Here is a 52,313-nt window from a genome sequence, read left to right as displayed (position 1 = left end):
ACCATCTTCAATGAGCGCTGGGCAGAAATCGTCGGGTACACCCTGGAAGAGCTTGATCCTATCAGTATTGAAACCTGGGCCAGTCTGGCGCACCCGGATGATTTAAAAGAATCCGGTGCCTTGCTGGAGCAACACTTTCAGGGGAAGCTTGCTTTTTACGATGTGAAATGCCGGATGAAGCACAAAGCAGGTCATTGGGTCTGGGTGCATGACCGCGGCCGCGTGGTCAGCTGGACAGACGATGGTAAGCCTTTGATGATGTATGGCACCCATGCCGATATCACTGAACAAAAACAAGCGGAACAGCAACTGCAGGAACAAAAGTGGTTGTTTGAGCAAATCCTGGAACAAACCATGGCTGGTTATTGGGATTGGTATATTCAGGAGAATACCGAGTATTTGAGCCCTTCATTTAAGCTGATGTTTGGCTACAGCGATGATGAGATGGAAAACTCGCCCGAGGCCTGGCAAAAAATTATTTTCCCGGACGACTTGAGCAAAGTGCTGGTTTCTTTTGAGCAGCATATTGCCAGCCGGGGAGAAGTGCCTTTTGATAATGTGGTGCGCTATCACCACAAAAACGGCACTGTTGTTTGGGTCCGCTGTGTTGGTAAAGTTATCGAGTGGTCGGCAGATAACCAACCCATTCGCATGGTGGGTAGTCATATGGATTTAACTTTGGAAATGGAGGTACGGCAGGCACTGCAACAAAGCCGCGATCAATTCCAAACACTGGTGGCGAATATTCCTGGCATTACCTACCGCTGTCTTGCTGATGAGCACTGGACCATGGTGTATATGAGCGGCAGCATTGACCCCTTATCCGGGTATCCGGCCAGTGATTTTATCCAGAACAAGGTCCGCAGCTATGCCAGTGTGATCCATCCGGAGGACGCTTCGCGACTGGAAGACGAAATCGCCAAAGCCGTTGCTGAAAAAAACAGCTGGTTACTGCAGTACCGGGTGCTGCACAAAGACGGCTCAGTGCGCTATGTGGAAGAGCGCGGTATGGGGGAGTACCACCAGGATGGCAGTCTTCGCTATCTGGATGGTTTTATTCTGGATGTGACCAATGAAAAAACACTTAAGCGTCAGTTACTCAAGTTGGCGGAGCAACTACCAGGTGTGGTCTATCAGTTTCAGCAATGGCCGGATGGCCGCTCCAGTTTCCCTTATGCCAGCGCCAATCTGAAAAAAATTTATGGGGTGAGTCCCGAAGAAGCCAAAACAGATGCCAGTCAGGTGTTCCAGTGCATTCTGCCTGAAGACTTACCAGCTGTGACCGATAGTATTGGGCGCTCCCGTGTCGAGCTATCGCTCTGGCAGCATGAATATCGGGTGGTTAACCGGCAAGGTGAAGTGATGTGGTTGTCTGGCAGAGCCATGCCAGAGGCCATGCTGGATGGCAGTGTGCTGTGGCATGGCTATATCTATGATATTACCGACACCAAACAGCACTATCTGGAGCTGGAGCGAGCCAACGAGCAGTTGCATCTGGCGCAGCAACGGCTGGAGCTATCCAGCCAGCAGGCACAAATAGGGTACTGGCAGGCCTCATTAAAAACGGGCGATCTGTGGTGGTCGCCGATGATTTATGATGTGTTTGGTTTTGATGCGGCCACCACTGAGCCCAGTGTCGCTTTATTTAAAAGTACAGTGCATCCGGATGATTTGCATTTGGTTGAGGCCAGCGAAACAATAGCAAAGCAAACTGGCTTGCACGATGTGGTGCACCGAATTATCCGACCCGATGGCGAAATTCGCTGGGTACATGAGCTGGCGCAAATGCTGCCTGAGTCCGGTAACCCCGACTTGATGATGATTGGCTCCGTTCAGGATGTGACCGAGCGAATGCGTTTGCAGCAGATGAAAGATGAGTTTATTTCGACCGTAAGCCATGAGCTCAGAACACCGCTTACCTCAATAAATGGCGCTTTGAAATTACTGCAGGCTACTCAAAGCTCGCAATTGAGCGGGAAAGGTCAAAAACTGCTTGATGTTGCCACCAGCAATAATGCCCGCTTGCAACAGTTGATCAATGACTTGCTGGATATTGAAAAGTTGATTGCCGGCAAAATGAATTTTGAGCTCCAGCATCAGCCGTTATTGCCGCTGCTTGAGCAAGCCTTGGCTGATCATGCTACCTATATCGCAAAATCCAGTTTAACGCTCTCAATGCAGATCTCAGAACCGGCAAAGGCAGTGACCATCTTCGTCGATGAACATCGTTTGCAGCAAATTCTGGCGAATTTATTATCCAATGCCATCAAGTTCTCACCAGAGCAGGGACAAGTGCAATTACAAGCCAGAGTGGCGGATGACTTTATTGAGATTGCGGTTCAGGATCAAGGACCTGGTATTCCGGAAGGTTTTAAGGATAAGCTCTTTCAGCGCTTCTCCCAGGCGGATGCCAGCAGCGCAAAAGAAAAAGGTGGTACAGGGCTGGGCTTGGCCTTGTGTAAAGAGTTGGTTGAAGGCATGCAAGGTAGCATTGGCTTTGAATCAAAAGCAGGCAGTGGTGCACGCTTTTATGTGCGCTTTCCGCGCCAGGCCTGAATAGCCGCTCAGCTTTAGGAGGTTTGGTGACATCCAAACAAAAACAAGTGGATATTAAGCAACGTTTTGCTGCTTTGCAGCAACGCTTCATTGGCACGCTAACGGCAAAAGCTGACCGTTTGTCCCGGCTTGTAAAGGCGATTGCCCAAGGAGAGCTGGCTTTCCTTACTGAAGTGATAGCGGATAGTCACCAACTGGCAGGCTCCTGTGGAACTTTTGGTCAAAAAGCTCTGGGGGACTTAGCAAGCCACATAGAGCAAAGCGCTATAGCATTGCAGAACTCTGTACCACAGAGTGATAGAGCATTGCAGTTGTTAATTGAACTAACCGAGCTTTTTCAGCGCAATGTAGCCTCTGTCATCGATACTGGTTTGAATATGCCCGTTGTGAAACAAGCCGCGGAGCAGGAAAATAATTTGATCTGGTTGCTGCTTAATGATGCGCTGCTAACGCATGATCTGAGCCGGCAGTTATCCGCATTTGGTTATTCTATTGAAGTGTTTACTGATTTTAGCGCTTGTTGTCAGGCTCTTGATTCAACCTCACCGGCACTCATCTATTCGGCGGTAGAGCTGGACGCCTCCGATGGCTCTGTATTCAAACAAACCGATTTGCTGAAGGCGATGCAAGAGAAGCAAATTCCCTGGATGCTGTACTCCCCATCGGATGATTTTGACTTGCGAATTCTGGCTGCAAGGCATCAGGCTCAGGCTTTTTATGTCTCGCCACTGGATATTCCGTCGATGTTGGGGCGTATTACCGAGTTGATGCAGCTTAAGTCCGAGCAAAAGGGACGAGTGTGTGTGATGGATGATGATGCTTTGTTAGCCGAGCACTACGCGTTAGCACTGCAAGCTGCCGGTATTGAGTGCATGGTTTTGGCCGATCCTCGCCAGCTGATTCAGGATATTTTGCATTTTCAGCCAGAACTGATTCTGATGGATTTACATATGCCTCTGTATTCGGGGCCCGAGCTTGCCGGAGTGATTCGACAACATGATGCTTTAAAGAGTTTACCGATTGTTTATCTGTCTGCGGAGAGGGACCAAACCCAACAACTAAAAGCCATGGCCTTTGGCGCTGATGATTTTATGACCAAACCGATTGACGATGCCCAGTTGGTTAAAGCCGTGCAGGTGCGGCTGGCGCGAAGCCGTGAACTTCGTAATCTGATTGAAAAAGATAGCTTAACGGGGCTCATTAAACACAGTGCCATTAAGGAAGTTGCCCAGCTTGAGTTTGAGCGCGCTAAACGAAGTGGCAAAAACGTAAGTGTGGTGATGCTGGATATTGATCATTTTAAATCCGTCAATGATAAGTATGGTCATGCCATTGGCGATGTGGTCATTACCACTTTGGCAACGATGCTGCAACAGCGCATTCGACGCACCGATAAAGCCGGGCGTTATGGCGGTGAAGAGTTCCTGTTGGTGCTGCCAAATTGCGGCCGCCAGGATGCAATGCCTATGCTGGAAACGATCCTGGAAAGCTTCCGATGCATTGTTTTTCATGCAGCAGGGGAGGACTTTTATTGTACTTTTTCGGCAGGTGTCGCGTGCTCAGATGCCGACTATGCTGATGCCGAAGCCATGCTGGCAGCTGCCGATGAAAGACTCTATCAAGCGAAATCACTTGGTCGTAATCGGGTGCTTGCATAGAATAGGCAGCAATCTTCTTCGTTATTAGCTGTTAGTTGGTAATTCGGCGACTCAGTACGGATCCAGTCATGTTACTTATGATCGACAACTACGATTCCTTTACCTGGAATCTGGTACAGTATTTTCAGCAGTTAGGCCAGCAGGTACTGGTAAGGCGCAACGATGCCATTGACTTGGCCGGTATAGAGCAGTTAGCGCCGGATTATCTGGTGATTTCGCCCGGGCCAGGCACCCCGGAACAGGCCGGGATTTCATTGGCTGTAGTCAAGCACTTTGCTGGTAAAGTTCCATTGCTGGGGGTGTGCCTGGGGCATCAGGTCATTGCACAGGTTTTTGGTGCTCAAGTGGTGCGAGCCCGTACCGTGATGCACGGCAAGAACTCCTGGATCCGACATACTAATCAGTCGATTTTTCAAGATCTGCCGAATCCGCTCAGTATAACCCGCTACCACTCTTTGGTGGTGGCTGCCGACAGCTTACCCTCTGAGCTTACTGCTCTGGCATGGACCGAAACCATGGATGCGACACCAGATGAGCTGATGGCACTGAAGCACACCACCATGCCGTTGTTTGGCGTGCAGTTTCATCCGGAAGCTATTTTATCCGATGCCGGCTTGGTATTGCTGCAACAGTTTTTGCAGCAAAATAGCAGCTTGGCAGCAGGAGTTGCTTGACAGCCCGAAGCCGGCTGAGCAGTATGAAAAACAAATTTCTCTTAATAACGTACGAGGCTACGATTCAGTGATGAATGCCCCAGCGATAGGAACCGATTTCTCATTACGCTTTTTTGATGTCCTGATTGGGGTTGATCCAGCGCGACGGCAAGGAAAAAAAAGCCAGCAAGAGCTTTCGCAGCAAAGAACCTTGCTGGCGGTCGAGGCCGCTGCCCGTAAAGCACGGATGGCCGATGCCAAAGCAAAAGAACAGTTTGGCGAGTTTGCTCAAGCACATTTGCATGATCAGGTTGCTGACTTGTTGGCGGAGCGACTGACGTCGCTGGATGATGTCAAAGCCAGCTTGTTTGAGTTAACGCCAGACTTTTTTACTTTACTGGATTTACTGAGTGCGAAAGCGGTCACTCTTAATCAGCTGGATCCTGCGATTAAAAAAGTCCCTTGGTTGGTTGAAGACTTATTAAAGCTTATCAACCAACCCAAATACCGTGGTCGCACTGCTTCAGGCGGCTTAATTAAAGACGTAAAAACCGGTTTGCGTTTTCTTGGCCTGGAGACCTTGCAGTTTATTATTCCACTCTATGCGATGAAGCGGTGTATGCCGCACTCCACAGAACCTTTCCATGGTTTAAAAACTGTACTTTGGGAGTACAGTCTGGCAACAGCCAATGCTGCAAAAACCCTGGCTGAGCTGTATCGCGAACATCGCTACACTGCGTTTTGCAGTGGCTTATTCCATACCCTGGGTCATGTTGCAGTGGTACGCAGTTATTTAAGAACCTACCAACAGGTCAAGCGGGATGAGCTGCTCAAAGCACGCGAGGCGCGTGATATTAAGCTGACTGATGCATTGGACGTATTAGAGCCAGAAGCTGACTTTCTGAGCGAGCAGTTAACAGAGCATGCAGCTGTTCTTAGTGCGGATTTAACGTCTTGTTGGGGGTTGCAGCGTTTGCCCTTGTGTCAGACTTTGGATCAACTGGCCGAAGGAGTTGGTTACAGCGGAGCTTCGCCGATGGCGCGGGTGGTTCAGCAGGCGCAGACCTTTGTGCAATGGCAGCAATTAAAAAAGCGCCAACGACTGGAGCCGGCTGAAATGCAAAGTATGCTGAAAGCTGTAGGCATGACAAAAGATGCCTTGCAGCTGTTGCTTCAGACCAATCTGCTTAAATTGGATGTGGATGTATAAATTTTTTTTCCAATAAACATGCAAAGTGCTTACCGAGCGGCAGTTAGCCGCTGATTTCTGGCCAGCGACGATGGCTTCTTGCTTGCTTGAACTGCTGGCTGAATTTGTGCTGAATAGTCTCTGCTTAGTTATTCACTCCCTGTGCAAATCTATCTGCAGCCCTTGATTTTATTGGCTTTGGCAGGTTTTGAGGTGCAGACAGCGCTGAAATATTCTGCAATAATAAGGTCATCAAAGATGCGATGCTGCCACTCATAGTGCTGCATCCAAGCCACTAGCAAAAGAGGTAAGCAAGAAATGGCAGAACAAATTCAGGTCACCCGCAGTTTGTTTGACGAAGTAATGGTACCCAATTATGCCCCTGCAAAAATGATCCCAGTTAAGGGTGAGGGTTCACGGGTATGGGACCAGGACGGCCGTGAGTATGTGGATTTTGCTGGTGGTATTGCAGTCAGTAGTTTAGGTCATTGCCACCCGGCTATGGTAAGCGCTTTAACCGAGCAGGCAGGTAAGCTTTGGCATTTAAGTAACGTGCTGACTAATGAGCCAGCGTTGCGCCTGGCCAGCAAACTGGTACAGCAGACCTTTGCTGAAAAAGTGTTTTTTGCCAACTCGGGTGCTGAGGCCAACGAAGCAGCTTTTAAACTGGCACGGCGCTGGGCGCTTGAAGTGCACGGTGAGCACAAGCATGAAATTATTTCGTTTAGCAAAAGCTTCCATGGTCGTACTTTCTTTACGGTCACTGTAGGCGGCCAGGCTAGTTACTCCGATGGTTTTGGTCCTAAGCCAGGTGCTGTACTGCATGCTGAATTTAATAATCTGGACAGTGTGAAAGCATTCATCAGTGAGCGCACCTGCGCTGTGGTGCTGGAGCCGATCCAGGGCGAAGGTGGTATTATTCCTGCCACTCAAGAGTTCTTGGATGGCGTGCGGGCCTTGTGCGATCAACACCAGGCGTTGTTGGTCATGGATGAAGTTCAAACCGGCGTTGGCCGTACTGGTAGCTTGTATGCCTATATGAACTACCAGGTACAGCCGGATATTTTAACCACAGCCAAATCTTTGGGCGGTGGCTTCCCAATCGGCGCCATGCTGACAACTACCGAGATTGCCAAGTATCTGAAAGTCGGGACTCATGGCACCACCTATGGTGGTAATCCCCTGGCTTGTGCTGTAGCTGAGGCGGTGATCGACACCATCAATACGCCAGAAGTACTGCAAGGTGTGCTGGCCAAAGAGCAACTGTTCAGGCAGCGTTTGGCTGCAATTAATGAACAGTACCAGGTGTTCAGCGAAGTGCGTGGTAAAGGCATGTTGCTTGGAGCTGTGCTCAATGATAAGTACCAGGGCCGGGCACGGGATTTTTTCCTGGCGGCTGCTGATCATGGGTTAATGGCGTTGGTTGCTGGCGTCAATGTAGTGCGTTTTGCGCCTTCATTGGTGATTACCGAGCAGGACATTCAGGATGGTATGGATCGTTTTGAAAAAGCGGTTGCCCAAGTGGTAAATGCAGCTTAACCGATAAAAAAGCAATAAGGCGTCTAAACGTCGAAATGAAGCACTGAGGCAGCCTGGCTGCCTCTTTTATCTAAATTTAACTGGAGCAAGCGACAATGATTGTGATTCGCCCAATCCGTGCTGATGACTACGCCGCCTTGTACGACATTGCGGTAGAGTCTGGCCATGGCTTTACCTCCTTACCGGTCAATGACGAGCTCTTGATGCGTAAAATCAGTCGCTCGGAGCGTTCGTTCCAAAAAACAGTGACTACGCCAGGCGATGAAGGCTATTTGTTCGTGCTGGAAGATACCGAGACTGGCCTTGTGATGGGAACCAGCGCGCTGGAAGCTGCGGTTGGTTTGGATGATGCGTTTTATCATTACCATCTGGGTAAAGTGGTCCATAGTTCGCGTTCGCTCAATGTGTATAAAACGGTCGATATCCTGACTCTTTGCAACGACTACACCGGGGCGAGTGAGCTCTGCACCTTGTTTTTGCGGGAGAACTGCCGGCAAAAGAATAATGGCAAGTTGCTGTCCAAGTTCCGGTTTTTATTTTTAAAAGAGTTCAGTGAGCGCTTCTCTGATCGAATCATTGCCGAAATGCGTGGCGTTTCAGATGAAAACGGCAACTCTCCTTTCTGGCAATGGTTACAGGAGCACTTTTTTTCAGTAGACTTTCCCACGGCTGATTATCTGACCGGCATTGGTCAGAAAGTCTTTATTGCCGAGCTGATGCCTAAGTATCCGATTTATGTCAGCTTGCTCAGCAAAGAAGCGCAAGCAGTCATCGGCCAGGTACATGGCAAAACCCGACCTGCGATTTCTTTGCTGCAGTCGGAGGGGTTCTCACATCGTGGTTATGTCGATATTTTTGACGCAGGCCCAACGGTTGAGGCAAACCTTGAGCATATCCGCTCGGCGCGTGATAGTGAAAAAAGGCAGGTACGTATTGGTGAGGTAGGGAAAGGGCAACCCTACATGATATGCAACACCAAGCTGCAGAATTTTCGTGCCACTTGGCTGGAGCTGGCTGTGCCAGAAGACAGCGATGAGGTCGTGCTGCCTGCCGCCTGCGCTGAAGGGTTGCTGGTACAAGCCGGCGACTGGGTTCGTTTAACCAGGATTTAATTCCTGTCATTCTGAAGCAATAGTTTTGGGATGGACACTAAATTAGGGGAGTAGCATGACAAGTCCTGTACAGTATATTCAAGGGGAGTGGGTGGCCGGTGAAGGTCATTCGTTTGTATCCATTGACCCAGCCAAAAACCAACAGGTGTGGCAAGGTAAAGCGGCTTCAGTTGCTCAGGTAAACGCTGCGGTGGCCTCTGCCCGCGCTGCCCAGTACAACTGGGGACAGCTTAGCTTTGAAGAGCGCTTGGGCTTTGTCAAAGCTTTTGGCGAGCAGTTAACAGCGAAAAAAGAAGTGTTGGCTGGTTGCATTGCAGAAGAAACGGGCAAACCATTGTGGGAAACCCGAACCGAAGTGGCTGCCATGATTGGCAAAATTGATATTTCCGTGCGTGCCTACCAAGAGCGTACTGGTAGCAAAGAAAACCCCATGCCACAAGGCAAAGCCTTCCTACGGCACAAACCGCATGGCGTGGTGGCGGTATTTGGCCCTTACAACTTCCCTGGTCACTTACCCAATGGTCATTTAGTGCCGGCTTTGTTGGCTGGTAATACTGTTTTGTTTAAGCCAAGTGAGTTGACGCCTAAGGTTGCCGAACTGACCGTGCAATTGTGGCAGCAGGCTGGCTTACCGGCTGGTGCGTTGAACTTGCTGCAAGGTGAGGTGGAAACTGGCAAAGCATTAGCCAGTCATGACGATATCGACGGCTTGTTCTTTACCGGCAGCTCCCGTACCGGTCATATTCTTCATCAGCAGTTTGCTGGTCGGCCGGAAAAAATTCTGGCGCTGGAAATGGGCGGTAACAACCCCTTGTTGGTTCAGGATGTGGCGGATATCGATGCCGCAGTGCACGATATCGTGCAGTCGGCCTTTATTTCTGCCGGTCAGCGCTGCACTTGTGCCCGCAAACTGTTTTTGCCAGCGACTGAGCATGGCGATCGTATTCTGGCCCGTTTGCTGGATGTGACGGCCAATATCAAGGTTGGCTTGTACGACGATGACGATCAGCCCTTTATGGGATCGATGATTTCGGTGGCAGCTGCTAAAGGCATGTTGGACGTGCAGGCGCAACTGCAAAAAATGGGTGGTCGTTCGTTGCTGGAGATGAAGCATCTACAGCCGGATACCGGTCTGGTGTCTCCGGGTATCATCGATTGCAGCAACATCCAGAATTTCCCGGATGATGAGCATTTTGGTCCCTTGCTGAAAGTGTTCCGTTTTACCGATTTTGATGCCGCTATTGATGCTGCCAACCGCACCAGCTTTGGTTTATCGGCCGGCCTGCTCAGTGATAGCGCTGAACTGTACGAGCATTTTTTCCGCCGTATTCGGGCTGGCATTGTCAACTGGAACCGTCCAATTACCGGTGCCAGCTCAGCAGCGCCTTTTGGTGGGATCGGAAAAAGTGGCAACCACCGCGCCAGCGCGTATTACGCGGCTGATTACTGTGCATACCCGGTTGCTTCGGTCGAACTGGATAAAGTACAGCTGCCAGAGCAGCTTTCGCCAGGTCTGAAGTTCTAAGTTAACCTGTGTTCGCAGAAAATATTTGATCGGGGCTTAGGCCCCGATTTGTTTTCTGGGCTAAATTTTGCTTAACTGTTAGGCAACTACAGCACTCTTAAGGCAGTATCGCGACCATGGTGATCGATAAACCCGGCTACGAACACTTGATCCAGTTCCTGGCAGAGAATCTCTCGTTGTTTGAGCAGGCCGGTACGCCCAGATCGGATAACAAAAGTGTCGGTGAGTTTTTAGAAGAGTGCATTGCGGAACAAATCATTCAACTCTGCACTCAGCATACCGAGCTGGAAATGAATCATCGCAGTGTCATTATCCGCGAGGTGGATGGCATTATGTACGATTTTCAGGAAGTACTCTCCAGTGTGCTGGAGCATCCTATCACAGAAGAACAAGCTGAAATTATTAGTGAAGTGGCGCTGCTGATTAAAAACCTGTTCGATAACGCGGTAGCTGATCTCTTCGATTAGCACAATTCCCCTAAGCTTACGCTGGCAGCCTGGCAAAGTTTTCGCTAGAATATGCCCCCTTTGTGGTATTACCGAGGTTTTCGTGATGGAAGCATCCGTAAAATGGCTGGACTCGATGACTTTTGTTGGCTGTTCTGGCAGCGGTCATCAGGTGGTGTTTGATGCCAATAAAGAACAAAGCACTGCCCCAAGCCCTATGGAGATGCTGCTGATGTCGGCAGGTGCCTGCTCGTCGGTAGATGTAGTCAGCATTTTGCAAAAAGCCAGGCAACAGGTGCTGCACTGTGAAGTCAAATTGACGGCAGAGCGAGCCGATAGCATTCCCCGGGTATTTACCAAGATGCATCTGCACTTTGAAGTGACTGGGGTAAACCTCAGTGACAAGCAGGTGGCCAGGGCGGTAGAGCTATCCGCCGATAAATACTGTTCGGTATCCTTGATGCTGGCGAAAAGCGTTCAGGTATCGCATTCGTTTAGTATAAAAGCCGCGGAAGGGTTGGCCAGCGCCAACTGACTTCCTGTCGTCAAACAACTGTTGCCGCAGGCAGCGGTAGTGGAGAGCACACTAAGTGATCAATCCGTTTGAGAAAATAAAGCTGCATGGCTTTAATAATTTGACCAAAAGCTTAAGCTTTAGCATCTACGATATCTGTTACGCTAAAACCGAGCAGCATCGGCAGGAATACATCGAATACATCGATGAGCAGTACAATGCCGACCGTCTGACCGATATTCTGTGCGAAGTAGTGGATATCATAGGTGCCAATGTGCTTAACATTGCCCGGCAGGATTACGATCCCCAGGGGGCCAGTGTGACGATCCTGGTGAGTGAAGAGCCTGTTCTGGAAAATCCGGATAACTCGGAAAACCCAGGGCCTTTGCCTGAGGCGGTAGTGGCTCACCTGGATAAAAGCCACATCTGTGTGCACACCTACCCGGAAGTCCATCCTCACGATGGTATCTGTACCTTCCGTGCCGATATTGAGGTATCGACCTGTGGCATTATTTCGCCACTAAAAGCTCTGAACTTCTTAATTCACAGCTTTGAATCTGATGTGGTCACCATCGACTACCGGGTGCGTGGCTTTACCCGCGATGTCAGCGGCACCAAGCACTACATCGATCATCCCATCAGCTCGATCCAGAACTTCATGGACGAGGAAACCAAAAACGCGTTTCAGATGATTGATGTTAATGTGTATCAGGAAAATCTGTTCCACACCAAGATGATGCTAAAACAAGGCGATTTGGACAACTACCTGTTTGGTGTTGGTACTGATTCGATGAGTAAAGAGCAGGTGAAGGAAATCAGCAGCAAGGTGTTTAAAGAAATCCGCGAAATTTTCTATGGCCGTAATTTGCCGGATGTGAAGTAACACTTGGTAGTCAGCACCCATAAAAACCGCTCAGCTGAGCGGTTTTTTCATTTAACGCCCCAGCCAATCTAGTTGGCCCCGGGTGTTGGCGCGCTTTTTCATCAGGTTCTCTATCAGCGGCGTTAAAATCAGTTCCATTGCCAGCCCCATTTTACCGCCCGGTACCACCAGGGTATTGACCCGCGACATAAAAGAGCCGTGGATCATCTGCAGGTAGTAGGGGAAATCTACATGCTTGATGCCGCGAAAACGGACCACGACAAAGCTTTCATCCAGTGACGGAATGTCTTTGGCGCTGAACGGGTTGGAGGTATCCACCGTAGGCACCCGCTGAAAGTTGATATGGGTGCGGGAGAACTGTGGTGTAATGAAATTGATGTAATCGTCCATGCTGCGCACAATGCTGGACATCACCGCTTCCCGGCTATGGCCGCGATCATGGGTATCGCGGATAATTTTCTGGATCCACTCCAGGTTCACAATGGGCACCATGCCAATCAGCAAATCCACATGCTGCGCCACATTGTGCTGATCGGTGACCACGCCACCATGCAGCCCTTCGTAAAACAATAAATCGGTGTTTGGCCTCAGCTCCTGCCAGGGGGTGAAGGTACCAGGCAGTTGATTGTAGGGCACGGCTTCTTCAAAGGTATGCAGGTACTTACGATAGCGGCCACTGCCATTGCTGCCGTAACTGGCAAAGAAATCTTCCAGCGCACCAAAGTCGTTGGCTTCGGGGCCAAAGTAGCTGATGTGTTTGCCGTGCTCCTGGGCTTTACGGACGGCTAAATCCATTTCTGGCCGGCTGTAACGGTGAAAACAGTCGCCTTCAATAAAAGCAGCATCCACCCCCAGGGTGCGGAAAATATGCTGGAATGCATTGCTGGTGGTGCTGGTACCGGCGCCGGAGGAGCCGGTAATGGCAATGATTGGATTTTTATCGGACACAACAAGCCCACCCTATGGTATTGGATCCATACCTTATAAGACCAGCGACCTTCAGGCAAGTTGCTTTCATCTATTCGGGATCTGTTACATGCATGGCCTGGTAGCGCTTTTCCATCAACTGCTGCATGATGCGGGCTTCGGTATGGCTGACACCAAGCTCAGCGCGAAGTTTTTCCAGCATAGGAGCGGCATCGGGCAACAGTTGCCCGTTTTTATAGGCCTGATCCAGTGCCAGCTGATAGAACTGGCGCCGGCGTGACAGCTGCTCGGAAAAGCCCGAGGCCAAAATACCAGCCGGCAAGGCGACCATGCCAATACCAACGATGGTAATCAGGCCGCCAAACAACTTACCCAAATCAGTCATCGGTGTCACATCACCATAACCAACAGTGGTGAGCGTCACCAAAGCCCACCACATGGCTTGCGGGATGGAACTAAAATGCTCCGGTTGCAGATCTTTTTCCAGCGAGTACATGGCGCAAGCGGCCACCAGCATAATGATAAACAGCACGGCAAAGGCTGCGAATAGGGAGAAGCGCTCTTCTCTGAACACATTCATCAACAGCTGCATCGCCCGAGAGTAGCGGGTGAGTTTAAACACCCGCAGCAAACGGAACACCCGCAGGTAACGTAAATCCAGCTCAATAATAAAGCCCAGATAAAACGGCAGAATAGCCAGCAAATCGATAATGGCCATCGGTGAGCGGATATAGCGCCAGCGTTTTTGCCAGGCCGTGCCGCTTTGCTGCTGATACTCGGGCGCATCGACAATGCTCCAGATCCGGGCACCGTATTCAAGCGTAAAGACTGTGATGGAAAAGAGTTCAAAATATAAGAAGTAGTGATGGTACTGTTGATCGAGCGCCTCAATAGATTGCAGGATTAAGGCGATAACATTCAGGCCAATCAACAGGATTAAGGCGATATCGACCCAAAGATAGCGCTTGTTGTGCTCACAGGATGGCTCCAGCCACTGCGCCACTGTTGCTCGTGCTACCATGCTTCGTCCTTTTTTGTTTTTGGGAGTGACTAATGACCAGCTTATTACTGACCCTTTTTATAGCGATGCTATTGCCGTATCTAGCCAAAGCACCCTTAGTGGTGGCAATGCACCGCGAACCTGAAGGTTACGATAACCACAATCCGCGTTTACAGCAAGCCGGCCTCAGTGGTTTTGGCCAGCGGGCCAATGCTGCTCATTACAACAGCTTTGAGGCTTTGCTTATCTATGGCTGCGCTGTACTGGCCGTTGCGGTCAGCGGCCAACTGGATGCCTGGGTGCTTGGCCTTGGCTGGTTGTTTGTGCTCTGCCGGGTGCTGTATTTAGTCTGTTACTGGTACGATTTAGCCAGCTTGCGCTCCCTGGTATGGCTGGTCAGCATGGCGGCTGCCTTTGGCATGATAGGCCGGGCTATCTGGGGAAGTTAGCCCGGCGCTGGTGTTTATTGCATCCGAAAGGTCAAAATAATGGGATCATGATCCGATGAGCGATATGGCGTTGGCGCATAAAGGCTTTGTTGCTGTGCCGGGCTTTTGTACTCCAGGCTGTATTGCAGCAAGACCGGCTCATCGGCATTAATGGGCCAGTGTTTCACCTCTGGCTTGAGCTCGGCCAATGCCTGACTGGCCAGGGCGTGATCCAGCGAGCCACTTTTGCCCCGAAATACAAAAGAATAGGATGGTTGATCGGTTTTGGCGTCCAGATACTGCCAGCCCTGTTGTTCCAGCAACCGGATCGGGTCTTCCATGCGGTAGGCATTGAGATCACCCATCAGCAACTGGTAGGGGGTATCTAGCCCGGTTGGATGTTGCTGCAGCCAGCTGTGCAGGGCGCTCGCCGCTTCCAGCCGGGCTGCATTCCAGCAAGCCTGGCCGTCGCCCTGATCGCGCATCACGGCATAGTCTGGGTGCTCACGCCTGGGGCAGCCGCCTTTGGACTTGAAATGATTGACGCTGACTGTCAGCACTTTCCCGGAAAAAAGATCCAAAAAGCTTTGTGCCACCGGCGCCCGGTGCAGCTGATGAAAAGGAGCCTGTGGTTGGGTGGCAGCAGTTCCAGCTTGTTGCACCGTATCTGACCGGTAAATCAGCCCGACTTTGATGGCGTCTGTGCCGGGGCGCTCTGCGGTACTGACCATGGCATAGGGACGGTCGGTGGCTGCATTTAAAGCCGCCACCAGCGTCGCGATGGCACTGCCATCCGCGTAGCCATTATTTTCCAGCTCAATCAGCCCGACAATATCCGCATCCATCGCCAAAATAGCAGCGGTGAGTTTGGCTTGCTGGCGCTCAAGCTCCAACGGGCTGCTGGCACCGCGGCGGGTCGGGAAGGCTTGCTCCTGATCGGCGCCGGTAAAAAAGTTCAGCACATTGAAACTGGCAACCCGCAGTTCACCAGCCTGGCGTGGTGTTGGTGGCTCAGGCCTCGGGTTTTGTGGTTGCCAGTCTGGCTGGCGGGTTGGCACCAACCGGTAACCACGTAGATCCTGAAACAGAATCCCTTCAACACCGCCAAAGGTATCGCCAAGGCGCAGGCTCTGCTTTGCGCTTAAGCCTGAAGCCGGGTAAGGCAATGGCTCTGGGTTTTGCACCAGGCTGCCATCATCCAACACCAGCGTACGGCGCTCTTGCAGCGCCTCATGGGCTTGGGCGGCCTCGCCTGGCAGATGGATCTGAGTGGGCGTCCACAAACGTTTATCGGCCAGCGTCAGTTCGCCAAAGCGGCCAAGCCCAAAGGTGCTGTTGACCACCAAAGGTTGCTCGAATGACAGCCACATGCCTTCCAGTGCTTCCCAGCTCAAATGCTCAGGCAGCGGTAGCTGTACACTGAGCGGTTCGGTCTGACTTTGGCCACAACTTTGCAGCCTAACATCAATCAAACTGGTCAGCTGCTCTATTTCTGCCACCCGGCCCTGGACGGCCAGCAACTGACCTGGTTGTAAATCGGCCAGGCGGCCATCATCCGGCACAAACAGTGCCTGAGAAGCCGGTTGCAGTTGCGGCTGGCCTGCTTGTTGCAAAAGCCAGCCAGCCCTGGGGCTATCGGGGTAAATATAAGCCGTCAACACACCCTGGGTGAGCACGGTTTTGCCAAGCTTAGGGCTCTGGTCCCCTTCTCCCTGAATGGCTGGGATACTGATGAAGCTTGCGTCGCAACTTAGTGTCGGTTGCTGAGTACAACCCAGCATGATTATCAGAATAAAAATTGAAAACAAAGTTCGCATTGGTCCTGCTCTTTAGCTGCCTGACGTTAGGTAGGAAAGTGTAGCAAAATAAACTAAGCTCTAAGTATGCTTTTCGCTTTGAATGATGCGCGATGTTTTCCTTTCGAACGGTCATGTTTGGTGTTGCACTCTTTAGTGCCTCAAGTTTTGCTGAACAAATTATTCGCACCATAGGGCCACAAACGGCAGTGGATGGTAGTCACTCTTATTACACCGGTCTGCTGGAGCGTGTGATTGAAGTGACGGTAGATGAGTTTGGCCCGGCCAGACTGGAGTTAATTCCTCACCCCGGGCAGGGACGGGTTATCCGGCTGCTGGCAATGAACCTGTATTATGATGTGATGTGGACTGGTACTTCCGAACAGCGGGAAGAGCAACTGCAGGCTATTAAGGTGCCTGTTTTTCTTGGTGGTTTGGGGATCCGGGGCCTGGTGATACATCGGGATCGTATTCATGAGTTCAGCCCGGTCTCAAACCTTTACCACTTACGTCAATTCATCGCCTGTCAGGGAGAGCACTGGCCGGATGCCGTTGTTCTGGAGCATGCTGGTTTGCGGGTAGCCCGTGTAGGACGTTTTGATTCGATGCTGGAAATGGTGGTGCGACAGCGTTGTGATTATTTGCCACTGAGTATTTTTGAGGGGCAGGCTGAACTGGATGCTGTTGCGGATCGTTTTCCGGAGCTGGTTTTTCTGGACTCCGTGTTGCTGCGTTATCCGATGGCCATGTATTTCTTTGTGCATAAAGACAATGAGCAGTTGGCAGAGCGCTTGGAGCGGGGCATGCAAACTCTGGCGCTTAGTGGCGAGTTACTGATATATATGCAGCAACATCCGGTCACGAAAGCAGCCTTCCCGCTGAAACGTTACCGGGAGGCGCGTGTCTTTGAGCTGGCAAATCCGTTATTTAAAGATCAGGAGGTCCTCAGTCTGGCTGAGTATTGGTTGTCGCTTGACTAAGGCTCTGAAAACTCAGCGCCTTAGTCCAGCATGGATTACTGCTTTTCACGGGCAACGGCCCGGTAGCCAATATCTTTACGGTAAAACATATCCTGCCAGCTTATTTGCTGCACCAACTGATAAGCGGCTTGCTGGGCTGCAGTGACATTCTCGCCCAAAGCGGTGGCACAAAGTACCCGGCCACCATTCGTCACGACCTTGCCGTCTTTGAGCTCAGTGCCGGCATGAAATACCTTGGCTTTTGCCGAATCGGCCCCGGCCAGTCCATGAATTTCTGCTCCTTTGGCGTAGCTGTCCGGGTAGCCGCCGGCGGCAAGTACTACACCAACGGCAGCATCGGAGCTAAACTGGATTTCGCTTTGTCCAAGCTTGCCCTCTGCAGCAGCCTGACACAGCGCCACCAGATCGGACTCCAGTCGCATCATAATGGGCTGGGTTTCCGGATCGCCAAAGCGGCAATTGAACTCCAGGACCTTAGCCGTGCCATCCGGCGCTATCATCAGACCTGCATACAAAAAGCCGGTGAATACGTTGCCTTCTGCTGCCATACCACGCACAGTCGGCTCAATCACTTGCTGCATGACCCAGTCGTGTACCGCTGGGGTTACCACCGGCGCGGGTGAATACGCACCCATGCCGCCGGTATTCGGACCTTTGTCGCCTTCATCACGGGCTTTGTGATCCTGCGACGAGGCAAACGGCAGCGCATGTTTGCCATCGACCATCACGATAAAAGAGGCTTCTTCCCCGGTCAGAAACTCTTCAATCACCACCCGGCTGCCGGCATCGCCGAACTTGTTGCCAGCCAGCATATCGTCAATAGCGGCAAAGGCTTCGGCATCCGTTTGAGCGATAATGACGCCTTTGCCAGCGGCTAAGCCATCTGCTTTAATCACGATAGGGGTGCCAAGCTGCTGCACAAAAGCTTTGGCCGGTGCAATTTCCGTGAAGGTCTGGTAGCCAGCTGTCGGGATGTGATGGCGGGCCAGAAAGTCTTTGGCAAAGGCTTTGGAGCTTTCCAGTTGAGCGGCTGCCTGAGTCGGGCCAAAGATCGCCAGGCTTTCCGCGCGAAAGGCATCAACAATGCCTTTGGCAAGAGGAGCTTCCGGCCCGACAATGGTCAGCGCAATCTGTTGCTCTTGGGCAAAAGCCAGTAAGGCCGGCACATCATCTGCAGCGATGGCAACATTATGCAAGGCTGATTCCAGTGCCGTACCGGCATTGCCGGGCGCCACGAAAACCTTTGTCACCAGGGGAGATTGGGCCGCTTTCCAGGCCAGTGCATGTTCGCGGCCACCGCCGCCGACTACCAGTACATTCATTCGTTTGTCCGATTATTACTGTTGAGGTTTACGAAACTTAAGGGTCATCCGATCGCTCTCGCCAATGGCTAAATAACGATCCCTGTCTTGCTCGCCAAGCCGTAAGCTGGGCGGTAAGGTCCAAACACCACGAGGATGATCGGCTGTATCCCTGGGATTGGCATTGATTTCACTGCTGGCTTCAAACACAAAGCCCGCTTGCTCGGCTAGTTCAATGGCCAGACTTTGCGGAAAGTAACCGCTTTGAACCCAGTTACTGTCACGTTTGGCTTCAGGTAAGCGGTGCTCGACGACGCCTAGCACGCCACCTGGTTTAAGGGCTTGGTAAAAGTGATTGAATGCAATACGCATGGCATCTTCACCACCTTGCATGTACCAGTTGTGCAGGTTGCGAAAGGTCAGCACCACATCGGCACTGCCGTCAGGTGCAATCTGAACACCTGCGGTGGGAGCGAACTCGCTCATTTGAACCTTGCTGTAGACAGAATGCGATGCCATTTTTTCAGAGAAAGCGGCACGTGATCGCTGAGCAAATTCGGATGAACTGTTGGCCGGAAAATGGGCAGCATACAGCTTGCCTTGCTGGTGCAGAAGAGGAGCAAGAATTTCGGTATACCAGCCAGCGCCTGGTGATATCTCTACCACAGTACTGTTTGGCCGCACGTCAAAAAAGGACAAAGTAGCGGCCGGATTACGGTATTGGTCCCGCTCTGTATTGGCCGCTGTACGAGTGGGATGTTCTACAGCAGCCTGGATAGCGGCTTCAGAAGCGAATAGTGAGGTGCATAATGCCAGTGCTGGCAGCGTCAGCCAGCTCAATGTCTTACCAGTTGCAGTCATGAGGGTATCCTTTATAGGGTTGAAAGCATTGTTTATACCCGGTGCGTCCAGGATCGGATTGGCTGGACACCACGCACACCGCCGAGGTGGGTTAGTGTAGCAAAGGCCAACAAAAAATGCAGCGATTTACCGCTCCGCTGTTGACTCCAACCAATGGCTGGCATGACCTCGATGCTACCTCTTTTGGTTTTATTGCCAGGCTATGTTGGGTAGAGTCTGTCCCTGTCGCGTAAGGCTGTGATAGAATAGCGCCCCTTCAAAAAGGGTGCCTTATGCTGGATCAGATTAAAATTGTACTGGTGGGAACCACCCACAGCGGCAACATTGGCTCGGTTGCCAGGGCCATGAAAACCATGGGTTTAAGTCGGCTTTGTTTGGTGCAGCCTAAAGCTGAATTGGATGGCCATGCCTATGCACTTTCGGCTGGTGCCAGCGAATTACTTAGTCAAGCCGGGCACTTTGATTCGCTGGCTCAGGCTGTTGCTGATTGCGGCCTGGTCGTGGGCACCAGTGCGCGTTCACGCACTCTGTCCTGGCCCATGCTGGAACCAAGAGCCCTCGGTGAACTGGCCGTCAAAGAAGCGGGCAGTCACCCGGTAGCGCTGGTGTTTGGCCGCGAAAGCAGTGGCTTAAGCAATGAAGAGCTGCAATTGTGCAATTATCATGTCTGTATTCCAGCCAATCCTGATTACAGTTCATTGAATCTGGCGATGGCGGTGCAAATCATCGCCTATGAAGTACGTGTTGCGGCGCTCGCCCAGGCTGTGCATACCGATGCCGTCGATGGAGTCAGTTATCCAACAGCTAGCCAGATGGACAACTTTTATCAGCACTTAGAGCAAACGCTGGATCAGACCGGCTTTATCATTCGTCAACACCCAGGCATGGTGATGACCAAGTTAAAACGTTTGTTCAACCGGGCACGGCCGGAAGAGGCTGAGTACAATATTTTGCGGGGCATACTGACATCGGTACAAAAACGTTTGCCCGGTAGCGAACCACAAAAATAGCGTAAATAAAGTGCCATCGAATGCTGGCCTGGCTGGTTGATCCGTCACCATAATACCTGACTAAACTGCCGGGTTTTATACTTGACTAAAATAGTCGGGAATGTACAATGGCTGCTATCAATACAACGCTTAATGACAGAGCCATCCGGAGTACAGCATGAGATTGACATCGAAGGGGCGCTACGCAGTGACAGCCATGCTGGATGTTGCTTTGCATCACAGCAGCGGGCCAGTCTCTCTGGCCGATATTTCTGAGCGGCAGGGTATTTCCCTGTCGTATCTCGAGCAGCTGTTTGCCCGTTTACGCAAACGTGGTTTGGTCAGCAGCGTGCGAGGCCCGGGTGGTGGTTATCAACTGGGGCGAGAGGCGGCAAAGATTGCCGTGGCAGAAGTGATCAGTGCGGTCGATGAATCCATCGATGCAACTCGCTGTCAGGGAAAGTCCGACTGTCAAGGTGGGGTGCGTTGCCTGACCCACAGTTTGTGGAGTGATCTAAGCCAGCGGATTGAGGACTTCCTAACCAGTATCTCGCTGGCAGAATTGGTTGAACAAAGCGACGTTCAAGGTGTGGCGAAACGTCAGGATAAAGCAGAAGCGGCGTCCTCCTCGGTAAACAAGATTGAAGTAAGTTGCCAGCTGTAGGCAGCCTAACTGGAGCCCAAGATGAAGTTACCTATTTATTTGGATTATGCGGCAACAACCCCGGTTGATCAGCGGGTAGCTGAAAAAATGATGCAGTACCTGACCTTTGATGGCCAGTACGGCAACCCGGCATCGCGTTCACACCGTTTTGGTTGGCAAGCTGAAGAGGCTGTTGAACTGGCTCGCAGTCAGGTGGCAGAGTTGGTCAATGCCGATCCGCGTGAAATCGTTTGGACTTCAGGCGCCACTGAATCCAACAACCTGGCCATTAAAGGGGTTGCTGGCTTCTACCATAAAAAAGGCAAGCATTTAATTACCCTGAAAACCGAGCACAAAGCAGTGCTGGACACCATGCGTGCACTGGAGCGGGAAGGGTACGAAGTGACCTACCTGGATGTCGCGGCCAATGGTTTAATTGATCTTGAGGTACTAAAAGCAGCCATCCGGCCAGACACCGTTTTGATCAGTGTGATGTTCGTCAACAATGAAATTGGTGTGATTCAGGACATCCCTGCTATCGGTGAGCTGTGCCGGGAAAAGGGCATCGTGTTTCATGTCGATGCTGCCCAGGCTGCGGGTAAAGTCGATATCGATCTGCAACAGTTGAAAGTGGATCTGATGTCGTTTTCAGCCCATAAAATTTATGGTCCCAAAGGGGTTGGCGCCTTGTACGTTCGGCGTAAACCACGCATCAGGCTGGAAGCACAAACGCATGGTGGTGGCCATGAGCGGGGCATGCGCTCCGGTACTTTGGCAACGCACCAACTGGTGGGTATGGGCGAAGCCTTCCGTATTGCTAAAGAGGAAATGGCAGCAGAGCGCCAGCGCTTTGAAACTCTGCGCCAACGGCTGTGGGATGGCGTAAAGGATATTGAGCAGGTGTTTTTAAACGGTGATGAAGCACAGCGGGTGCCGGGTATCACCAACATCAGCTTTAACTATGTGGAAGGCGAGTCACTGATCATGGCACTGAAAGACATTGCCGTTTCTTCGGGTTCTGCCTGTACTTCGGCCAGCCTGGAGCCTTCCTATGTGCTGCGAGCGCTTGGGTTGAGCGATGAACTGGCACATAGCTCGATTCGTTTTAGTATTGGTCGTTACACCACCGAAGCAGACATCGATCATACTGTGAAAATTGTCAACGAGGCCATCACCCGGTTGCGCGAAATGTCGCCGTTATGGGATATGTACAAAGATGGCATCGACTTAAATTCAGTAGAGTGGGTTGCTCACTAAACGAAGTAACTGACTCAGGAGGTTAAAGCAATGGCTTACAGCAATAAAGTAATCGATCACTACGAAAACCCGCGCAATGTCGGCTCCTTTGCCAAAGACGATCCAACCATTGCGACTGGCATGGTAGGTGCGCCGGCTTGTGGTGATGTGATGCGTTTGCAACTGAAAGTGAATGAGCAGGGTGTCATTGAAGATGCCCGCTTTAAAACCTATGGCTGTGGCAGTGCTATTGCCTCTAGTTCGCTGGTTACCGAGTGGGTGAAAGGCAAGACGTTGGATGAAGCGCAAAAAATTACCAACACCGAAATTGCCCAGGAGCTGGCTTTGCCGCCGGTAAAAATTCACTGCTCCATTTTGGCTGAAGATGCCATCAAAGCAGCCATTGCGGATTACAAGCAAAAGCAAGGTGCTCAGGGGTAAGCATGGCCATCACAATGACGGATGCAGCGGCGGACAGGGTTCGCCATTTCCTCAGCAATCGTGGTAAAGGCATCGGGCTGCGGGTTGGTGTGAAAACTACAGGTTGCTCCGGCCTTGCTTATGTACTTGAGTTTGTTGATGAGCTGAACCCGGACGATGAGGTATTCGATCAGCAAGGCATTAAGTTGATAGTGGATGGTAAGAGCCTGGTCTACATTGACGGCACTCAGCTGGATTTTACCCGAGAAGGGTTAAACGAAGGTTTCAAGTTTAACAACCCCAATGTCAATGGTGAGTGTGGTTGCGGCGAAAGTTTCACGGTGTAGGAACCAGGCCCTTGAATTATTTTGAGTTGTTTCAACTGCCACAAAGGATGGAGCTGGATGCAGCCCTGCTGAGCCAGCACTATTTACAGCTGCAACGCCGGTTTCACCCGGATAACTTTGCCAACGCCAGCGAGCGCGACCGGCGCCAATCGGTGCAGCAGGCGGCCTTGATCAACGATGCCTTCCAAACACTCAAGCATCCTCTGCGCCGCGCTGAGTACCTGTTGCAATGCCGTGGCATTGATCTTAAGCACGAACAACAAAGCTTTCAGGACCCGGTTTTTTTAATGCAGCAAATGGAACTGCGTGAGCAACTGGCCGAGATTGCTACTGCTCCCGAGCAAACCCAGGTGCTGCAACAGCAGTTGGAGCAGGAGCTGCAGCAAGGCCAGCAGCAACTGCACAATGAGCTGAGCCAGGCGCTGGAACAGCAATCAGAAACCGGTAATCAACAAGCCGCATCTCTTCTTCGTAAACTTAAATTCTTTGATAAACTGCAGCAAGAGCTTGAGTTTATTGAACAGCAACGATAAGACAATTACCCATGGCATTACTACAAATCGCTGAGCCGGGTCAAAGCTCGGCGCCGCATCAACACAAACTGGCAGCTGGCATTGATCTGGGCACTACCAATTCTCTGGTTGCTACGGTACGCAGTGGCGAAGCGCAAATTCTGCTGGGCAGTGATGACCAGCCAATGGTGTCATCAGCCGTGCGTTTTGTTAGCGCTGACCAGACCGACATCGGCCAGTCCGCCCTGGATGCAGCGGTATTTGACGCTGAGAATACCATTTTATCGGTCAAGCGCTTTATGGGCCGAGGCTTTGCTGAAATCGCCAACCAGGCGGAGCAGTTGCCTTACCAACTGGTAGACCAATCCGGCCTGTTGGCCTTGCAAACACGGCAGGGCGTAAAAAACCCGGTTGAAGTGTCGGCAGAAATTCTCAAACGTCTGCATGACATCGCAACTGAACATTTGGCCGGCGAGCTGGCCGGTGTCGTTATTACCGTGCCCGCCTATTTTGATGATGCCCAGCGGCAGGCCACCAAAGATGCCGCCCGGCTTGCAGGCCTTAATGTCTTGCGATTGCTGAATGAACCAACCGCTGCAGCCCTGGCCTATGGTCTGGACTCCGGCCAGGAAGGGGTGGTGGCTGTTTATGATTTAGGCGGTGGCACCTTTGATATTTCCATCCTGCGTCTGCAAAAAGGCGTGTTCGAGGTATTGGCCACCGGCGGTAACTCAGCGCTCGGTGGGGATGATTTTGATCAGGCCATTGTTGGTTGGTTACTTGAACAAACCGGTGAAACAGAGCGTTCGGCTCAAAGCTTGCGCGAGTACAAATTATTGGCGCGACGTTTAAAAGAACAGCTTAGCAAGGCTGAACAGGCCGATTTTGTATTGCCACTTGGTGATGATGAATTTCGCGGCAGCTTCGATCGCGCGACCTTTGAAAACTTAATTCAGCCATTGGTGCGCAAAACTCTGCTGGCCTGTAAGTCTGCGGTACGCGATGCTGGCCTTCAGCTGGATGAGGTTTTGTCGGTCGTGATGGTGGGAGGTTCCACCCGGGTACCGCTGGTGCGTCAGCAAGTGGCTGAGCTATTTGGTCAAGAGCCATTGACGACCATTGATCCAGACCAGGTGGTGGCACTTGGTGCAGCCATTCAAGCCAATGTATTGGTTGGCAACAAAAGCGAGCAGGATACGCTGCTGCTGGATGTGATCCCCTTGTCTTTGGGGCTTGAAACCATGGGTGGCCTGGTGGAAAAAATTATTCCGCGCAATACCGTGATCCCGGTGGCCAAAGCTCAGGAGTTTACCACCTTCAAAGACGGCCAGACCGCAATGGCGATTCATGTGTTGCAGGGAGAACGTGAGCTGGTGGCTGATAATCGCTCGCTGGCCCGCTTTGAGCTGCATGGCATTCCACCTATGCCAGCCGGAGGAGCCCATATCCGGGTCACTTTCCAGGTCGATGCCGATGGCCTCTTGCATGTCACGGCGCAGGAAAAAAGCAGCGGTGTGGTGGCCAGTATTGAAGTCAAGCCATCTTATGGACTGACCGATGAGCAGATTATGAGCATGATCACAGGTTCGATGCAGCACGCCAAAGCCGATATGCAAAAGCGCATGCTGCTGGAACAGCAGGTGGAAGCCGGCCGGGTACTCGAGGCGGTACATGCAGCCCTAGCTAGCGATGGCCACCTGCTGGAGATGGAAGAACGCAAGCGTATTGAGCTGCACCTAGCCGAGTTGCAGCAACAGCGTCAGGGGCAGGATGGCGAGGCCATTAAGCTGGCCATTGAGCGTGTGAATAACAGCACCGATCAGTTTGCAGCCCTGAGAATGGATCAATCAATTCGAAACGCCCTGAAAGGGCACAAGGTGGATGAGGTTTAACCATGCCAAAAATTATTTTTCTGCCGCATGCAGAACTGTGCCCACAAGGTGCCGAGCTTGAAGCGGCCAAAGGCGATACCATTTTAGATGTAGCGTTGCGTAACGGTATTTCGATTGAGCATGCCTGTGAAAAGTCCTGTGCCTGCACCACCTGTCATGTGGTGGTACGGGAAGGTTTTTACAGCTTAAATGAAAGCGATGAGCTGGAAGATGACATGCTGGATAAAGCCTGGGGCCTTGAGCCTGAATCCCGCTTGGGGTGTCAGGCGCATATCGCTGATGAGGACTTAGTCATCGAAATTCCCAAGTACACCATCAATATGGTGAGTGAAAATCATTAAATTTTTTGTTCTGCCTTGATCTAAGTTCCCCATTTTAGAGCCAGATAAGGGCCAGAAAGTTGTTTTTTCTGGCTTTTACTGGCTTTTTTACATCTCTGAACTAGGCTGAAAAAAGTTCCCAGATTCTTCCATTATTTTTTTCGGAGAGATGTTGATGAAGAAATCTATCTTGGCGATCAGCCTGATGAGTGTTCTCTGCAGTGGTGTTGCTAGTGCAAATCTGCACATCAATGGTTTTGCTTCAATCAAGGGGGGCATGAGTACAGGCAGTGATAAATCACTCTATGGTTATACCAATGAATGGGATTTTAAGAACGAAAGTTTATTTGCTATTCAGGTTCGCTCAGATTTAGGTGATCGCTTGTCAGTAACCGCTCAGCTGATGGGGCGGGGCAGCAATGATTTTGATGCACGCTTCGAGTGGGCGTTTCTCTCCTATGAACTTACCGACAATATGACATTTAATGCAGGGCGGCTTCGCACTCCTTTTTACATCTACTCTGAATTTATGGATGTCGGTTATGCCTATGAATGGAGTCGGGTACCTCGAAGTGTTTATGGTCTTGGCTTTGACAATATAGAAGGAGTTTCGCTGTATCGGACGGATCAGCTAGGTCAATTTGACTCGACTCTGCAGCTGGTTTATGGATCTTTTGATGGTGAGGCAGGCTTTGGACCTACTCAGTTGCAGAATCTGGCTGGCTTGAGCTGGCAGCTCGGACAAGACTGGTACAGTTTTAGGGCAGCATATTTTTCCGCCAAAGTGACCATCGACACACTGGCTTTGAATCCGTTACTGGACGGGTTGGCAGGAGCTGGACTTGGTGCACTGGTTCGGGAAATGAATTTTGACGATGACAAAGGGACTTTTTTTGGCTTGGGGCTGACAGTTGATCGAGAGAACCTGATTGCAGTAGCGGAATACAATAAAGTGGATGTATCCGGCTCTTTATTTGCCAAGCGAACCAATTATTTTGTATCAGTAGGCTATCGCATCAACGAGTATACGCCATTTATCTCTTATGAAAGCGTAGATCGTAAAGCAAAAAGTGATATCTACCAGCCTTTTTTACCAGTATTGCCCTCTCCAGGTTTAAGAGAACTGGTGGTAGGCACCATTGAAAGTCAGGCAGCGAAAACCAACACAGTGAATCTGGGGCTGCGTTATGACTTTCATCCCTCGGCTGCGTTTAAGGCGCAATACAGCTCGGAAAAAAACAAAATCTCTGATCAGCGCAATGATGCGTTGGTTGTTGGCGTCGATATCGTGTTCTAAGGAGCGCGCCATGAATGTTCGATCTATCACTATTTTATTGAGCAGTGTGCTGCTGAGTGCCGGGTTAGTGGCTGAGCCGCTTGCTGTCATTGTGCATCCTACCAATGTGGCTGAGCTAAGCGCAGAAGATGTGTCCCGTTTGTACCTTGGGCGAGGCCGCACTTTCTCCGATGGCAACTCCGCGATCCCAATCAATCTGGCCGAAGGGATGCCAGGTCGGGAGCGTTTTGATGAGCGGGCACTCAACAGAAGCTCGGCTCAGCTAAAGGCTTACTGGTCCAAATTGGTGTTTACTGGCAAAGGCACACCACCTCAGGAGGTGGATTCCTTCGATGAGATGCTGAAGTTGGTCGCTACCAACCCTAGCATTGTCGGTTATGTGCCAGCGGCTGCCGTGGATGAACGGGTTCGGGTTGTGTTGCAACTTGATTAGGTGGAGCAGGAGAACATGATGAAGAAAACCTTGATAGCAACGGCGACGGGTTTGCTGCTGATGCAGCCATTGGCCCATGCCAATATAGATATCTCAGGCTATGCATCCGTTATTGGCGGTCGGGTGCTCAGTGGCAGTGGGGTTGAAGCTTTTGATTTACCACCAACTTTTTTGGCTAATTATCCATTGGTTGGTGTCTATGAAAAGGATTGGACTTTCAAACCGGATACTCGATTTGGTTTGCAGTTTAGGGCAAATCTGATGGATGGTTTGTCTGCCACGGCTCAAGTGGTCGCAAGAGGAGCAGATGACTTTGATGCCCGCTTTGAATGGGCCTATTTGTCCTACGATTTAAATGAGAACTGGACGCTACAGGCGGGCAAAAAGCGTTTACCATTGTATTACTACTCAGACTTTTTTGATGTGGGCTATGCCTATTTATGGATCCGGCCACCGGCAGATAATTACACTTGGCAAATCTTTAATTACACCGGTATCAATGCTCAGTTTAACTACTTTGTTGGTGACTGGGATATTAGCGGTAATATTTATACCGGCCGCGAGGATGATCAGGAAAATAAACTGTTGTCACAGTTTTTCGGGTCCAATCCAATTCGTGAGATTTGGAAAGATATCATAGGGGGGGTGATCAATCTGAATAAAGACTGGCTGGATATTCGCCTTACCTACATGACCTACATAAACGAGCGTTATCGCACAGTCGGTGGTGTGGTTGAGCGGGTGACCTGGGGGGACTCTCTGACCCGACGGGGCAAATTTGCCGGCATTTCAGTCAATATGGATTTTGGTGACTGGTTGTTGTTATCAGAGTTGAACCGCTTGGATCTTGATGGCGGTAAGTTTGATACCTATATGGTCTCTGCCGGTTATCGAATCCAGGCTTTTACGCCTTATGTATCCTATGCTGACTTTGATAGTGAGAATGAAAAGCACAGTACAACCAGCCTTGGTTTGCGTTGGGATTTTCATTCGAATGCCGCTTTTAAGATTCAATACGACGACGTTAAGGATAAAGGTGTACCCGGTTGGGAAGTGGCTGGTGACAGTAAATCGATTTCCTTCGGTGTTGACCTGGTCTTTTAAGGAGGTGCTATGAGTTATGTAAAAGCCATGCTTGCTGCGTTGCTACTGCTAAGTGGTTCGTTAGTTGCTGAAATTGCGATCATTGTGCATCCAGGTAACAATGCCAGTGTCGATCAGTCAGAACTGAATCGGTTGTTTTTAGGAAGAGGAAATAGCTTTAGCGACGGCAGTCGGGCAACCCCTTTGAACCTGGCAGAAGGTGTGCCTGCCCGCGAGCATTTCGATACCCAGGTGCTGAATCGCAGCTCGGCACAGTTAAAAGCGTATTGGTCCAGATTGGTGTTTACCGGGAAAGGTACTCCTCCGGCCGAGCACCCTAATGCAGCAGCGATGAAAGCAGCTGTTGCGGCAGATCCGTCAGCTATAGGGTATATTTCGGCAAGCGATGTCGATGATAGTATCAAGGTAGTGGCCACTTTCTGACGAAGCCATAGCCTAGTAGAAAAGCTTCCATGATCGGAAGCTTTTTTTTACCTGAAAAAGTTTGCTGCAGAAAATAGGTTTTTTTGCCTGGATCACGTATAATTTCGCGCCTATAAAATTTAACCCAATCATTCAAGGAGTCCTTTCATGGCTTTAGAACGTACTTTTTCTATTGTTAAGCCGGATGCTGTTGCCAAAAACCTGATCGGTGCCATCTACCAGCGCTTTGAAGCGGCAGGTCTGCGTATTGTGGCGTCAAAAATGCTACACTTGAGCAAAGAGCAGGCCGAGGGCTTCTATGCTGAGCACAAAGAGCGTCCTTTCTTTGGCGCCTTAGTTGCTTTCATGACCTCAGGTCCTGTCATGGTGCAGGTGCTGGAAGGTGAAGATGCAGTACGTAAAAACCGTGAAATCATGGGTGCAACCAACCCGAAAGATGCTCTGGCAGGTACTTTACGTGCTGATTATGCCGATAGCATTGATGAAAATGCGGTGCATGGTTCAGATGCCGTTGAGTCTGCAGCCCGTGAAATCGCTTACTTCTTCACCGATGCGGAAATTTGCCCACGTACCCGTTAATCGCCAACAGCGGTATTGATTCAAGGGGGCATAGCCCCCTTGTTGCGTCTTTGGTGCGGCTACCACGGCAATGATGAGACAGGAACAGATAGCATGACAACATCCATCGCAAAAACAAATTTGCTGAATCTAACGCGAGAGCAAATGAAGTCGTTTTTTGCTGATCTCGGTGAGAAACCATTTCGAGCCGATCAGGTGATGAAATGGATCTATCATTACTGTGTTGATGATTTTGACAAAATGACCAACGTCAATAAAGTGCTGCGGGAAAAACTCAAGCAGTGTTCCGAGATCCGTGCTCCTGAAGTGGCGAGCCGCCAGGATAGCAAAGATGGCACTATTAAGTTTGTCATGCGCCTGGATGGTGGCCAGGAAGTTGAAACCGTTTGGATCCCGGAAAAAGATCGTCGTACTCTGTGTGTGTCATCGCAAGTTGGTTGTGCCTTAGACTGTTCATTTTGCTCGACAGCCCAACAAGGCTTTAATCGCAATCTGACGGTAGCTGAAATTATTGGTCAGGTCTGGCGGGTGGGTCAGCTGATTGGTAGTTATGGTGATACTGGGGAAAAGCCGGTCACCAATGTGGTGATGATGGGCATGGGTGAACCCTTGTTGAACATGAATAATGTGATTCCGGCGATGGAACTGATGATGGAAGACTATGGTTTTGGTCTGTCCAAGCGCCGTGTCACTTTAAGTACGTCTGGGGTAGTGCCGGCACTTGACGCCATGTTGGGTAAGATCGATGTAGCATTAGCTATTTCCTTACATGCACCAAATAACGAGCTGCGTAATGAGCTGGTGCCTGTGAATAAAAAATATCCCATGGAGGACTTTCTGGCATCATCCCGTCGTTATGTTGAGTGGTCAAAGGCCAATGATAAAGTGACGGTGGAATACGTTATGCTGGAAGGTATTAACGACAGTATGGAGCAAGCTCATGAGCTGGCGCATGCACTGCGCGATACACCAGCTAAGATCAATCTGATTCCGTTTAATCCTTATCCAGGCTCTCCTTATGCCCGCTCAAGCAACTCGCGCATTGATCGTTTTAATAAAGTCTTGCAACAACATGGCTTTACCGTCATGGTACGTAAGACACGTGGTGATGACATTGATGCCGCCTGCGGTCAGCTTGTCGGGGATGTGGTCGATAGAACCAAACGTTTATTAAAAAAACAAATGAAAGGTCAGGCAATTTCAGTCAGAATGACATCCTAAGGGTGGGAGCCAGGGCAAAAGTTATGCAAAAACTGTCGGTTAGCTTGGTTGTGATGAGTGCATTGGTATTGTCAGCCTGCGTGTCTGAAAGTACTTATGTGGGCTCTGAACGACCAGTACAGCAGCGGCAGGTGGATAACACGGAAGCTGCCCGAACACGGATGTCACTGGGGCTGAACTATCTGCAGCGTGGTGAAAATGCTCAGGCAATTTTCAATCTGGAGCGTGCCAGGGCATTGGCACCTCAGCTACCCGAGGTTTACAATGCGCTGGCTTATTACTATCAGAGCGTGAATGAGCCAGAGCAAGCGGAAGCGGCTTACAGGCAAGCATTGGCCCGTGATGCCGATAATCCCGATACCTACAATAATTATGGTGCTTTCCTTTGTCAGCAAGGCAAATACCATGAGGCTGAAGTTTTGCTGCTAAATGCGATTCGGCGACCAGGCTATATGCGGGTGTCGGAAAGTTACGAGAACCTGGCTTTATGTCAGTTGCAACAAAATAACTTTAGCCGTGCACAGCATTATTTGGAGTCTGCTGTGCTGCACAGCGGCAACCGCATTAGCAGTCTGTTAAATCTGGCTGGCCTTGATTATGCCATGGGCAATCATCAACGAGCTCGCCAACATCTCACCCGTATCCAGCGTCTGGGCCATGTCTCCGCCAGTACTTCTTTACTGAGTTACCTGATTGCCGATAAAGAGCTGGATAGCGAAACGCAACGAAATTCCCAAGAGCTGTTATTGCAGGTTTATCCGGATAGCGAAGCCGCCCGCCTGATGCGTCAGGGCCGGTTGCAGGATAGCGAGTACGAGCAACTGCGCGAGCGCTATAAACAGTATTTAATTTCCAATTTGGAGCTGCCTACACCAGCAGCACAGCCTGTAGCCGAGGTAGAGCAACCCCAAATCCGTATCGTGCGCCGCTCAGAGCCTCGCGCTGAGCCTGAAGTTGCACGCCAATCTCAGTCGCTGACTCGCTCCAGGCCAAATGTTGTTCCCACAGTATCCGAGCCAACTCCTGAGCCAGTGGTTGAAGCAACGGAAGCTGTTGCCGAAGCCAGCCCCATTGCCGACGTATCATTAAATCAGGTAGTGCTGGCGGCACCTTCCTGGGTCATGCCTGAACCAAAGTCGGAGTCTGCGGATCCTGCAACAACTGCGTTTGAACTGGAGCGTCTTGCTCTGCCTGAACTTGCTCTTGATATCACCCAGGTTGTTGAGCCAAGCTGGCAGGCTGAGTCGCAACGTACTCAAATGACAGAGCATGGAGTGACAGAAAATATAGCCGAACCCATGATGGAAACTGAACTCTCAGCCCTGGCATCGGTCCATACCCCGGGTATTGAGCAAGAGGTTACTGAGCCGTTTGAATCCGGAACACTATCTGAAGATAGCTCATTTGCAACCGCAGCTGTTGAGTTCGATGAAGTGGCCTCCCATATCGTCCAGCAAGGTGAGTCACTCTTTGCCATTTCGATGCGTTACAACATTCGCCTAGAGCGACTGCAGCAATGGAATCAATTATCGCCTGGCGCAACGATTAGGGCTGGTCAGCGCTTATGGTTAGCTGAGCCGCCTGAACAATCGCAGGTTCAGGCCGTGGTTGCTGTGGATCGACCGGATATTCATGTGGTGGCTGAGGGTGACACGCTGTTTAATATTTCTATGCGCTACAATGTTCGTCTTGCCCGTCTGCTGTACTGGAACAATCTGACCGAGCGCAGCAGAGTGTACATAGGGCAACGTATTTACCTGAAAGACCCGGCTGATGTATCCCATGACGACTGATAAAACGCCAACAGAAACAACAAATCAAAGTGCAGGCGAGCTATTAAAGGCTGCCCGTGAGCACAAGCAATGGTCGCAAAAAGAAGTCGCTAGCCAGCTAAACTTACGCCTATCCCTGATTGAGAACATGGAGACCGATCAGTACGAAGAAAGTGTACTGCCGACCTTTATTCGCGGTTATCTGCGCTCTTACGCCCGCTTGCTGAAGATTTCCGAACGACAGGTCTTGGCTGCCTACGAGCGCCACCATGGTAATCAGGCCATAGAACCCCGTGCGATGCATAGCTTTTCCAACCGTACGGAAAAAGAGGCGACCGAGAGCCGCTTTATGCTGTTAACCTACCTGGTTGGGGCCGTTCTGCTTGGCTTGTTGTTACTTTGGTGGTGGCAAACGCATTGGTTGACCGGTGAAACCCCTGCTGCAGAGAGCGAAAATGCTGGTGCACCGCACGAAATAGTGAATTCAGTTGAACCAGAGCCGCTGACTATGCTCGCAGCAGACAGCCAATCCGATCCAGAGTTGCATACTGTGCTACCCGAGTTACCCACTTCACTCGTAGAGCAAACCGGGCCGACCATTTTTGAGAATGAATCAACCCAGTCCAGTGTCGCTTTACTGGCAGACGCGCCCATTGCCTCAAGCCAGCAGTTGAGTATGCGCTTTGCCGATGATTGCTGGATTGATGTGGTGGATGCTGATGGCTCCAGAGTTGCCTTCGGTACCAAGCGCGCTGGTTATCAGCTGCAGGTGCAAGGCCGGGCCCCTTTTACTGTGACCCTGGGCAACCCTTCGGTGGTTGAGATTGAACTGGATGCAGAACCGGTCGATATGTCTGGTTTCCGCTCTGGTCGGGTCGCTAAATTTTCCGTTCCGTTACAAGACTAAGCTATGTTTGCTGATAACCCCATTAAACGACGTAAGAGCACCCAGATTATGGTCGGCACTGTGCCGGTTGGTGGCGATGCCCCGATCAGTGTGCAATCCATGACCAATACCAAAACGACCGATGTCGATGCGACTGTTGCTCAAATTAAGGCCATCGCTGCTGCCGGTGCTGATATGGTTCGGGTGTCGGTACCTACTATGGATGCGGCTGAAGCCTTTCGGCTGATCAAGCAGCAATCGCCAGTGCCACTGATTGCCGATATCCATTTTGATTACCGAATCGCCCTTAAAGTAGCTGAATACGGTGTGGATTGCTTGCGGATAAACCCCGGCAATATTGGCAGGGAAGATCGAATCCGTTCTGTGGTCGATTGTGCCCGTGATTATCAGATCCCTATCCGCATTGGCGTCAATGGCGGATCACTGGAGGCCGATATTCAGCAAAAATATGGGGAGCCAACCGCAGAAGCCTTGGTTGAGTCAGCCATGCGTCATGTGGATATCCTCGACCGGCTTAATTTCGAACAGTTTAAAGTCAGTGTCAAAGCGTCGGACGTATTCCTGGCGGTGGGGGCTTATCGTTTACTGGCGAAGCAGATTAAGCAACCCTTGCATCTGGGCATCACCGAAGCTGGCGGTGCCCGTGCCGGCGCCGTGAAGTCGGCGATTGGTTTGGGCATGCTGTTGGCTGAAGGTATTGGCGATACGCTGCGGGTATCATTAGCGGCGGATCCGGTTGAAGAAGTGAAAGTTGGCTTCGATATCTTAAAATCGCTGCGTATCCGCTCGCGTGGTATAAATTTCATCGCCTGTCCAAGCTGTTCGCGCCAAGAGTTTGATGTGATCAAAACCATGAATTCTCTGGAGCAGCGTTTAGAAGACGTAGTTGAGCCGCTTACTGTCTCGGTCATCGGTTGCGTGGTGAACGGTCCTGGTGAAGCCCTGGTCTCTGATCTGGCTGTAGCAGGTGCCAACCGGATGAGTGGTTTTTACATCAATGGTGAGCGGCAAAAGTTGCGGCTGGATAATAACCAGATCGCTGAACAGCTGGAACAGCAGGTGCGTGATTATCTGAAACGCAAACAGCAACAGATTGCCGTTACCCAGCTGGATCAGTAAGAAAGCTACGGGAAAGCTTGGTGTTTGCCACTGAAGCTCCTATAATCCCGTCTATTTTTTAGCAAAGCCGAGTAGAATAAGGTGTCAAAACAAGTACAGGCCATTCGTGGCATGAATGATTGTCTGCCTAAGGACAGTGGGCTCTGGCAATATGTCGAGCAACAACTGCGGCAAACGGTAGCAAGCTACGGCTACCAGGAAATACGCTTTCCGATCGTCGAAATGACGGAGCTGTTCAAGCGCTCGATTGGCGAAGTGACCGACATTGTCGAAAAGGAAATGTACACCTTTAGCGATCGCAATGGCGATAGCCTGACCCTTAGACCGGAAGGAACAGCCTGCTGTGTTCGAGCGGGCAATGAGCATGGCTTGCTTTATAATCAGGAGCAGCGTCTGTGGTACATGGGGCCCATGTTCCGGCATGAGCGTCCGCAAAAAGGCCGCTATCGTCAGTTTCATCAGTTTGGTTTGGAAGCTTTTGGTATCGCCAGCAGCGATATTGATGCTGAAGTGATTCGCCTGAGCGCCCATTTATGGCAGCAACTTGGTTTAAGTCGCCATGTGCGGCTGGAGCTAAATACCTTAGGTAGCCCGGAAGCACGCCAGCAGTATCGGGCGGCTTTGGTGGCCTATTTATCGGATCATCATGAGCTGTTGGATGAAGACAGCAAGCGGCGGTTGCATAGCAACCCTCTGCGTATTTTAGACAGTAAAAACCCGGCCCTGGCTGACGTGTTAAGCAAGGCACCCAGGTTGGCGGATTATCTGGATACCGAGTCTGCCGAGCACTTTGCTGAGCTGCAACAGCGCCTTACGGCAGCAGGTATTGAGTTTGTGGTCAACCCTCGTCTGGTACGGGGGCTGGATTATTACAACAAAACTGTGTTTGAATGGGTCACCGAGAGTTTAGGGGCTCAGGGTACGGTTTGTGCCGGTGGTCGTTACGATGGTCTGGTGGAACAGTTGGGTGGTAAGCCTTGTCCTGCAGTGGGCTTTGCACTTGGTATGGAACGGTTAATTCTGTTGCTGCAAACACTGGAGTTAGCACCAGCAGAGCAGGCTCAGGCCGACTGGTATTTGATGGCCTCCGGCCTGGATGCGGAACTTGCATTGATTCCGGTTGCCGAACAGCTACGCCAGGCTTTTCCGCAGCAGCGGCTGATGCAGCATTGCGGCGGTGGCGCCATGAAAAAACAATTTAAAAAAGCCGATAAATCCGGCGCCGAGCTGGCTTTAGTGCTGGGCAGTGATGAGCTGGCATCGGATAGCATCACCATTAAGTGGCTGCGAAAAGATCAGCCGCAGCAACGTATTGCGCTGACCGGCCTGGTCAGTTTTTTGCAAAACGAATTAGCGAAAGAATAACGGAGCAGTTATGGACGTTTACAGCAGTGAAGAACAACAGTTAGAAGCCATTAAGCGCTTCTGGAAAGAGTATGGCATCACCATCGTTGCAGGGACTATCCTGGGCTTAGGTGGCTTGTACGGCTTCCGTTATTATCAAAGTCATCAATTGGCACAAGCGGAACAGGCCTCGACGGGCTTTGAGCGACTTCTACAGGCACAGGAACAGCAATCTGCTGACTGGGTTCAGGATGCGGAACGTTACATTGAAAGTAATAGCAAAACCGCTTACGCCACTTTTGCTGCCATGCTCAAAGCGCGTGATGCAGTCCTGGCTGGCGACTACAGCCTGGCTGAGCAGCAGCTAGGTTGGGTTATTGCCAATACCAAGGACCCTGTGATTGATGCCATTGCACGCTTACGGCTGGCTCGGGTTCATTTGCAACAACAGCAATACAGCCAGGCACTGGCGTTATTACAGGGCAACATGCCAGTCAGTTTTAAGCTGCAACAACAAGAGCTTAAAGGTGATATCCATCTGGCACAAGGCAATGCCGATGCAGCGAAGCAAGCTTACATGTTGGCAAAAGCGAGTGAAGGTGCAGAAGCCAATCAGTTGTTGAAAATTAAACTCGACGAGCTGGCTCATGTTCAGACAGAGGGTATGCTGTGAATTTGATGTCGATGCGAACTATAGTAGCAAGCGCTCTGGTTTTGATGTTATTGGGTGGTTGTTCATCCAAGAAAGAAAAACTGGTACTGCCAAGTGTAAACAACCAGTTCGAGCCGGTGCTGGCTTGGGATCACACTGCAGCTGATGGCGTGCAACACTTTGACTCCAGTCTGCGACCACTGATTCTGGATGGTAAGCTCTATGCTGCCAGCCGGACCGGTCTTATCAGTGCTTTTGAGCTGGATAGTGGCAAGCGTGTCTGGACTTACGATACCCGTCGTGACAGCGTGATTGGTTTTTGGCGTTTACTGAGTAATCGATCCAATACCACAGCCCGTGTTTCCGGTGGATTATCACATGGATTTGGCCATCTGCTGTTTGGTACCGAGAATGGCGAGGTGATTGCACTGGACCCGGCCACTGGTGATCGGCGCTGGACCAGTAAAGTACCGGGCGAAGTCCTGGCTGCTCCGGCTGCAGGCGATGGCATGATTGTTGTAAATACCGGTTCGGGTTTTATTGTCGCGTTGAACCCAGCCGATGGAAGCCAGCGCTGGGCCTATGAACAGGAACTGCCGGCACTGACCATTCGTGGTGTAGCTGAGCCCTCCATAGTACCAGGTGGAGTAGTCTTTGGCTCTGGCTCAGGAAAAGTGGGTGTTTTGATTTCAGAGCATGGCTTACCGGCCTGGGAGGAAGTGATTGCTACGCCACAAGGTGCGACTGATCTGGCGCGGTTGGTGGATGTGGATGCCCGCCCCTTGGTAGTGGGTAATACGGTTTATGCCATTGCCTATAATGGTGAGTTAGTTGCGCTGGAGCTTAATTCAGGCCGTACGCTGTGGAAGCGTGATTATGCCAGCTTTCGCAATATGGCACTGGCGGATACCGTACTCTACATCGTTGATTCGGTTGGCCGGGTGCATGCGCTTGATCGCCGTAATGGTCAGGAGCTGTGGTCTCAAACTGCACTGGAGCGTCACTTCCTGACCCCTCCTACGGTTTTTGGTGACTATCTGGTGTTTGGCGACAGCAAAGGTCATCTGCATTGGCTGGATCGCCGCAGTGGCGATATGGTAGCACGCCACCAATTCCACCGTTCAGGCATGTATGTTGCGCCGGTAACCAATGGCGAATACCTGGTGTTGCAAAGCCGTAATGGTGAGCTGGTGGTATTACGCCAGCCTTAAAGCAGGTCTAAACCAAATTTATGCGTTAAGCTATAACAGGCTCCTGTGAGCCTGTTATTTTTTATTTTGAGGTGAGCTCATGTTACCGGTTGTCGCTCTGGTTGGTCGTGCCAATGTTGGTAAATCGACCCTGTTCAATCGTTTGACCCGTACGCGGGATGCGCTGGTCGCTGACTTTCCTGGCTTGACCAGGGACCGAAAATACGGTTCTGTCGAGTTCGAAGAGTTATCCTTCATTGTGGTGGATACTGGCGGTATCGATGGCGATGCCGAAGGCATCGAAGTGGAAATGGCCGATCAATCGCTGCGGGCGATTGACGAAGCCGATATTGTACTCTTTATGTTGGATGCAAGGGCTGGCTTAACCGCAGGTGATATTGGCATTGCGGATTATTTACGCAAGGCCGAGAAGCAGGTGTTTCTGGTAGCCAATAAAACCGATGGCCTGGATGCCGATAGTGCCATCGCTGAGTTTTACAGCCTGGGCCTGGGCCAGGTTTGGCCGATAGCTGCTGCGCATGGTCGCGGCTTATCGGTATTGTTAAATGAAGCCTTGCGGCCTTTGCTCTCATTGCCTGATGCTGAAGATCCGGATGAAACGACGTCGGCTGATACCTTGGAGTCTGAAGCTGAGGGGCTATCTGATGAAGACGTGGCATTGGAGGATAAGCCGATCAAGCTAGCCATTATTGGCCGGCCCAATGTCGGTAAGTCGACCCTGACCAATCGCATTCTGGGCGAGGAGCGGGTAGTGGTTTTCGATATGCCAGGAACTACCCGAGACTCCATCTATATTCCGATGCAGCGCAATGAGCGCGATTACATTCTGATCGATACGGCTGGGGTGCGTCGGCGTGGTAAAATTGACGACAAAGTGGAAAAGTTCTCCGTCATTAAAACGCTGCAGGCCATCGAAGAGGCCAACGTAGTGTTGTTGGTGCTGGATGCCCGCCAGGGTATTTCTGATCAGGATCTTAGCTTGCTTGGCTTTGCGCTGAATGCTGGGCGCTCGCTGGTGATTGCGGTCAACAAGTGGGATGGTTTAAACGAAGGCGTCAAAGATGAAGTCAAACGAGAGCTGGATCGACGCTTAGGTTTTATTGATTTTGCCCGTTTGCATTTTATTTCCGCTTTGCATGGCTCCGGGGTGGGTAATTTATTCGAGTCGGTGGAAGAAGCCTATCAATCTGCCACCAGGCGCATCAATACCTCTATCCTGACCCAGATTATGAAAATGGCCCAGGATGATCATCAGCCACCGTTGGTTAATGGCCGCCGAGTTAAACTGAAGTATGCTCATGCCGGTGGCTACAACCCTCCGATCGTGGTGATCCATGGTAATCAGGTTAGTGCCTTACCCGATTCGTACAAGCGTTATCTGATGAACTACTACCGTAAAGCGCTGCAGATTATGGGCACGCCCATTCGCATTGAGTTCCGTGAAGGTGAAAACCCCTTTGCAACGGAGAAAAAGCGGGTGAGTATGACCCCGAACCAACAATACAAGCTCGAACGCTTACTCAAAGCACGTCAGAAACTGAAAAAAAGCTGATAGTTCCGTCAATAAACTTTGTTGCAACTCTGGCAGTTGCAACAAAGTGTTTCAGCCTTCATAAAAGTTAACACTTCTTCATTATCACCAAGCCCGGCTATCTGCTACTTTATAGGGTAATTTTTGCTCGTATAAAGGAAGCTATGATGAGCTTATGGACCAAAGTTGCTATTGCTGTTGGGGTGTTGCTGCTTGGCATCGTGCTGGTGGTGGCCATTGTCAGTACTGCCCCAAAATCTGTTGAGGCCGATGCCGATCGGGCTCTAGCCCCATTGGTTAGTACCCAAACACTGCAACCAAGAGCTCACCGCTTTGAAGTGCGGGTGTTTGGTGAAGTGCAACCGAAAGAAAAAACCCGCTTAACGCCTGAAGTGTCTGGCCGCATTATTGCTATCCATCCCAACTTTGTTGCCGGTGGCGTCATTGCCAAGGGGGAAGTGATGGCGCAGTTGGATGATGCGGACTATCAGGCTGCGGTATTGTCGGCTGAGGCGGGTGTAGCGGCTGCATATGCAGCACTGGAGCAGGAAAAAGCCCTGGCACGGGTAGCGGAGCAGGAGCTTCGCCATTTATCGCCTGGCGAGGTATCCGCTTTGGGTTTGCGCAAGCCGCAGTTACACAGTGCTGAGGCTGGTGTAAAGTCGGCTCAGGCAGCTTTGCAAAAGGCCAAGCGCGATCTAGAGCGTACTCAGATCCTAGCCCCTTACGATGCGCTGGTGGTGAGCCGCAATGTTGGTCTTGGTCAAGTGGTCTCTGCCGCCACGGCCTTGGGTGAAATTTACAGCGTAGAGCAGGCCGAAATTCATTTGCCGGTAGCAGGCTTTGATGCCCGCTTTTTACCTCAGCCGGTGGCTGGTATTCCTGCTCAGGTGCAGTTCGATGGCCATCAGCGTAAGGCTGAAGTGGTACGTGATCTTGGTGTCATCCACGGCCAGACCCGTATGGGCCATCTGGTGGTACAGGTGGACGATCCATACAGCTTAAATACGGCACAGCCAGTGCTGCGTTTTGGTCACTATGTTGAGGTAGTCCTGTCTGGCCAGACCCATCCGGCGTTATTTGAAGTGCCACAGGATTCGGTGCAAAACCAGCAGGTTTGGCTGTTGAACGAAGACAACACCTTGCGTCGCCAGCCAGTGCAGGTAGTGCGTCAGGAAGGCAAAAGCGTGCTGATTGAACAAGGGCTGCAAGCAGGTGACCAGTTGGTACTATTGGCCCCTAGTTTTCCACAGCCAGGCATGCAGGTGCGTACTGACAGCAATGGCAGTGAACTGGCCAAGGTGGAATAAACCATGGATTACATCGACCCGAAAAGAGGCATTATTTCCTGGTTTGCCAATAACCCTGTGGCCGCCAATCTGATGATGGTGTTTATTTTGGTGATGGGCTTTGTCACCTACAACAGCATTCAGCGACAGATGTTTCCGCAAGTGGAAGTGAACTACGTCCATATCAACGCCACTTTCCGTGGTGCAGCGCCTCAGGAAATAGAAGAAGGCATCCTGATCAAAATCGAAGAGGCCTTGCAAGATATCGAAGGGATCAAACGGGTACGCAGTTTTGCCTGGCGCGGAGCCGGGCGCATCAGTGTTGAGTTGGAAGTCGGTGAAGATATCAGCAGCCGCTTGGATCAAATCAAGCTGCGGGTTGACTCCATAGGTACTTTCCCGGCCGGCATGGAACCGCTGACTATTTACCAGGTGGAGTGGCGTCAGCAGGCGGTCGAGCTGGTGCTGACCGGCAGTGAGGATTCACTGGAGCTAAAAGCGCTGGGGCGTGAAATCCAAAACGAGCTGTTGCTGCTGGATCAGATCAACTTTGTTAATTTCAACTCAATGCCGGCCTGGGAAGTTGCGGTGGAGATCGCCCCGGAAACGCTGCAGCGTTACAATCTGAGCTTGCAGGATGTTAGCCGTTCCATTCGCAATTATTCCGATAACCTGTCGGCAGGTATGATTCGCAGTGAGTCCGGCATGATTACCATCCGCTCAGAGCAGCGTGCTTACAGGGCGGATGAATTTGCTCGTATTCCGGTCATTTTGGGACCTCAGGGCGAGCGGGTGTTGTTGGGGGAGATTGCCAGCATCCACGATGGTTTCGAGGAGCGGGTCAATTATATGCGCAGCAATGGCCGTAATGCTGCCTTCTTGCAGATAGAGGCTTCCAGCTCACAATCCTTACCGGATGTGGCTCGTAGTGTGCATCAGTACATTGCCTTTAAAAATGCACAATTGCCGGAAGGGTATCAGTTGGATGCGCTGGTCGATATGACCTATTACCTGAATGGTCGTCTCAACATGATGTGGAGCAACCTGTTGCAGGGATCGGTGCTGGTATTTTTGATGCTGATGCTGTTCTTGCGCGTAAAAGTGGCGTTCTGGGTGATGCTGGGCTTGCCGATTGCTTTTTTAGGAGCTATCTGGCTGATGCCATTCGCTGGTGTCACCATCAATATTGTTACTTTGTTCGCCTTTATTATGGTGCTGGGTATCGTGGTGGATGATGCCATTGTGATAGGAGAGAGCGCTTATCACGAGACAGAGCAAAAAGGCCATAGTGTCGATAACATCGTACGTGGAGCCCGCCGGGTAGCCACACCTGCGACCTTTGGTGTCTTGACCACCATCGCAGTGTTTGCGCCCTTTATGTTTGCACAGGGCATGGAGTCGAATGAATTTCGAAATATTTCCATCGTTGTGGTGCTCTGTCTGATCTTTAGCCTGATTGAATCCAAACTGATTTTACCGGCGCATTTGGCGCACAGTAAAATTAAGCCGTTGGGCAAAGAGCATTGGCGTAGCCGCTTCCAGCAGCGCTTCCAATACTTTATTGAACAACGCTATCAGCCTTTCTTACAGCGCTGCATCAGCCATCGTTACGCCACTTTGGCGGCCTTTGTCGCCTTATTGATGGTCAGTATTGCCCTGATGGCGTCGAATCATCTGAGGGTGGTGATGATGCCGCCGGTACCACACGATTATCCGCAAATCCGCTTTGAAATGCACCAAAACGCCTCCGAGCAGCAAACGCTGGAAAGCTTGCTGGCCATTGAAGCCATGATTTATCAGCAGGAAGAGCGGGTACGGGAAGAAACCGGTAAGCCATTAATCAGTGATGTGTTTGCCTTTTTAAACAGCCAAACCAGCGGTCAGGTAGTGGTTACTCTGGTGGCTGAGGATGAGCGGCCTTTCAATGCATTTACCTTATCGCGGCGCTGGCGCGAGAACATGCCGGAGCTGCCTGGGGTACGGTTGATTCGGGTGCAGGATGATGTAATGACCATGGGCGGACAGAACAATTTGGAATACCGCTTGTTTGGCCGCGACATCGACCAGCTCAATCAGGCGGGCCTGGCTTTGATTGCCGATTTGGCTAAAATCCCAGGTGTGTTTGATCTGAGCTCAACCATTGACTCTGCCGGCAAAGAACTGAATTTGCAGTTAAAGCCGGTGGCCTATCAGCTGGGCTTAACGCCGGCCGATTTAGCTGCGCAGGTTGGCTCTGGTTTTTACGGCCTGGAAGCGCAGCGCATGATCCGTGATGGCGACGAAGTGCGGGTGATGGTGCGTTACCCACGCTTGCAACGCGAGCAAATCGCGGCATTGGATTACAGCAAGGTTCGCTTGCCATCCGGTGATTTTGTGTTGCTTGGTGATGTCGCTGAACTGGTCGAAACACCCGGGATTTCCCGTATTAACCGTGAGAATGGTTTTCGCACGGTGCGGGTGTCAGCCAATGTTGATCAAGCCCAGGTTACTACGTCTGAGGTGGTGCGGCTGGTTCGCTCTGAAGTCATGCCAGAATTGTTAGAGCGCTTCCCTGGCGTACGGACGGAGCTGGGCGGCCAGATTGAAGAACAACAGCGTCAGCGCGATCAGATGTTCCTGTATATGATTGCTGGCTTGCTGATGGTCTATATTTTGTTGGCCATTCCGCTGAAAAGCTACAGCCAGCCCTTGATCGTCATGTCGGTAATTCCTTTTGGCATGATTGGAGCCGTGCTGGCGCACTTTGTGCTGGGGATGAATTTGTCGCTGTTTTCCTTCTTTGGCATGATTGCTGCCGCCGGGGTGGTGATCAACGACAGTTTGGTACTGACGGATTACGTCAATCAGTCGAGGCGAGAAGGTTTATCACTGGCAGACTCGGTGGTACGGGCCGGTAAAATGCGTTTTCGCGCCATTTTGTTGACCTCACTGACTACCTTTTTTGGTCTGGTACCGATTATGTTTGAAACCAGCCTGCAAGCACAGTTTGTGATCCCAATGGCGGTATCCTTAAGCTTTGCGGTGCTGTTTGCCACCTTAATTACGCTGGTGCTGGTGCCTTGCCTGTACCTGATTCTGGAGGATGTGAAACGTCCCTTCAGGGCGCTCAAACGCCGGCTGTTTGGCAGTCCGGCTGCCTACGAAGCCTAACATGAAGCGGGCAGCTTGTGCTGCCCGCTCTGCTTTTGCGATACCCCGCTCCGTTTTCAGGATAGATGCTGCTTGTGCCCACCCAGCTCCCTGCTTATGCTGAACCCTCTTATACTAATAAAAGGCCTGTTTCATGCGAAAAAGTGTCGTACTGCTGCTTGGCTGCCTGGCCGGTTCGCTGCATGCCCAACCAGGGCCACAAGCCTTTGTTGGCGCCACCTTACTGCCTATCGATGGTCCCGCTATTTCAAATGGCACTTTGTTGGTGCAAGATGGCCGCATTCGTGCCATTGGTGCCAATGTACCGATCCCGGCTGCTGCCACTGTGCATCGTATGGATGGCAAAGTCATTATGCCCGGTCTGGTCGATACCCACTCTCATATTGGTCAGGTGGCCGGTGCCGATAGCAGCGCACCCATTCAGGCCGATGTTCGGGCGCTCGATTCCATCAACAGTCGCCATGCCGGCTTGATGAAAGCCAAAGCCGGTGGCATTACCACCGTCAATGTGATGCCGGGCTCCGGCCATCTGCTGAGCGGCCAGACCAACTATCTGAAATTACGCAATGCCAGCACTGTCGAAGCCCTGGCCATTCGTACAGAGTCGGGGGCGATGGCGGGGGGCATCAAAATGGCAAATGGTACCAACCCACTGCGCGCCTCGCCTTTTCCTGGCACTCGGGGCAAAGCGGCGGCTTTGATGCGCGCCCAATTGGTGGCGGCCAAAGAATACTGCGATAAAAAAGACAGCGATACACCGCCACCGCGTAATATCGGTCACGATGCCTTGTGCGAAGTGTTCGCCGGTGAGCGCATCGTGCACCATCACACCCATCGCCACGACGACGTACTGACCGTTTTACGGCTGGCGGATGAGTTTAACTTCCGGGTGGTGTTGCATCATGTCAGTGAGGGCGCTTTAGTTGCTGATGCGATTGCTAAAGCTGGCGTAGCGGCTTCCATCATTCATATCGATAGCCCTGGCGGCAAGTTGGAAGTGATGAACTTACTGCCGGATAACGGCAAGGTATTAGCCGATGCAGGGGTCTTGCTGGCCTATCATACCGATGATCCTATTACCGATTCGCGTTTATTCCTGCGCTCTGCTGCTATGGGCGTACGATTTGGCCTGGACAGAGAGACAGCGCTACGCTCAGTCACGTTAAATGGCGCCAAAATGCTGGACTTGCAAGATAGAGTAGGCAGCCTGACGGTTGGCAAAGACGCTGATTTCATTGTGCTGAGCGGCGATCCATTAAGTGTCTATACCCGGGTGGAGCAAACCTGGGTTGAGGGTGAGAAAGTGTTTGATTTAGCGGATCCTGAGCAGGCACTCTTTGCCACCGGCGGCTATGGGGCTGGTCGCGATCAGGTTGCCAGTGACGTACTGCAACTGGAGGCGGCTCAATGAAAAGCGCATTGAAAAAAACAAGTTACTTGCTGGGTCTGAGCCTGTTGTCTGCTCACCTTCAGGCAGAAACGCTGGTGGTGCTGGCCGAGCGGATCTATACCCAGGCCGGCCCGGTGATTGAAGCAGGCGTTATTGTGGTCGAAGATGGCAAAATACGCCAGGTTGGCCGTCAGGGACAGCTGCGTTTGCCCGCCGGAGCTAAGACATTGCAAGCGGCGGTAGTTACCCCAGGCCTGATTGATGCCCGTACTGTGGTTGGCCTGGCCGGCTATCTAAACCAGCCGCACGATCAGGATCAACTGGAAACCTCGGCCGCCATGCAACCGCAATTGCGCGCCCTGGATGCCTTTAACTCCCGCGAGCGTCTGGTGGACTGGGTGCGCAGCCTTGGCGTGACTACCTTTCATACCGGTCACGGCCCGGGTGCATTGATTTCCGGCCAGACCATGGTGCGTAAAAGCCACGGCAATCATGTCGATGATGGCATGATGCAGCCACTGGCGATGATTGCGGCTCAGCTTGGTCCAGGTGCCTTCGGCGCCGAAAACCGCAGTCCGGGCACCCGCTCCAAGCAAATTGCCATGCTGCGACAGCAATTGATTAAGGCGCAAGAGTATCAGCAAAAGCAGCAGCAAGCGGAGGAAGGCAAAGCGCCGAGTCGCGATCTGGAGCTGGAAGCCCTGGTTGGCGTGCTGGATGGCAGCACACCTTTGCTGATCACCGCTTATCGGGAACAGGATATGCAATCGGCCCTTCGGATTGCCGAGGAGTTTGGTATTCGTATCGTGCTGGATGGTGCCGCTGAAGCTTATTTAATGCTGGATGCCATCAAAGCGGCGCAGGTGCCGGTGATTTTGCATCCGACCATGGCCCGGCAGTTTGGTGAGCTGGAAAATGCCAGCTTCACCACCGCGCAAAAGTTGCACCAGGCGGGGATTCCTTTTGCGCTGCAAAGTGGTTACGAGCGTTATGTACCGAAAACCCGGGTGGTGCTATGGGAAGCGGCTATGGCTGCCGCCTACGGTCTGCCTTATGAGGTAGCACTGGCGTCGATTACCATTGATGCTGCCCGTATCTTAGGCATTGACGAGCGGGTGGGCTCTATTGCGGTGGGAAAAGATGCCGATCTGGTGCTCTATACCGGCGATCCTTTTGAGTACACCACTCAGGTCAGCCAGGTCATTATCAATGGTCAGTTGGTCAGTACCGAAGCGCATTAGCGCTCGATAGCGGTCACTGCTGCCACAAAAGATCCTTCGGCCAGTTTGGTGTGAACCAGCTGGCCTTCTTCTAACTGGCTGCTAGCCGTCAGCACTTTATGCTGTTCATCAAAACTGATGCTGTAGCCCCGCGCCAGGGTAGCGAGCGGACTGACCGTATCCAGCCGGGCCAATAGCAATTGCCAGCGCTGTTGCTGCTGTTGCAGATGCTGTTGCATGGCGCGGCCAAGCAGGCGTTGTTGCTGCGTCAGTTGCTGCTGATGCTGCTGCAGCTTTTTGGCTGGCGATAACGCACTGAGCTGACGGCCTAGACTGGCCTGCTGCAGGGTCAGTTGCTGCAAACGTTGTTGCAGGCGGCGCTGCAGTTGGGTGGTAAGCTCGTCCAACCGCTGTTGTTGCTGCTGCAGTTGCCTCGAAGGGTGCCTGGCCTGCAGTCGCTGGGTGAGTTGCGCTACTTTGGGCGAAAAACGCTGCAGCTGCTGGTGCTGCGCCTGCACCAAAGCCCGCTGCAGTCGCTGCAGCCGCTCCAGCAAATGCAACTGATCGCTGGAAACCAGCTCGGCGGCGGCCGATGGGGTGGCAGCGCGGATATCGGCCACAAAATCACTGATGGTGACATCAATCTCATGACCAACGGCGCTAACAATAGGCACCGGGCTTTTTGCAATCAGCCGGGCCAGTTGCTCATCGTTAAAGCACCACAGATCTTCCAGCGAGCCACCGCCACGGCCAATAATAATGGCATCCACTTCATTACGCTGGTAAGCCTGGCGCAGTGCCTGGCACAACTGTCCGGCAGCGCTGGCACCTTGCACCAGGCTGGGATAAATAATGACCTGTATCCCCGGTGCCCGGCGTTTAAGCACCGTAAGAATATCGCGGATTGCCGCGCCGGTCGGGGAGGTGACTACCCCTAAGCGTTGGATCATGGCTGGCAAGGGCCGCTTGCGTTCGCTGGCCAGTAAGCCCTCTGCCAATAGCCGGGCTTTAAGCTGCTCAAACTGCAGCTGCAAAGCACCACTGCCGGCATCTTCCAGCAATTCTGCTAACAACTGGTATTCGCCGCGCGGCTCGTACACACTGATGCGGGCTTTAATCAGCACCTGCTGGCCATTCTGTGGTTTAATACTGGCCATGCGGTTGCTCTGGCGAAACATGGCGACTTTGACCTGAGCACCGCTGTCTTTGAGCGAAAAATACCAGTGGCCTGAGGCGGCCGCAACAAAGTTTGACACCTCTCCTTGCAGCCAGATGCGCTGAAATTGCTGCTCCAGCACCATGCGAACTTCGCTGTTTAACCGGGAAACGGTGTAGATGTCTTTGTTTTGCATGCCGATATCAGAGGTTGCTTGTGCTTTGCGCCTTACTCTAACACAAAAGTAAAAAATCGTTTGTTCCGAAGGCGAAAAAGCGCTAAAATTGCGCCGCAACATTCCTTTGGTTTTTCCCAAGAAGCGAGATTGTTGCGATGCTCAGGATCATGAAAGAAGCCCTTACCTTTGACGACGTGTTACTGGTTCCGGCGCACTCCACCGTACTACCCCATACTGCCGATTTACGCACTCAGCTGACCGACAGCATTCATCTGAATATTCCGATGGTCTCCGCCTCGATGGATACCGTCACCGAAGCTCGCCTGGCAATTGCCCTGGCGCAAGAAGGTGGCCTTGGTTTTATCCACAAAAACATGACCATTGAAGAGCAAGCCTCGCATGTTCGCCGGGTGAAAAAATACGAAAGTGGTGTGGTATCCGATCCGGTGACCGTATCGCCGGATATGACAGTCCGTGAAGTGCAGGCCCTGGCGCAGCAACACGGCTTCTCAGGCTTTCCGGTGGTGGATGCCAGCCACAATCTGGTTGGTATCGTCACAGGCCGTGATATGAGCTTTGAAGCCAGTGCCGGTACCAAAGTCTCTGAGTTGATGACACCAAAAGAGCAGCTGGTCACGGTGAACGAGCAATCCTCACGTGAAGAAGCCTTTAAGCTGATGCACAAGCACCGCATTGAAAAAGTGCTGGTGGTGGACGATGCCTTTAAATTAAAGGGCCTGATCACCGTTCGCGATTACTACAAAGCTGCCAGTAAGCCAAATGCCTGTAAAGATGAGTTGGGCCGCCTGCGGGTCGGCGCTGCTGTCGGTGTCGGCGCTGGTACCGACGAGCGCATTGCTGCCTTGGTTGAAGCTGGTGTTGATATTCTGCTGATTGATACCTCCCATGGTCATTCGCAGGGTGTGATTGACCGGGTCAAGCAAACCCGTGCTCAGTACCCGGATCTGCAAATTGTGGCTGGTAACGTCGCCACCAGCGAAGGCGCCAAAGCTCTGGCGGAAGCCGGTGCCAATGCGGTGAAAGTGGGGATTGGTCCAGGCTCTATCTGTACCACCCGTATTGTGACGGGCTGTGGTGTACCACAGATCACCGCCATCGCCGATGCGGTTGAAGGTGTCAAAGGCACCAAGGTAAAAATCATTGCCGATGGTGGTATTCGCTTCTCTGGTGATGTGGCCAAAGCGCTGGTTGCTGGTGCCCATTGCGTGATGGTGGGCTCGATGTTTGCCGGTACCGAAGAGTCACCGGGCGAAGTGGAGCTGTATCAGGGCCGTTATTACAAATCCTACCGTGGTATGGGCTCTTTGGGTGCCATGTCGCAGCGTCATGGCTCGTCCGACCGTTATTTTCAGGGCAGCGACAATACCGAGAAGCTGGTACCTGAAGGCATTGAAGGCCGGGTGGCTTACAAAGGCCCGATCGAGAACATCATTCACCAGCAAATGGGTGGGCTACGATCTGCCATGGGGTTAACGGGTAGTGAGTCCATCGAGGTGCTGCGTACCAAGCCACAGTTTGTCAAAGTGACTGCCGCCGGTATGGGCGAGTCGCATGTGCACGATGTGCAAATTACCAAGGAAGCGCCCAACTACCGGATGGGGTAAGGGCTGCGCTTATCAGCGGCTGGCTTAACAAGCCAGCCGCTTGCTTTTACAACGATCACTATTGATAAGGTCACTATGAGCAAAAATATTCATCTGCATCGTATTCTGATCCTGGACTTTGGTTCCCAGTACACTCAGTTAATCGCCCGTCGCATCCGGGAAATCGGTGTTTACTGCGAGCTTTGGGCCTGGGACGTTACTGAAGAGCAAATCCGCGACTTCAACCCTACCGGTATTATTTTATCCGGTGGCCCGGAAAGTGTCGCTGCGGCCGATTCACCCCGGGCACCGCAGTATGTGTTTGAAGCCGGCGTGCCTATCCTTGGCATCTGTTACGGCATGCAAACCATGGCTGAACAACTGGGTGGCAAAGTATCCTGCTCCGATATGCGTGAGTTTGGCTATGCCCAGGTGGAAGTGATTGCTAAAAACCGTCTTTTTGCCAACATCGAAGATCACATCAGTGCCAGCAACACCGCACTGGTTGATGTCTGGATGAGCCATGGCGATAAAGTGATTGAGATCCCACCAGGTTTTGAAACCGTAGCCCGCACCGATACTTGCCCGCATGCCGGCATGGTCGACGAAGCGCGCCAATTCTACGGTGTACAGTTCCACCCGGAAGTGACCCATACCCGCCAGGGCCTGCGGATGCTGGAGCATTTCGTGGTCGATATCTGCTGCTGCGAAAAACTCTGGACCCCGGCTTCGATCATCGAAGATGCTATTTTGCGCATTCGTGAGCAGGTCGGCGAGGATCAAGTGATCCTGGGCTTGTCCGGTGGTGTGGATAGCTCTGTCACGGCCATGTTGCTGCACCGTGCCATTGGTGAGCAACTGACCTGTGTCTTTGTTGATAACGGCTTGCTGCGTTTAAACGAAGCCAGGCAGGTGATGGATATGTTTGGCAATCACTTTGGTCTGAACATCATCCATGTCAGCGCCGAAGATCGCTTCCTGGATGCACTGGCCGGTCAGAACGATCCGGAGCAAAAGCGTAAAACCATTGGCCGGGTCTTTGTGGATGTATTCGATGAAGAATCGCAGAAACTGAAAAATGCCCGCTGGTTGGCGCAAGGCACTATCTACCCGGATGTGATTGAATCGGCAGGCTCGGCAACCGGTAAAGCCCATGTGATTAAATCGCACCACAATGTCGGTGGCTTGCCAGAGCATATGAAAATGGGCCTGGTTGAGCCTTTGCGCGAACTGTTTAAAGACGAAGTACGCAAAATCGGCCTGGAGCTGGGACTGCCCTACGACATGCTGTACCGTCATCCGTTCCCGGGGCCGGGCCTTGGTGTGCGGGTGCTGGGTGAAATCAAAAAAGAGTACTGCGATCTGCTGCGCCGTGCCGATGCGATTTTTATCGAAGAGCTGCACAAAGCCGATCTGTACCACAAAGTCAGCCAGGCGTTTGCTGTCTTCCTGCCGGTACGCTCGGTCGGTGTGATGGGTGACGCCCGTAAGTACGACTGGGTGATTTCCCTGCGGGCCGTTGAAACCATCGACTTTATGACCGCCCACTGGGCCCACCTGCCATACGATATGCTGGGTAAGGTCTCCAACCGTATTATCAATGAAATCGACGGTATTTCCCGCGTGGTGTACGACATCAGCGGCAAACCACCAGCGACCATTGAATGGGAATAAACCCCCATCGTTGATAGCACAAACCCTGGTTCTGATACCGGGGTTTTTTTATGCATTCTTTGCGAATAAGAATGATGACCCACAGCTGCTGATGGAAGCAGCTACCTGGTGGATCCAGACACACGAGCTTGACCACTTTGAAAAGGCTTTTAAAGTGAAAGCGTTGGTAGAGGGCGGGCTATGAAGGTAATTATCGGCACCTAAGCTGTTCGAATGCTGCGACTTTATGCAACAGACACTCGCCCCAGCGGCTTTTCTTTTGCGTTTTTCCGATCCGTGCTACATTAACAGCCATCAATCTCTCGTTTATTCTGCTACCAGGATTTTATGACTGAACCTGTGAAAACTGAATCTCAGCCCCGTAAGGGTATCTATTTACTACCAAATCTGCTGACCACCGGCGGCTTATTTTCTGGCTTTTATGCCATTATCTCATCGATGAATGGCCACTTCGAAGCAGCTGCCATCGCCATTTTTGTGGCGATGATTTTTGATGGTCTGGATGGCCGGGTGGCACGGCTGACCAACACCCAGAGTGAGTTTGGTGCTCAGTACGACAGCATGGCTGATATGCTATCTTTTGGCATGGCACCGGCCATGGTGATGTACAATTGGGCGCTATCCGATACCGGTAAGTTTGGCTGGTTGGCGGCTTTCTTGTTTGTGGCTTGTGCTGCGCTGCGGTTGGCACGCTTTAATGCCAATTTGTCGGTAACGGATGGCCGCTTCTTTCAGGGGCTAGCAAGTCCGGCCGCGGCTGCCTTGATAGCAGGTTTGGTTTGGACTGGCGCTTATTACCAGCTGGATGGCAATGGCTTTGGTTACCTGCTTGGTATTATGACTATCCTGGCTGGCCTGTTGATGGTCAGTAACTTCCGCTACCACTCGTTCAAAGATGTGAACTGGCGTGACAAAGTATCTTTTGTCACCATTTTATTGGTGGTGCTGATTTTTGTGGTGATAGCAGCAAGGCCGGCTGAAATGCTGCTGCTGATTTTCCTGCTGTATGCCTGCTCTGGCCCTGTTACCACCATTCGCAGCGTTAATAAGCTCAAGTTGGAGCATGTGGTGGGCGATGTTACGCCTGCTGATTTTGAAGAGCCAAAAACAAAGGCGAATCAGGATGAGCCGGCCGAACAAGTAAAACAGGAACAAAAGTAACATTTTACTGCCTGAGATACCTTGTTCCAGGCGTGTTTCCAAAGTACAGTGAGCGGCAGGTTAGATGGCTGTCGCTCCTTAATACGAGCCTTCAATTGAGGAAGGATATCTGTTGAATTCACTTCTTAAACAACGTTTGGCTGCACTCTCTGCTGCCGAGCATTTGCAAAG

The 52,313-nt window shown here is 51.6% G+C and carries 46 protein-coding genes and 1 pseudogene; 41 read left to right on the top strand and 6 right to left on the bottom strand.

The window, feature by feature from the left end; all coding sequences use genetic code 11:
* The 10 genes from JJU14_RS09605 to speD all read left to right on the top strand — a co-directional run.
* The coding region (locus JJU14_RS09605) for a PAS domain-containing protein (protein ID WP_228612953.1) at positions 1 to 2,556 on the top strand (2,556 nt) is incomplete at its 5' end.
* A 26-nt stretch (positions 2,557 to 2,582) separates the two neighbouring features.
* Positions 2,583 to 4,214, top strand: coding sequence for a diguanylate cyclase (locus JJU14_RS09600; RefSeq protein WP_228612951.1), 1,632 nt, complete (start codon positions 2,583 to 2,585; stop codon positions 4,212 to 4,214).
* 68 nt (positions 4,215 to 4,282) lie between these two features.
* On the top strand, positions 4,283 to 4,888 hold the full coding sequence (locus JJU14_RS09595) for an aminodeoxychorismate/anthranilate synthase component II (RefSeq protein ID WP_228612949.1): 606 nt from the start codon (positions 4,283 to 4,285) through the stop codon (positions 4,886 to 4,888).
* A gap of 70 nt (positions 4,889 to 4,958) precedes the next feature.
* A complete protein-coding gene (locus JJU14_RS09590; protein WP_228612947.1) occupies positions 4,959 to 6,077 on the top strand; it encodes an HDOD domain-containing protein in 1,119 nt (372 codons plus the stop codon).
* Positions 6,078 to 6,374: 297 nt separating this feature from the next.
* Positions 6,375 to 7,595, top strand: a complete 1,221-nt coding sequence (locus JJU14_RS09585; protein ID WP_228612945.1) for an aspartate aminotransferase family protein — start codon at positions 6,375 to 6,377, stop codon at positions 7,593 to 7,595.
* A gap of 95 nt (positions 7,596 to 7,690) precedes the next feature.
* Entirely contained in the window at positions 7,691 to 8,707 is a 1,017-nt protein-coding gene (gene astA, locus JJU14_RS09580) for an arginine N-succinyltransferase (RefSeq protein WP_228612943.1), read from the top strand.
* Positions 8,708 to 8,762: 55 nt separating this feature from the next.
* Positions 8,763 to 10,232 (top strand): succinylglutamate-semialdehyde dehydrogenase, encoded by a 1,470-nt coding sequence (gene astD / locus JJU14_RS09575; protein WP_228612941.1) that lies wholly within the window; start codon positions 8,763 to 8,765, stop codon positions 10,230 to 10,232.
* Between the two features lie 116 nt (positions 10,233 to 10,348).
* The gene (locus JJU14_RS09570; protein WP_228612940.1) at positions 10,349 to 10,699 is read left to right on the top strand and encodes a DUF3802 family protein; all 351 of its coding nucleotides are present in this window, start codon (positions 10,349 to 10,351) and stop codon (positions 10,697 to 10,699) included.
* A gap of 85 nt (positions 10,700 to 10,784) precedes the next feature.
* On the top strand, positions 10,785 to 11,213 hold the full coding sequence (locus JJU14_RS09565; RefSeq protein WP_228612938.1) for an OsmC family protein: 429 nt from the start codon (positions 10,785 to 10,787) through the stop codon (positions 11,211 to 11,213).
* Positions 11,214 to 11,268: 55 nt separating this feature from the next.
* Positions 11,269 to 12,075 (top strand): adenosylmethionine decarboxylase, encoded by an 807-nt coding sequence (gene speD, locus JJU14_RS09560; RefSeq protein WP_228612936.1) that lies wholly within the window; start codon positions 11,269 to 11,271, stop codon positions 12,073 to 12,075.
* Positions 12,076 to 12,126: 51 nt separating this feature from the next.
* Here speD and JJU14_RS09555 read toward each other — a convergent pair whose 3' ends face one another.
* Complete coding sequence (locus tag JJU14_RS09555; RefSeq protein WP_228612934.1) at positions 12,127 to 13,023, bottom strand: phosphoribulokinase; 897 nt, start codon at positions 13,021 to 13,023, stop codon at positions 12,127 to 12,129.
* Positions 13,024 to 13,093: 70 nt separating this feature from the next.
* Complete coding sequence (locus JJU14_RS09550; RefSeq protein ID WP_228612932.1) at positions 13,094 to 14,023, bottom strand: ion transporter; 930 nt, start codon at positions 14,021 to 14,023, stop codon at positions 13,094 to 13,096.
* Positions 14,024 to 14,055: 32 nt separating this feature from the next.
* Between JJU14_RS09550 and JJU14_RS09545 the strand changes: the two genes are divergently transcribed.
* Positions 14,056 to 14,451 carry an MAPEG family protein gene (locus JJU14_RS09545; RefSeq protein ID WP_228612930.1) on the top strand — a complete coding sequence of 132 codons (396 nt, stop codon included), beginning with the start codon at positions 14,056 to 14,058 and terminating at the stop codon, positions 14,449 to 14,451.
* A 14-nt stretch (positions 14,452 to 14,465) separates the two neighbouring features.
* Here the strand turns inward: JJU14_RS09545 and JJU14_RS09540 are convergent, their stop codons facing one another.
* A complete protein-coding gene (locus JJU14_RS09540) occupies positions 14,466 to 16,247 on the bottom strand; it encodes an ExeM/NucH family extracellular endonuclease (protein WP_228612928.1) in 1,782 nt (593 codons plus the stop codon).
* 92 nt (positions 16,248 to 16,339) lie between these two features.
* Here JJU14_RS09540 and JJU14_RS09535 point away from each other — a divergent pair, with 92 nt between their 5' ends.
* Positions 16,340 to 17,206 (top strand): hypothetical protein, encoded by an 867-nt coding sequence (locus JJU14_RS09535; protein ID WP_228612926.1) that lies wholly within the window; start codon positions 16,340 to 16,342, stop codon positions 17,204 to 17,206.
* A 35-nt stretch (positions 17,207 to 17,241) separates the two neighbouring features.
* Here the strand turns inward: JJU14_RS09535 and purD are convergent, their stop codons facing one another.
* Both purD and JJU14_RS09525 read right to left on the bottom strand, forming a co-directional pair.
* Positions 17,242 to 18,528 (bottom strand): phosphoribosylamine--glycine ligase, encoded by a 1,287-nt coding sequence (gene purD / locus JJU14_RS09530; RefSeq protein ID WP_228612924.1) that lies wholly within the window; start codon positions 18,526 to 18,528, stop codon positions 17,242 to 17,244.
* 15 nt (positions 18,529 to 18,543) lie between these two features.
* On the bottom strand, positions 18,544 to 19,368 hold the full coding sequence (locus JJU14_RS09525; protein WP_228612922.1) for a class I SAM-dependent methyltransferase: 825 nt from the start codon (positions 19,366 to 19,368) through the stop codon (positions 18,544 to 18,546).
* Positions 19,369 to 19,640: 272 nt separating this feature from the next.
* Here JJU14_RS09525 and trmJ point away from each other — a divergent pair, with 272 nt between their 5' ends.
* The 25 genes from trmJ (at position 19,641) to JJU14_RS09400 (ending at position 46,390) form a co-directional block, all read left to right on the top strand.
* Positions 19,641 to 20,378 carry a tRNA (cytosine(32)/uridine(32)-2'-O)-methyltransferase TrmJ gene (gene trmJ, locus JJU14_RS09520; RefSeq protein ID WP_228612920.1) on the top strand — a complete coding sequence of 246 codons (738 nt, stop codon included), beginning with the start codon at positions 19,641 to 19,643 and terminating at the stop codon, positions 20,376 to 20,378.
* Positions 20,379 to 20,535: 157 nt separating this feature from the next.
* On the top strand, positions 20,536 to 21,021 hold the full coding sequence (gene iscR / locus JJU14_RS09515; protein WP_228612918.1) for a Fe-S cluster assembly transcriptional regulator IscR: 486 nt from the start codon (positions 20,536 to 20,538) through the stop codon (positions 21,019 to 21,021).
* Positions 21,022 to 21,042: 21 nt separating this feature from the next.
* Positions 21,043 to 22,257, top strand: a complete 1,215-nt coding sequence (locus tag JJU14_RS09510) for an IscS subfamily cysteine desulfurase (RefSeq protein ID WP_091337914.1) — start codon at positions 21,043 to 21,045, stop codon at positions 22,255 to 22,257.
* A 30-nt stretch (positions 22,258 to 22,287) separates the two neighbouring features.
* Positions 22,288 to 22,677: a Fe-S cluster assembly scaffold IscU gene (gene iscU, locus JJU14_RS09505; protein WP_091337911.1), complete on the top strand. Its 390-nt coding sequence runs from the start codon at positions 22,288 to 22,290 to the stop codon at positions 22,675 to 22,677.
* Positions 22,678 to 22,679: 2 nt separating this feature from the next.
* Positions 22,680 to 23,003: an iron-sulfur cluster assembly protein IscA gene (gene iscA / locus JJU14_RS09500; protein ID WP_091337908.1), complete on the top strand. Its 324-nt coding sequence runs from the start codon at positions 22,680 to 22,682 to the stop codon at positions 23,001 to 23,003.
* 11 nt (positions 23,004 to 23,014) lie between these two features.
* Positions 23,015 to 23,536: a co-chaperone HscB gene (hscB, locus tag JJU14_RS09495; RefSeq protein WP_228612916.1), complete on the top strand. Its 522-nt coding sequence runs from the start codon at positions 23,015 to 23,017 to the stop codon at positions 23,534 to 23,536.
* Between the two features lie 11 nt (positions 23,537 to 23,547).
* Positions 23,548 to 25,407: a Fe-S protein assembly chaperone HscA gene (gene hscA, locus JJU14_RS09490; protein ID WP_228612914.1), complete on the top strand. Its 1,860-nt coding sequence runs from the start codon at positions 23,548 to 23,550 to the stop codon at positions 25,405 to 25,407.
* Between the two features lie 2 nt (positions 25,408 to 25,409).
* On the top strand, positions 25,410 to 25,748 hold the full coding sequence (gene fdx, locus JJU14_RS09485) for an ISC system 2Fe-2S type ferredoxin (RefSeq protein ID WP_228612912.1): 339 nt from the start codon (positions 25,410 to 25,412) through the stop codon (positions 25,746 to 25,748).
* A gap of 154 nt (positions 25,749 to 25,902) precedes the next feature.
* Positions 25,903 to 27,024, top strand: coding sequence for a porin (locus tag JJU14_RS09480; RefSeq protein ID WP_228612910.1), 1,122 nt, complete (start codon positions 25,903 to 25,905; stop codon positions 27,022 to 27,024).
* 10 nt (positions 27,025 to 27,034) lie between these two features.
* On the top strand, positions 27,035 to 27,457 hold the full coding sequence (locus JJU14_RS09475; protein ID WP_228612908.1) for a phosphate ABC transporter substrate-binding protein: 423 nt from the start codon (positions 27,035 to 27,037) through the stop codon (positions 27,455 to 27,457).
* An 18-nt stretch (positions 27,458 to 27,475) separates the two neighbouring features.
* Complete coding sequence (locus JJU14_RS09470; RefSeq protein WP_228612906.1) at positions 27,476 to 28,561, top strand: OprO/OprP family phosphate-selective porin; 1,086 nt, start codon at positions 27,476 to 27,478, stop codon at positions 28,559 to 28,561.
* Positions 28,562 to 28,570: 9 nt separating this feature from the next.
* Positions 28,571 to 28,984, top strand: a complete 414-nt coding sequence (locus JJU14_RS09465; protein WP_228612904.1) for a phosphate ABC transporter substrate-binding protein — start codon at positions 28,571 to 28,573, stop codon at positions 28,982 to 28,984.
* A 147-nt stretch (positions 28,985 to 29,131) separates the two neighbouring features.
* On the top strand, positions 29,132 to 29,563 hold the full coding sequence (gene ndk / locus JJU14_RS09460) for a nucleoside-diphosphate kinase (protein ID WP_228612902.1): 432 nt from the start codon (positions 29,132 to 29,134) through the stop codon (positions 29,561 to 29,563).
* 93 nt (positions 29,564 to 29,656) lie between these two features.
* Positions 29,657 to 30,784, top strand: coding sequence for a bifunctional tRNA (adenosine(37)-C2)-methyltransferase TrmG/ribosomal RNA large subunit methyltransferase RlmN (locus JJU14_RS09455; RefSeq protein WP_091337887.1), 1,128 nt, complete (start codon positions 29,657 to 29,659; stop codon positions 30,782 to 30,784).
* 23 nt (positions 30,785 to 30,807) lie between these two features.
* On the top strand, positions 30,808 to 32,577 hold the full coding sequence (gene pilW / locus JJU14_RS09450) for a type IV pilus biogenesis/stability protein PilW (RefSeq protein ID WP_228612899.1): 1,770 nt from the start codon (positions 30,808 to 30,810) through the stop codon (positions 32,575 to 32,577).
* Positions 32,567 to 33,463: a RodZ domain-containing protein gene (locus tag JJU14_RS09445; RefSeq protein ID WP_228612897.1), complete on the top strand. Its 897-nt coding sequence runs from the start codon at positions 32,567 to 32,569 to the stop codon at positions 33,461 to 33,463. The genes pilW and JJU14_RS09445 overlap by 11 nt, the downstream gene beginning before the upstream one ends.
* Positions 33,464 to 33,466: 3 nt before the next feature.
* Entirely contained in the window at positions 33,467 to 34,582 is a 1,116-nt protein-coding gene (gene ispG / locus JJU14_RS09440; protein WP_228612895.1) for a flavodoxin-dependent (E)-4-hydroxy-3-methylbut-2-enyl-diphosphate synthase, read from the top strand.
* Between the two features lie 81 nt (positions 34,583 to 34,663).
* Positions 34,664 to 35,947: a histidine--tRNA ligase gene (gene hisS / locus JJU14_RS09435; RefSeq protein ID WP_228612893.1), complete on the top strand. Its 1,284-nt coding sequence runs from the start codon at positions 34,664 to 34,666 to the stop codon at positions 35,945 to 35,947.
* Between the two features lie 10 nt (positions 35,948 to 35,957).
* On the top strand, positions 35,958 to 36,599 hold the full coding sequence (locus JJU14_RS09430; protein WP_228612891.1) for a tetratricopeptide repeat protein: 642 nt from the start codon (positions 35,958 to 35,960) through the stop codon (positions 36,597 to 36,599).
* A gap of 5 nt (positions 36,600 to 36,604) precedes the next feature.
* Positions 36,605 to 37,789 (top strand): outer membrane protein assembly factor BamB, encoded by a 1,185-nt coding sequence (gene bamB, locus JJU14_RS09425; RefSeq protein ID WP_228612889.1) that lies wholly within the window; start codon positions 36,605 to 36,607, stop codon positions 37,787 to 37,789.
* A 79-nt stretch (positions 37,790 to 37,868) separates the two neighbouring features.
* A complete protein-coding gene (gene der / locus JJU14_RS09420) occupies positions 37,869 to 39,341 on the top strand; it encodes a ribosome biogenesis GTPase Der (protein ID WP_228612887.1) in 1,473 nt (490 codons plus the stop codon).
* A 146-nt stretch (positions 39,342 to 39,487) separates the two neighbouring features.
* Positions 39,488 to 40,630: an efflux RND transporter periplasmic adaptor subunit gene (locus JJU14_RS09415; protein WP_228612885.1), complete on the top strand. Its 1,143-nt coding sequence runs from the start codon at positions 39,488 to 39,490 to the stop codon at positions 40,628 to 40,630.
* A 3-nt stretch (positions 40,631 to 40,633) separates the two neighbouring features.
* Positions 40,634 to 43,759 (top strand): efflux RND transporter permease subunit, encoded by a 3,126-nt coding sequence (locus JJU14_RS09410; protein WP_228612883.1) that lies wholly within the window; start codon positions 40,634 to 40,636, stop codon positions 43,757 to 43,759.
* Positions 43,760 to 43,892: 133 nt separating this feature from the next.
* Complete coding sequence (locus tag JJU14_RS09405) at positions 43,893 to 45,170, top strand: amidohydrolase family protein (protein WP_228612881.1); 1,278 nt, start codon at positions 43,893 to 43,895, stop codon at positions 45,168 to 45,170.
* Positions 45,167 to 46,390 (top strand): amidohydrolase family protein, encoded by a 1,224-nt coding sequence (locus JJU14_RS09400; RefSeq protein ID WP_228612879.1) that lies wholly within the window; start codon positions 45,167 to 45,169, stop codon positions 46,388 to 46,390. The genes JJU14_RS09405 and JJU14_RS09400 overlap by 4 nt, the downstream gene beginning before the upstream one ends.
* Here JJU14_RS09400 and xseA read toward each other — a convergent pair.
* Complete coding sequence (xseA, locus tag JJU14_RS09395) at positions 46,387 to 47,721, bottom strand: exodeoxyribonuclease VII large subunit (protein WP_228612877.1); 1,335 nt, start codon at positions 47,719 to 47,721, stop codon at positions 46,387 to 46,389. The two genes, JJU14_RS09400 and xseA, sit on opposite strands and share 4 nt — an antisense overlap.
* Before the next feature lie 137 nt (positions 47,722 to 47,858).
* On the opposite strand from xseA, the gene guaB reads away from it, so the two are divergent.
* From guaB to pssA, 4 genes and pseudogenes are all read left to right on the top strand, one after another.
* Positions 47,859 to 49,328 carry an IMP dehydrogenase gene (gene guaB, locus JJU14_RS09390; protein WP_228612875.1) on the top strand — a complete coding sequence of 490 codons (1,470 nt, stop codon included), beginning with the start codon at positions 47,859 to 47,861 and terminating at the stop codon, positions 49,326 to 49,328.
* Positions 49,329 to 49,403: 75 nt separating this feature from the next.
* Positions 49,404 to 50,981 (top strand): glutamine-hydrolyzing GMP synthase, encoded by a 1,578-nt coding sequence (gene guaA / locus JJU14_RS09385; protein WP_228612873.1) that lies wholly within the window; start codon positions 49,404 to 49,406, stop codon positions 50,979 to 50,981.
* A 46-nt stretch (positions 50,982 to 51,027) separates the two neighbouring features.
* Positions 51,028 to 51,165: pseudogene (locus JJU14_RS09380) on the top strand (DUF6500 family protein); the annotation flags it as partial.
* A gap of 143 nt (positions 51,166 to 51,308) precedes the next feature.
* Positions 51,309 to 52,142, top strand: a complete 834-nt coding sequence (gene pssA / locus JJU14_RS09375) for a CDP-diacylglycerol--serine O-phosphatidyltransferase (RefSeq protein WP_228612871.1) — start codon at positions 51,309 to 51,311, stop codon at positions 52,140 to 52,142.
* The last annotated feature ends 171 nt before the right edge of the window (positions 52,143 to 52,313 follow it).

It is taken from the genome of Alkalimonas sp. (assembly GCF_020831925.1).
In the GTDB taxonomy this organism is placed as follows: Bacteria; Pseudomonadota; Gammaproteobacteria; order Enterobacterales; family Alteromonadaceae; genus Alkalimonas.
This window is presented reverse-complemented; position numbering and strand designations above follow the sequence as displayed.

Coding starts and splice junctions, on each gene's coding strand:
- fdx (WP_228612912.1), top strand. CDS start 25,410: ATGCCAAAAATTATTTTTCTGCCGCATGCAGAACTGTGCCCACAAGGT.
- der (WP_228612887.1), top strand. CDS start 37,869: ATGTTACCGGTTGTCGCTCTGGTTGGTCGTGCCAATGTTGGTAAATCG.
- iscA (WP_091337908.1), top strand. CDS start 22,680: ATGGCCATCACAATGACGGATGCAGCGGCGGACAGGGTTCGCCATTTC.
- JJU14_RS09400 (WP_228612879.1), top strand. CDS start 45,167: ATGAAAAGCGCATTGAAAAAAACAAGTTACTTGCTGGGTCTGAGCCTG.
- JJU14_RS09445 (WP_228612897.1), top strand. CDS start 32,567: ATGACGACTGATAAAACGCCAACAGAAACAACAAATCAAAGTGCAGGC.
- JJU14_RS09545 (WP_228612930.1), top strand. CDS start 14,056: ATGACCAGCTTATTACTGACCCTTTTTATAGCGATGCTATTGCCGTAT.
- hscA (WP_228612914.1), top strand. CDS start 23,548: ATGGCATTACTACAAATCGCTGAGCCGGGTCAAAGCTCGGCGCCGCAT.
- JJU14_RS09550 (WP_228612932.1), bottom strand. CDS start 14,023: ATGGTAGCACGAGCAACAGTGGCGCAGTGGCTGGAGCCATCCTGTGAG.
- guaB (WP_228612875.1), top strand. CDS start 47,859: ATGCTCAGGATCATGAAAGAAGCCCTTACCTTTGACGACGTGTTACTG.
- JJU14_RS09480 (WP_228612910.1), top strand. CDS start 25,903: ATGAAGAAATCTATCTTGGCGATCAGCCTGATGAGTGTTCTCTGCAGT.
- JJU14_RS09430 (WP_228612891.1), top strand. CDS start 35,958: ATGGACGTTTACAGCAGTGAAGAACAACAGTTAGAAGCCATTAAGCGC.
- JJU14_RS09535 (WP_228612926.1), top strand. CDS start 16,340: ATGTTTTCCTTTCGAACGGTCATGTTTGGTGTTGCACTCTTTAGTGCC.
- JJU14_RS09585 (WP_228612945.1), top strand. CDS start 6,375: ATGGCAGAACAAATTCAGGTCACCCGCAGTTTGTTTGACGAAGTAATG.
- JJU14_RS09595 (WP_228612949.1), top strand. CDS start 4,283: ATGTTACTTATGATCGACAACTACGATTCCTTTACCTGGAATCTGGTA.
- JJU14_RS09410 (WP_228612883.1), top strand. CDS start 40,634: ATGGATTACATCGACCCGAAAAGAGGCATTATTTCCTGGTTTGCCAAT.
- JJU14_RS09415 (WP_228612885.1), top strand. CDS start 39,488: ATGAGCTTATGGACCAAAGTTGCTATTGCTGTTGGGGTGTTGCTGCTT.
- iscU (WP_091337911.1), top strand. CDS start 22,288: ATGGCTTACAGCAATAAAGTAATCGATCACTACGAAAACCCGCGCAAT.
- pssA (WP_228612871.1), top strand. CDS start 51,309: ATGACTGAACCTGTGAAAACTGAATCTCAGCCCCGTAAGGGTATCTAT.
- trmJ (WP_228612920.1), top strand. CDS start 19,641: ATGCTGGATCAGATTAAAATTGTACTGGTGGGAACCACCCACAGCGGC.
- JJU14_RS09405 (WP_228612881.1), top strand. CDS start 43,893: ATGCGAAAAAGTGTCGTACTGCTGCTTGGCTGCCTGGCCGGTTCGCTG.
- astD (WP_228612941.1), top strand. CDS start 8,763: ATGACAAGTCCTGTACAGTATATTCAAGGGGAGTGGGTGGCCGGTGAA.
- JJU14_RS09470 (WP_228612906.1), top strand. CDS start 27,476: ATGAAGAAAACCTTGATAGCAACGGCGACGGGTTTGCTGCTGATGCAG.
- xseA (WP_228612877.1), bottom strand. CDS start 47,721: ATGCAAAACAAAGACATCTACACCGTTTCCCGGTTAAACAGCGAAGTT.
- JJU14_RS09465 (WP_228612904.1), top strand. CDS start 28,571: ATGAGTTATGTAAAAGCCATGCTTGCTGCGTTGCTACTGCTAAGTGGT.
- JJU14_RS09475 (WP_228612908.1), top strand. CDS start 27,035: ATGAATGTTCGATCTATCACTATTTTATTGAGCAGTGTGCTGCTGAGT.
- purD (WP_228612924.1), bottom strand. CDS start 18,528: ATGAATGTACTGGTAGTCGGCGGCGGTGGCCGCGAACATGCACTGGCC.
- JJU14_RS09570 (WP_228612940.1), top strand. CDS start 10,349: ATGGTGATCGATAAACCCGGCTACGAACACTTGATCCAGTTCCTGGCA.
- astA (WP_228612943.1), top strand. CDS start 7,691: ATGATTGTGATTCGCCCAATCCGTGCTGATGACTACGCCGCCTTGTAC.
- JJU14_RS09590 (WP_228612947.1), top strand. CDS start 4,959: ATGAATGCCCCAGCGATAGGAACCGATTTCTCATTACGCTTTTTTGAT.
- JJU14_RS09455 (WP_091337887.1), top strand. CDS start 29,657: ATGACAACATCCATCGCAAAAACAAATTTGCTGAATCTAACGCGAGAG.
- guaA (WP_228612873.1), top strand. CDS start 49,404: ATGAGCAAAAATATTCATCTGCATCGTATTCTGATCCTGGACTTTGGT.
- JJU14_RS09525 (WP_228612922.1), bottom strand. CDS start 19,368: ATGACTGCAACTGGTAAGACATTGAGCTGGCTGACGCTGCCAGCACTG.
- ispG (WP_228612895.1), top strand. CDS start 33,467: ATGTTTGCTGATAACCCCATTAAACGACGTAAGAGCACCCAGATTATG.
- JJU14_RS09510 (WP_091337914.1), top strand. CDS start 21,043: ATGAAGTTACCTATTTATTTGGATTATGCGGCAACAACCCCGGTTGAT.
- bamB (WP_228612889.1), top strand. CDS start 36,605: ATGTCGATGCGAACTATAGTAGCAAGCGCTCTGGTTTTGATGTTATTG.
- JJU14_RS09540 (WP_228612928.1), bottom strand. CDS start 16,247: ATGCGAACTTTGTTTTCAATTTTTATTCTGATAATCATGCTGGGTTGT.
- pilW (WP_228612899.1), top strand. CDS start 30,808: ATGCAAAAACTGTCGGTTAGCTTGGTTGTGATGAGTGCATTGGTATTG.
- iscR (WP_228612918.1), top strand. CDS start 20,536: ATGAGATTGACATCGAAGGGGCGCTACGCAGTGACAGCCATGCTGGAT.
- ndk (WP_228612902.1), top strand. CDS start 29,132: ATGGCTTTAGAACGTACTTTTTCTATTGTTAAGCCGGATGCTGTTGCC.
- JJU14_RS09565 (WP_228612938.1), top strand. CDS start 10,785: ATGGAAGCATCCGTAAAATGGCTGGACTCGATGACTTTTGTTGGCTGT.